Source organism: Paraniabella hibiscisoli (assembly GCF_022512515.1).
Lineage (GTDB): Bacteria > Bacteroidota > Bacteroidia > Chitinophagales > Chitinophagaceae > Niabella > Niabella hibiscisoli.
Map to the genome: position 1 here is coordinate 1,175,106 of NZ_JAKWBK010000001.1, position 55,404 is coordinate 1,230,509.

Consider the following 55,404-nt stretch of genomic DNA (forward strand, 5'->3'; position numbering starts at 1 on the left):
ACCCGTATTAACCATATTCTTAGCCAGGCGGTAACTTTCCCTGATCCTCAAAAAAGATCACGGTTGACCGAAAAGCTGGATAATGTGTTCCTGCACCGCTACTTTGGCTATGCTATTTTATTAACGGTTTTATTTCTTTTGTTTCAATGTGTTTTCCTGCTGGCCTCTTACCCTATGGACTGGATAGACGGGGAACCGCTGCTTTTAGCGGTTGGCTGAGCGATATACTTCCGGAAAACCATTTTACCGACCTGCTTGTTAACGGACTGGTTGCCGGGTTGGGCGGTATTATTATTTTCATTCCGCAGATCATGATCCTGTTTGGGTTGATTACTCTTTTGGAAGATACGGGCTATATGGCGCGTATTAGTTTTTTAACCGACCGGGTGATGCGGACTGTAGGACTGAATGGCAAAAGTGTAATGCCGATGATCAGCGGGTTTGCCTGTGCTGTACCCGCTATTATGAGCGCCCGGAATATTGAAAACCGGAAAGAGCGCTTGTTGACGATATTGGTTACCCCATTGATGAGTTGCTCTGCCCGTTTGCCGGTTTATATCATTTTAACAGCTATTGTAATACCCAAAACCTATGTAGCAGGTTTTATCAGCGTACAGGGCCTGGTAATGATGGGACTCTATTTAATAGGGGTGGTTTTTGCCATGGCAGTATCCTGGGTGGCGAAATGGTTTATTAAGATAAAAGAAAAAAGCTTTTTCATATTAGAGTTGCCTGTTTACCGCGCGCCGCGCTGGAAAAATGCCCTGCAGACCATGGTTGAAAAAGCAAAAATATTTGTGCTGCAGGCAGGTAAGATCATTCTGATCATCAGCCTGGTACTCTGGTTTTTAAGCTCTTTTGGTCCCTCTGGCCGCATGGAGCAGGTACAGGCACAATACGAACAGCAACTGGCTCAGTCCAATGCGGACTCTACGTTGATAGAAGAGCAATATGCAACAGCCAAACTGGAAAACTCTTATGCGGGTATTATGGGCAAAACCATCGAACCGGCCATAAGACCGCTAGGTTATGACTGGAAGATCGGCATTGCATTGATCACCTCGTTTGCTGCAAGAGAGGTGTTTGTAGGCACTATGGCCACTCTTTACAGCGTGGAAGATGATGGCGAGGAAAACCTGGCTTTACAGGAAAAGATGCAGAGAGCTACATTTTCAGATGGCACTAAAGTGTTTACCCTGGCTACAGGCGTTTCACTCATGTTGTTTTATGTTTTTGCCATGCAATGTATGAGCACCCTTGCTATTGTAAAGCGTGAAACACGCAGCTGGAAATGGCCCATGATACAGTTGGCCTACATGACCTTTTTGGCATACGTAGTGAGCCTGGTAGCTTACCAGTTATTAAAATAACGATTAACTCCTGTTATCCTTCCGGCAATGCTTTCCACTTTTTTATAACGGATGTGTACAAAAACATAAATAAGAATCCGGCAATTAAAAGATAGGTACTTAGATCCATCCCCAGCTGTTCTATCAACACCGGTGGCATTTGTTTGTAATAAAGTGCGCCCAGTTTTGCCCTGTAATGGTTTTTCTGGTGCATGGAAATGATCCCTACGATCAGCAGGATATAGGGTACGAAACCCACGATGGTGATATTGATGAACACGGCGAGGACCTTCTTCCGTATTTTTCTAAGTAGGATCAGTGGTGTTAGCAAAATAATAGTACCTATAATAAAAGCGAGATAGGAAATAACCAGCTCGTTTTGAATGCTTAAGCCCACGACTACCAGACTTAGGGCAATTGCAATAACAATGCCCGCTATTACCGAAAATAAAAGGGATGACAGACCTGTGGCCCTGAAAACTAAAAGAACCAGCGACAACCCGAATGCCAGCCAACACTGCATTTGAAAGAGAACCGCCCAATAACTGTCGCTCTTGATAGAATCTATATTTCCAAATACATTCTTAAGAGCATTGGCATCAAAATAAAGTTGGGTTCTTCCTTGTTCAAAATACTCCTGCTTCAGGCTTTTGACTCCTTCGACGGGAGAATCGGAAGAGGCTGATACAGAAGCAACAGCGTCTACTGCTGTAGCCACCTCTTCATTGTACTCACGGTTATCAGGCATATTATCTCCATTGTACACAAAGTTTTTAACAACAAAGCTGTCGCGGTTGATCAATGGTAACCAGTTTTTAACCGTTAGATTAGTTCCTATCCTGAACTCTTTAGCCGTTGCCAAAAAAGAAGAAAACAGCTGATGGATTTCCTCCTCACTATTGCGCTTCAGAAGCTGATACAGCTGTTGACTAAGGGCTTGTGATTTCTGCTGGTTTTCATCAAAACGGGGTGTGCCCTTTACATAAATAGCCGGTCCCTCATCATAGTATCCTTCAGTAAATAACACCCTCGAATAATTGAAATAACTTGGTTCGGCTGTCGCTAGAGATGATACATCTACCACTTTATCCTTATCCCAAACCGCCCATGTGCTATCATTAAACGCTTCTGAATAAAGGTGACCCGGCAGTTCGTCTGCTACACCCTCGTCTCTTGATACTTTTTTAATTGTTTTCCTCAAAGTGTAAAACTGGTACTCATCGGTAAAACGGCTGAGGTAGGGCTTAGAAAAATCAATAAAGGCTTCGCCTACTTCGCAATAAAGTGTATCAAAAGGAGCGGGATATCTCCTCCTGTCAATCGTATAGTCTTCCTGGTTGAAGGATAAAAATGCCGCGGCCAGGTTGGCCTGATCCAGCTTTTTATTATAAACAGCATCTGTATATTTTTCACTGATATATCCCTTGTATCCCATTTGATAGGAGGAGTAAAAGGTGGATGAAAGCAGGAAGACAATGACATATATTACAAAGGATGAAAAAAGCTGCCACCGGCTGGTAGGGTAGAAGTTCTTGAAGGCATTATGCCTGAACAATACAATCAGCCACACCACCAAAATAAGCACCGAACAAATAATGCTCAATAACAATATGCCGTTTTTGATATAAATATCATCGGCATTATAGTCCTGTAATAGCAAGGGGTTCTTAAATACATTCCATCCCAAAGCAAAAAAGATCCCGTGTATGGCAAGGGAAACCAGCAAAACCCATGGCGCCCTGGTTATCCATAATAAAGGAAAACGTTCGAGCAGTTGCTTGTCTATTTTATTGATCCAATTTTTCATTTCGGTTTTTTAAAAGTATCAGGCTACAAAGTACTGGCGTGTTGAATGCGAAATATTGCGGATATAAGTTATTTCCGTTTTCTGCCGGCCCAAGGCAGAAAGCACTTCGTCAAACTTTATGGAAGCATCGAAATGAACAATATATACGCCTCCATTATAGGTCATTTTTTGAGGAGCAAGGCCTTCAAACGCCTGGTTCAGTTGTTCCCGGCTGGCGGTTGTTTCTATTTCAGCAATAAGATGATTGGCCTGCTGCCCCGCCAGTATTTCATTGTCGGAATATTGCCCGTTTTTAAGATAGATCACTTTGTCTGATATTTTTTCTACCTCATAAAGCTGCTGAGAGCTTAAGATCAGCGCAATGGGATTATTAACAGAGTTGGCGATCGATTTCAGGTCTTCGAGAATGATCTGCTGCGCCAGAACATCTAAATTAGCCAGGGGCTCATCCAGCAATAGGAGCTCTGGTTTTCTCAGTAAGGTTCGGGCCAGTTCAAATCGCATTTTGTAGCCCGATGAAAGCTGGTGCCACTTGAGATGTTTGTAATTCCACAAGCCCAGCCGGGCAATCATTAGTAATACACGAGGCTCATTTTCCTGCGGCGGATAATGGTAACTTGATAAAACGAGCTTCAAATTATCTTTTAAGCTACCGTACCACTTTTTTGTGCGTTGCGGTATATATACCAGTTTGGTTCTTAATTCGAACTCATCTTTAATTGCGGTGCCGAAATCAAATTTCAGGCTGCCACTACCAGGCTGAAGTTCTTTGGCCAGCAATCTTAGTAAAGTAGTTTTCCCATTTCCATTTTCCCCCACCAGCCCATACACCTGTCCCTTCTTTATGCTTACGGATATCGGGCCTAAGGAAAAACCTCCTGCTCTGTATTGTTTGCGGATGTCATCGGCAACTACCACAGGCCTGTCAATATCCTGCTCCTGCAAACTGATGGCGCTTGTTTTTTGTAAGAGATCTTTTGCTTTTTCAATAAATGCTGCCTGTTCTTGCGGGTACTGTTCTTTCCAATCGGTTAGTGCAATCGCCTGTTGGTACAACTCCATATCCTGGGTATCTGCCACACAGTCCAGCAAGCGCCTGAAGCCCAGGTTAGTGTCATTGTTTTCCAAAAAATCCAGCGTTTCGGCAGCACGGAGCTCCTGTTTCCTCATAGCTTATCTGTTTTACCAAATATACACCACCAATGATTATATCACTTTATGGAGAAAACATTTAACAAAAAATGCCAGGCTTTGTACCCGGCATTTTATATTGCTCAGACAAATATTTACTGCTTTATAAACTCTACTCGCCGGTTATTGGCCTTGCCTTCGGCGGTAGTATTGGGTGCTGCCGGTTGAGACTCACCCTTTCCATCTGTGGTCATTCGGCTATCGCTGATCCCAAACTGCGAAGACAGTGCCTTTTTAACTGCCTCTGCCCGTTTTTTAGAAAGACTGAGATTCGCAGCATCGTCGCCATCGCTATCAGTATGGCCTATAATTTTCACGTTAACGGCTTCATTCTCTGTTAAAACACCTGCTATGTCCTTTAATACGCCATAGCTGGCTGGCTTTATCTTATCACTGTTCACATCAAACAAAATACCGGTAGTAACATATTTTCCTTCTGTTATAAGCTTGCTGCGTGTATCGGGTGCCCCCACGGCAACCCTGATATTACTCATAAAATATTGATCTGCGTCTGAGCTCGGACCGTCATTTCTGAAGTACAAAGAAGATATACCGATGCCATCCGTGAAAGCCCGGGGAATATCCCATATTTTGGCTTCATCTACGTATACGCGCAACCGGCCCTTTTGCCTCCAGATGCTTACCCGCACATTAGTATTTCCGGGCGCTGTAGCAAAGGACTTTTGTTCTATCTCATTCTTGACATTTTCCTGGCCGTTGCCGCCGGAGTACAATACTGACATTCCTCTTTGACCGCCCGCACCCGTAGGATGTAAGGCCACCTCAACCGTTAACTTACTCTCTTGTTGCTTATTGCCATATTTCTGAAAGGTTCTCCAGTTCTTGCCAACATTCCCATCAGTAAAGCCAATAACAAAAAAGCCACTGTAAAAACTAAATTTAGGGGTGCTGGCCAGGTCAAATTCCAGCGTAAAATTTTCGGGCAGGTTAGATACAAATTCCGGGTAAAACACCGTTTCGGTATTGGTCATCAGGAACTTGTTGGGTAGATTATTGATCTTCGACAAAGTTCCTGCGCCATTGGTATTCCAGCGGGCCGGAAAATCACCCAAAGCGTCCTGGCTAAAATCTTCTACCGCTATTACTTTGTTACCGGGTACAAAATCAAATTTGCTGTAGCTTGAAAAACTACCAGAGCCATTACCAGAATTACCTGATGAAGACTCCTCTGAATCACCCCGTTATCCTCCGTTTGCGATGATGAAGATGTTTTCTTACCAGTAGAGCTACTTCCTGATTCTTTTTTTTCTTTTTGAAAATATTTCCAATCCCTTCTTCTACTTTGTCCAGGCCTTTGTCTATGCCCTGATCCACTTTTTGGTTCGCCCGGTTTTCTGCGGCGCGCCTGGCCGCCCTTTTGGGATCAATGATCTGGGCATTGATTATACCAAAGCTGAGCAGCAAAATAATACTGGTAATAATGACTCTTTTCATCGGTTTAATTTTTATTGTGCCTAAAGAAAATGTGAGTGTATTGGATTGTATTATCGCATGTTTACACATAATAATTTAGCTTTAAATACCTGGTAAAAATACTTCTATTAGCAGCCCTGATTAGCCTTATACCCTAAATTAGGTAGGCCGGCAAAAACACTTGTTTTAAAAGATTCCTGATCGTCAAATGTAGCAGACCTCGTTGTTTCTAAAAACTACATGATCATGTGGTTCAGATAGGCGTGACAATTGTGTTAAAGTTTAAATGCCCAAGACATTATATGTCTATTTTTGTCAAAATTTTGATTATGCGTTTTTATAGTATGGCTCTTATTGCCCTTTTAGCCACAGCCTGTAATAGTGGTGGATCAACTGATGCTGAGCCTCAGAAATCATTATCAGATAGCTTGTTGCAACAGGTGTTGGATGGCCATGATGTGGCAATGCCTAAAATCATGAAGCTGCAGCGCCTGCAGAAAGATGTTCAATCACAAATTGACTCATTGAAAAAAACCAGCGGCAATACCAGCCGTATAGCATTGCTGGATAGCACCTTGAAAAACTTAAGCTATGCTGATGTGGCGATGCATGAGTGGATGGAAGGTTTTAAGTACGACTCTTTGAAGGATAATGAGCCGGCAAGGGTTGATTACCTGAAGATACAGTTGGCGTCGGTAAACGAAATGAAGGAAATTGTGCTTTCGAGTATTGCCAAGGCCGATTCGGTACTGGCTAAATAGTATAAATTGAAAGAGCCGGGTAATTACCCGGCTCTTTCAAAAATATATCAACAAGAAGTTATGCTTCTTTATTGTACTCGTCTATAGCTGTACTAAGGTTCGCAAAAATCTCGTCTACCGAACCCTCACCTGGAATGGCTTTAAACTTGTCCCCTTCTTTATAGTGTTGAGCTACCGGCTCCGTTTCGTTGGTATATACCTGGAATCGTTTCCGGATCACTTCTTCGCTGGTATCATCAGAACGGCCGGAAGTTTTGCCACGCTCCAGAAGTCTTCTTACCAACTCTTCTTCATTTACCTGCAAGGCCAGCACTAAATTGATCTGGTTCTTTTTCAGCTCCAGTAATTTATCCAAAGCCTTTGCCTGTGTAATGGTTCTTGGAAAGCCATCAAACAAAAAGCCATTGGCTCCCGCATTTTTTTCCAAACAGTTATCAATAATGCCGATTACCACTTCATCTGGCACCAATTGTCCTGCGTCCATTATTTTTTTGCCTCAACACCCAATGGTGTTTTATTCGCTATTTCGCTTCTGAGTAAATCTCCTGTAGAAAGATGAACCAGTTTATATTTTTCAATAAGATTGGTAGCCTGTGTACCCTTGCCGCTACCGGGAGGGCCAAATAAAACTAAATTAAACATTTACGTAAATTGTTTTGATGTAACTCAACAAATATACGTATCAAAACTAATTTAATGCGGTTACCTTGAGTTTTATTGGAAAATGTGAAAATTGCGTTATGACGCAATCCCCGGCAACTTTTTATACGTATTATTTGTTTAAATTACCAGATATGAAGTATTTTTTACTGATATTGTTAAGCGTTTGCTGCGTATTTCATCAATGCCAGTCTCAAACAAAATCATCCAACGCTAAAGACACAACAAAAATGAATAAAGACAATAACTCTGTTTACTCACGTACTGACACATCAAAAGTGAAAATCAGTAATGAAGAATGGCAAAAAGTATTGCCTGAAGATGTTTACTATATTGCCCGTCAGAAGGGAACGGAAAGACCCTGGACCAGCAAGTACGAAAATTTTAAAGAAATAGGTACTTATTATTGCGCCGCCTGCGGAAACCCGCTTTTTAAGAGCGACACGAAGTTTGAAAGTGGATGTGGCTGGCCCAGCTTTTATGAACCCATCAGCAAAACAAGTATTATTTACAAGGAAGATAAGAGCCATGGCATGGTACGTACCGAAGTGGAATGCGGTCGTTGTGAGGCGCACCTCGGACATGTTTTTGATGACGGACCTCCTCCTACAGGATTACGCTATTGCATTAATGGTGTAATACTCGACTTTGAAAAAGCGAAGCAAGCTGAGAAAAAGTATAAAGAAGAAGATAAAAAGTAGTTATTATCAGATAAAAGCAAATGCCCGGAGTTTCCGGGCATTTGCTTTTTATAGCTCTTTTCTAAAATTCAATGTCGTCTGCCACATTGCCGCCTTGTTCCTTTGCAAATTTCTGCGCATACTCCTTTCTTTTTTCCTCCTGGTAGTCCATATAATGCCTGATTGATTCCGAATTGAAGTCCTGGTTTTGTTGTGTCATCCAATCCATTGCTACCGCCTGGAAATCGGCCAGGTTAATGCCATAATTATCTACAATCCACTGCGCGCCATCTAATCCATATTCATAAGCGGCTGTTCTCGCACCGCAAAGCTCCTCGTAGAAATAACGGTCTGTTTTGAGTTTTTCCAAATTACTGTTGGTAGAGCCGGAACCGATGCCCGGTGTAAGACCGGCAAGTTTAGGGTGCTGGCCTGCAGCAGCAAAATATTCCCCATACTTAGCCATAATGCCATAAGTAGGATCTTCTTTCATACGCTCGGGCCACAGCACATTTACTTCGCCCCAAACAGTGCTATCAATACCAAAAGCTTTCAACAATTCTGCTTCAGCTATTCCTTGTGTCATGCCGTGGGCAATAGCTGCATAGTCATACAAGGAAATGCCATGGATAGGCTCATATAAAGCATTACCTTCTTCTTTCACCTGGTCGAAGCCTGATGTAACAAATCCTGTTAACTCAAGAGAGTTAGCCATTTCAAATTTGGCCAGCTGGTCAAAGTCATGACCGTTCCAATCCATATAAACTTTTCTATACGCTTCTCTTTTTAAGTTATTCTTATCCTGCTGGCTTAAAGGCTCATCTTCCCCGTCAAGATAGTGCTCGTACAGGTTATTGGCCGCTGCTTCAAAATCCTGTGGATCGTAATGCGTTCCGTGGTGCGTCACCGGATCAAACTGGTATTGCGCTATATCTTCGTCGTCCTCATCTTCTTCAATTTCTTCATTTAAGTTTTGGTTTACCGGTGCGCCTGCATTATAAGGTACCGATTCCTTCTTTTTATTTTCTTCTTCGTTGCCCATTAAATTGTTAAAAAACTTTTTAAACATAGGATCTTGTTTTATTCGTTAAAAATTTATGCGATGGTATTATTAAAGTCGGCCAATAGCCTCTGATAAAATTTTTCATTGGAGTGGGTCATGTCCGGAACAATGCTGTTCCATTCATCAAACATAGCACGCAGGTAATGGCGATAGCGTTCAGGGCTGGGGTTGATATTATACTCCTCCAACAGGTGTGCCGTTCGCTCCTCAGCCAAAGTTCTGGCCAAATGTGGCAGACTTTGCGCCAGCGAACTGGGTCGAAAAGTATTTTGCGTGCTGCAGGCAGGGCATTGCAAATACACAGGCGTAAAGTATATTTTATCTACACTGATTGCTGCACCGCATTGCTGGCATTTAAATTTATCCTTTACCTGCTCATGTTCTTCCAATATACGCCTGTAAGTTGCTTCATTGTCTGGTTTAACGGCTTCATCTAACTGTTTTCGCCATTGATCACGTACTGCCTCAAACTGGTCCTGTCTTTCACTACACAGTTCCCTGAAATTATACGCCATAGCGCCGGGCAGCCTGGCATCATCCAGTTGATTTAATAGCTGTTTATAAAACGGGTATACCTGTTGCTCATACACTTCCCTCACTTTTTGATCCATTTGCGATAGCTGGCCTGCAATGCCGCTCTGCACCTGGTAGATGTCCCGATCAAACAAATCCCCCGATTGATCTCTCATCGCCTTTAGCTCTATTACACTGGCAGAGCATAACTCTTCCATCCGGTCTTCCAGCTTTTGAAGAAACGAAAACCAGCGCTCTTTCATTTGAGCCGTTTGCTGCATCCATTCTTCGGGTATCCGTCTCCTGTATTTTTCTTGCCGAAAAGATGTAACATGTCCCTATTTTTCAAAAATATTTTACTGGTTCTCTCTCGAATTATCCTCTTTTCTAATGTTAAGCCCGTCGGTAAGCTTTACCTGCATAAAGGCATGACCGCAATAAGCGCAATGGGTTACCCCATCTTCTTTAGCCCTGCCAGCGCCACAGTTAGGACAGGTATTCGCACCCATATTGGCGTCCTGCGCCTTTAGTTCACCACCATATTTCTCCTGAGCCTGCGCTTTTGCCTTTAGCTTTTCTAAAAAAGAAAGTCCTTTTTTTCTTCCATTATAACTGGCTTATTAGTTCGGCTTTTTTGCTCTTGTATTCCTGTTCGTCAATCAGCCCATTATCAAACAATGTTTTTAGCTTTTGCAGTTTGGCAGTAAGATCATCTGCCGGTGGTGCCGGGTTGGGTTGATGATTGGTTGCTTGCTGCACCTGGTTCATCATAGCGCCCATAGCCAATGCCGTTTGTGTAGCATCGTTCAAAGCGGTACCCGGTTGGCCAATAGCATTAGCAGTATTGAAACGCGTAAATTTATCCATATCCGTTACCATGTTCATATTGGTAACCTTATCATAAAAAGCCGTTACTTCATCAGGCAGGGTAACAGAAGTCACCATAAACTGTGTCAGCTCCAAACCGAATTGTTCGAAATAAGGCCTTAACAGCGGCTCAATCTTTTTACTTAGTTCCGATATATTACCGGCTACATCGGTGATCGTAATATTTTCATTGGACAATACTTCGCCAAACTTAGGCGCGATATAATCCCTTAGCTCATGCTGCAGTTCAAAAATAGTAAACTGCTTAAACGAGCCCGCGTATTTACGAAAGAAGGTAGCCACATCATTTATCCGTATATCAAAGCTCCCAAACGCTCTCACCCGCACCTGTCCAAACTTTGGATCGCTCATTAAAATAGGAGCAGGCGTTCCCCATTTATTATTCACAAAATGGCGGGTATTAAAAAATAGATATCTGCCTTAAAAGGACTTTCGAACCCGAATTTCCATCCTTTTAGTCTTGACAGTACCGGGATATTTTGGGTGCTTAGTTTATGACGCCCGGCCGTAAAAACATCCGCCAGTTGGCCTTCGTTCAGAAACATAGCCGCCTGGCTTTCCCTAACGGTAAGCTGTGCGCCCTTTTTAATTTCCTTATCGGCATCGGCAAATTTCCACATCAGCAAATTTGGATCCGGCGTAATTTCTTCTATGATCTCAATAAATGGTAAGCTCATTATTTTATCTATTTTTAGATATGTAGTCCTGCAAGATTCTTCATATTCACAGGTCTTTGCTTTTCAGATACGTTGGGGGTGAAAATACAATCTTTTGGTAACGGATACACCTATTTCACTTTTGTTGACAAAAATTTTACATCTTCTGTAATATTTTTTCCGCATTATTAATAATTGTTGTTTTTACATTTTTTCTTGCTAACTTTCCTTCTCTTAAATAATTGAATAAAACAGATTGCTCATGTCATCCAGGAGAAAGTTTCTTACCAATAGCTCTATGCTTGCGCTAGGCGGATTTGCGCTACAGTCATTCAACACTCAAAATTTTTCCAGCATTATTACCAGCGCTGCTGATCAAATCAATATTGGTGTGATCGGTATCAAAGGAATGGGCTGGTCTAATACGATGTCCATAATGAAAATTGCCGGTGTTAACCTGGTAGCGCTTTGCGATGTGGACCAGTCCGTGTTAGACGATCGCCTGAAAGAATTGAAAGGCAAAAATATTGACACCGGTAAAATAAAAACCTATAAAGATTACCGCGGCTTGCTGGATAATAAAGATATAGATGCGGTGATTATTGGTACACCGATCACTGGCATGCATTAATAATGATAGACGCTGTGAGAGCCGGCAAAGATGTTTATGTAGAAAAGCCCGTAGGTAATTCGATCGAGGAATGTCGCGCGATGGTTGCGGCCCAGGAAAAATATAATAAAGTAGTGCAGGCGGGGCAATGGCAGCGCAGCCAGCAGCATTTCAGGGATGCTATTGCTTTGGTGCATAGCGGGCAGTTGGGTAATATAAGAACCGTTAAGGTAAATTGCTACCAGGGTTGGATGAAACCCGCGCCGGTTGTGGCCGACAGCGCACCACCTCCCGGCGTGGATTATAAAATGTGGCTGGGACCAGCTAAAACAAGGCCTTTTAACAGCAGCCGTTTCCATTTTAATTTCCGCTGGTTCTGGGACTATGCCGGTGGCTTAATGACCGACTGGGGCGTGCACCTGATGGACTATGCTATTTTTGGAATGAACGCGCCGGTGCCTAAAACCGTTTCTGCTTTAGGCGGCAGGTTTGCTTACCCCGACCTGTACCAGGAAACCCCCGATACATTGACCGCCCTGTATGAGTTTGATGGCTTTAATATTGTTTGGGACCATGCCATGGGTATTGACAATGGCAACTACGGTAAAGATCATAGCATTGCTTTTATTGGTAACAACGGCACGCTGGAGCTGGACCGTGGCGGCTGGCAGGTAATAGAAGAAAAGCGCAGTGAAAAGAAAGTTTCCGTACCGCGTAAAACACCCACCGATAACGGGCTGGATAAGCACATGGAAAATTTTGTGTCGGTTATTCGTTCGCGTAAACTGGCCGACCTTAATTGCTCTATACAAACCGGCGCACATATTGCCACTGTTTGCCAGATGGGTAATATAGCTTTCCGCAGCCAGGAAAAAGTAACCTGGGATAAAGCAGGAGGCAAGTTCACCAATAGCCAACTCAACAAACAATATATGATGGCGCCTTACCATAATGGATATAAGCTGCCCAAGTTATAGGTTAGAATTTATTCTTGTTTAATTATTTTTAATATGCCACCCCTACAGGGCTAACTGCTTTGGAGGGTGTTTTTTACCAGTATTAAGTCCCGTACGGGACGATAATATAGGTAGAAATAGAAGAATAAATGTGCGGGCGGGTGAGCTCTGTAGGAGCGGCATATCATCGTTGGTTAAAAGATTAAACAAATTCGTTGGTATGATCACAGAAAAAGAAGCAGTTAGGATCAGCAAATTTTTAAGTTTGGTTTTGCGTCACCAGCCGGAAACCATTGACCTCGTGCTGGATGAAAACGGCTGGGCAGATGTAACCCCACTAATTGACAAGTGCAATCAAAAGGGGATCACCTTAAACCGGGAGCTACTAGAACACATTGTAGCCACCAATACCAAAAAGCGATTTAGCTTTAATGACCAAAAGGATCAGATCCGTGCCAACCAGGGACATTCCATTGACGTAGACCTGGCTTTATCGGTGCAGGTACCGCCGGATCTTCTTTATCACGGCACCGCAGAGCGATTTGTTTCATCCATAAAAGAACAAGGTTTAATCAAACAGCAACGCCAGCATGTACACCTGAGTGCCAAGCAATCCACTGCAGTACAGGTAGGGCAAAGACATGGAAAGCCGTTTGTGTTTTCGGTATTAACAGCGCAAATGCATCGTGATGGTTTTGTTTTTTATTTATCTGATAATGGTGTATGGCTAACGGATCATGTGCCTGCAAAATATTTGTCTTTTTAACCTCCTTCAGTTCGTCATTTCGAGCGTAGCGGAAAAAAATCTCCTTTCTTTCAGCAGATCCCTCCCCAGCTTCGCAGGTGTCGGGATGACGATAAAGAAGGGCATTGATTTACACCAACACTCCTTCGCTTTCCTTGTCCGCTAATGCCCATTCAGTCTCTACCACTACATCCAACAGCCCTTCCACTTTGCCCGTTAAGCTTCGCAGCTCCCCATCGTTTACCCTGTAGTCTGATGCATAACGGGCGCTGATATAGGCTTTCTGCAACAGGTGCAACAAGCGTTTGCCTGCTTCCGTGTGAAGCGGAAATAAGCTGGCTAGTTGGGGCGATACGAGACAACATAACTGTAATAATCGCTCGATATTGTGCGTTTGAGAATGGTAACCCGTTCCCGCTTTTAGCAGGGCCTGCAAGGCCTGCTCGGCGCATTGGTGCAGCATAAATGCCGCCATTTTATATTGTTGCCGCAAGCGGTACAGCTCCGCACCTGCTAAAAACTCGCGGGCTTTTAATAAACCTTCTTTAATGATCGTTGGGTTGGTAATGGACTCTGTCACCTCAGGTATAGCTTCGTAGTGAATAGCTCCCGCATCATATAGCACAGATCCCTGTTGCCATACGCGCACCGCAAAGGGTGACCCGCCCGCAGCCATTCGATAAAAGTTGCGGAGGCCTGTACCAGCGTGGTTACGTGCAATAACGGGCTGCAATGCTGTTCTATCTGGTCCTGCCACTGGTGCGGCTCTTTATGCGCAAGCTCGGGCAATAGGATCAACAACGTACAGCCGGATAACCACTGTTGGGATGCTGCCGGATCGTGAAAGATGCTTTCATAGTGCTGGTGTTGCACTGTGCTGCCCAGCAGCCATATCTTATCCAGGCTCGCCTGTTTTACAATAATGGCGGCAACCTGCTGCAGCTGCTCCAATGCTTCGGGGTTGAGGTTAACCGGCTTCATAGTTCCTCCTTTTTTGGATGGCTGCGTCTGAGTTGCCGATACCATTTTTTAAATGAGTAATGGTAGTGCTTGTCCCGCCATTGGGTGTAGCGCTTTATCATTTTAGTGGTTCCTTTATCGGGATACAGCTGGCCTATGGCATCCATTTCTTTAAACAGGCTGCGGATATCGGCGGCGGTATAATGCTGCTGCCCGTAGCCATGAGCTATAAAATATTCTACCAGCTGTGCTTTGGCTGCATCGCGGCCCTCGCTGTTCCAGCTGCTATGGGCCAGGTTATCCATAAAATCGGTGAGCAGCCTTTTGGGGTTACCTCCATTAGCTTGCAGAGCAGCAAGAAAGGATACGGCAAAATAAAAGAGAACTGCGCCTGGCGGGCATAAGCGCCGGTTTGCCATTTCAGCTCGGGCTTTTGTTGTTTTTGTTTGCGGTGGTGTGTGGTTGCCATAGTGTAGCGTTTTAGGGTGATGAACAGGCGAACGGACCAACCGGTAGTGCATAAAAAAGACGTGGGTTAGTCCTTACCGATTCTGAGGGTTACGACACCCTGATCTCAAATAAGAACGCCCACGCCTGAACCTTAAAAATAAGGAAAACGCGAGCGATTTACCTTATTCTCCCGAGATCAATGATATGTCGTAATTTCAGAATCGGGAATAAAGCAAATGCGCTTTTATATTTTATCGTATAATTATCAGGTCATGAATTATAGAATTTAATTGTTATGCAATATAACAAAATTGTTACACAATAACAATAATATATTTTATAACGCTTCTTTTGACTGAAAGTAAAATAATTACATTTCTCTATATTGTGTGCTTTAAGAACAATTTAATAGCCTGATGAGTAAAATAATTAAACCAAAGGGCAAGCCGGAACATATCATAATGAACCGGCTGGCAGTTATTTTAAAAGAAGAAAGAGTTTCTAACAAAGAGCTTGCTGAGGCGTTAGATTATGAGCCGGCAACTGTATCCAAATGGGCCACCAACACCATACAACCGCCGCTTTCTACCTTCTTTCGTATTGCCTTAACGCTTGATCGGGACCTGAAAGATTTTTTTATATCGACCAAAGAAATTGAAACAGGAGAGAAAAAGAAAATGCTTAAAGAATTAGCGGTGATTGCCGAAAAGGGAAAGCGGACGGGGAAGGGTAAAAAATAACAAGTGTTGCTGCAGAAGGTTAAAATAGATTGATGGCTACTTAAAAAATAAATTAATTGTTGCATTATAATGTAAAGTGAATTTCATTAAATTCGATTCCTACTTATAATAGGGTCTTATTGTTAACCTTCTCAAATTTACTTTTTACGCTGAATGGATGGTCACCGAATTGATATAGAATTTATAGATGCTTCTGATTGGCAGGAGCTATCATGGTATAGCAGTGGCGGTACCAGGGCTAAAAAGATTTTGCAAAACTCCTTTGGCAAGGAGTTCTATTTTAAATGTTCGGAAAAAAACCTTCGAAAGATGGTAAGCCAGAAAAGCACTATAAGTATGAATTCTGGAATGAAGTTATTGCATATCAGTTGGGTAAATATTTAGGCTTGGATATGCTTCGCTACGATGTGGCTGTGTTCGATGGAGAAATAGGATGTATTAGTCCGAAGATGACAGTTACAGATGAGGAACAATTGATAGAAATAGGCAGGTTTATGACGGCGATAAATTCTGACTTTTTACCTGAGAATTATAAAACAAGAACTGAATATACTTTTCAGTTATTAACAGAAACGCTGGATTATTTTAGCCTTTCCCAGTATTTGCCGTTCTTTTTCAGACGTTGATTTTTGATGCAGTTATAAGCAATACTGACAGACATCAGGAAAATTGGGCATTTATTGGTAAAACCACCTTCTTATCAGAGGCATTAAAACAAGTGGAAGATAATGTAAAGGTTAAGGGTTTTAAAAAGCTTCCCTTGTTACTAAAACCACTCTATCATTGGATGTTTGATAGAAAAAAGAATGAACTATCTAAAAAGGGTAAGGTTTATAAATTGATACATACAGAAGTTTCGAAAACAGCCCCAATCTACGATAGCGGTAGTTCCCTTGCACGGGAATTAAATAATAATAGGATTGATATATTGCTTAAGAACGATGCCGAATTAAAAAATATCTTGAAAATGGAAAGTCCGAGCTGCATTGGAATAACAAAAAATGTTCTCATTATGATTTGATTAAGGAATTGTTAAACTCATCGTATGTGGAAGAAGTTACAAAGGCTTCAAAGTTTCTGAAGAATTGGAATTCAGAGCTGGTACAGAACATTTTAGATGGAATAGATGCTATTGTTCCTGAAAAATGGGCTGAATATCGTATTCCAGACAACAGGAGAAACCTAATTTTAAAATTGTTAACTTCGCGCTTTGAGACAATTATCCAATTATTTCCGTGACAGAATTTGATAAAATATATGTGGTATGGCGAAAAGGCGCGGTGATAGGCGTGCAGCAGTTGGAGACTTAACGAAAGCATCCGATGGGAGATATATTTTTAAATATTTTTCTTCCGCTATTGAATTACAGGAAAAAGAGGGCTTTTCTCCTTATACTGAATTTCAGGATCTTACTAAAGAGTATAACGGAAATGTTATTGAAATATTTGGACAACGTTTGACAAAGAGCGATAGACCCGATATTAGCAGTTTTTACAAATTTTGGGAGGTTGACTCCGACAAAGCGCATGATAAATTTTATTTATTAGGTAAAACTCAAGGCCTCGTTGCTACCGACAACTTTGAGTTTTTAGCGGATTATAAATTTGTGCCTGATTTACACTTTTTGACTGAAATTGCAGGACTTTCAAAATTACAGTTGCCCAAAGGGACTTTTCAAATAGGGGAAGAATTGCAATATGAATTAGAGCCGGACAATCCTAAAGACAAACTTGCAGTAAAATTGTTGCAGAACGGCAAGGAAATTGGATACATAAAAAAGTACCATAGCAAAGTGTTTCACGATGCCGGTACCAACAGGCTACGCTTAACAATTAAGGCTATTGATCAAAATGGTATTGTAAAGCGGGTTTTTGTGAAAGTTTCGGTTTGAAAATAAAAAAGAGCAATTAAGCCCACTACTCCTGTTAGCATATATTCATTTACATTTTAGGACTGGTATACCAAGTTTTATATTTATTTTCTTGTTTTCGTAAATCTCCATACATCTCCTCCTTTATTTGGGTATAAATAAGTTTCAAACCATCCCGTTGATGGATCATATACTCTTACAGGGACACCGCCCCCTATTGTTTTCATAATTAGTGGGATATAAATTTCATCTTTTATTTGCTTCAAGGATTGAAATATACCTGCAAATAAGAAATAAGACATAACGTACATTTTCTCCCAATCTTCAAAGCATAAGCCCTCCAAATTTGCATACTTGTCACTTCCATGATTATCATATATAATTCCGCCTTGAACACATCGATATTGCGAATGTGCAATCGCATTTCTTACATTTCTATTGTATGCTTCGTTGATACTTTGCCGAAAGTTTGGAGCGAAGCCAAGTCTATTAATAATCTGTTCCCGAATATGTTTATTTTTTCCATTCGGGGTTAGCTTGCTCATGTCAAGTGTCCAATCATAGCTTGAACCACTGGCAACATTTACCATTTGAGTCAAGATTCTCAAAAAGTAGTTGTTTTCCCATATGCTTAAATAATTGGCTTTCTCTTTGTGTAATGATAATTCAAACTCTGTCGTACCGTCGAGTCGTATAGAATCTAAATTATCATCATCAGTTATATCTTCGATTCCCTTAGAAATAATGGAGTTGACTTTTTGAAAGTTATTAACACCATCAGTTCCTAAACCAACCGCAGCTTTATTAAACATTATATTTCCATTCTGCTGACATAATAAAAGATCGCCACTGTGCTGCATTTTTAACTTTGCTATGTTAAATATCTCTTGCAATCCATTTCGGATCATTAATTCGTATTTAGTTATGTTATCTATTCTGACCATTACTTTGTATTTTAAAATTTTACTCAGAGATAAGAAAAGTTAAAAACATGAATTATTAATTTGCCAAAAGGTGTCCAACTAAAAAATCTTGCGGCACCGTTCAGCTAAAGAAATATGCGCGGAATTCTTAAGGACGGACAAAGTTACAAATTTCATTTATTTTATAAATTCGTAACTTTGGTCAATGAAAAAAATACGTGAAAACTTATTTGCTACCCGCTTTAAATCTGCCCGCCTGCTCAATGGTTTTTCTTTACAGGATCTTGCAGACGTGTTGAAGGAGCAAGGGCATTCATTAACCAAGCAATCTTTACATCGGTACGAAAAAGGAGAGGTGGAGCCGGATAGTGAGATTACCGGCTGGTTGAGTGACGCGCTGAACGTACGTCCCGACTTTTTACCCGTGCTACCCATGTTGAAATTGGTACAATAGAGTACCGCAAACTGAAGAGCGTTGCTTCGAAGGAAGATGACCGCATTGTGGAACAAACCCGTGAATACCTGAGCCGCTACCTGGAGCTGGAAGAAATACTGGCATTGCCGGTAAACTTTAAAAATCCGTTACAGGATTTTAAAGAGGTAGAGGCATATGCAGATGTAAATGAAGCTGCCCTGCAGCTACGCAAAAAATGGAACCTGGGCGATGATCCTATTTCTAATATAGTAGAGCTACTGGAAGATAAACATATAAAAGTGGTGCCGCTGGATGCTGATATGGGATTTGATGGATTACAGACCACCGTTAACAAAACTATTCCGGTAATAGCTTATAACAGTCGTAAAATAGTAAAGCCCGATCGTATTCGCTTCACCCTGCTACATGAGCTGGGGCACTTGTTGCTACAATTTGGCCCATCACTCACCAATAAACAGGTTGAAACCCTTTGCCACCAGTTTGCCGGGGCCATGCTATTGCCTGAAAAAGCTATTATAAGAGAATTGGGGCAACATCGCACCCGGCTGTATATGCAGGAGCTGGGGCATATTAAAACCCAGTATGGTATTTCGATGCAGGCAGTTGTAATGCGCGCTAAAGTCTGCGGCATTATTAATGACCATTATGCTAAACAGTTTTTCTTCATCATGAATAATAACGGCTGGAAAGTAGATGAGCCGGTAGATTACAACGGGGAAGAAAAATCGAACCGTTTTGATCAATTATTATTACGTGCCCTGGCCGAAGAGCAGATATCAATGAGCAAGGCCGCGGCGCTCAAAAATCAAAAACTGGCTGATTTTAAAAGAGATTTTCTGATGGCATTTTAGCGTTAACTTTACATACACCAATATGCTGCCCTTATGGAAAAAGTGGCTATAACAGATGCCTGCATATTTATCGATCTTTACGAACTGCAATTGCTGACCCATTTTTTTGAAATGGAGTTGGAGGTACATACCACTATCAATGTAATGAACGAGCTGATTACAGAACAGCGGCAACAGTTGCAGGTTTATCATTCTGTAAAGAAGCTCACCATTCATATTGCTGGCGAGGTAGATCAAAAAATTATCCGTCTTAATAATTATCCAAGGTCTCTTTCGGAGAGTGATTGCTCGGTGCTCTACTTTGCTGAAAAGCATAATGCTATTTTGTTGAGTAGCGATAAGGTGGTACGCAATACTGCGAAGAGGCGTTCTATAGACTATCACGGTATGCTTTGGATTTTTGACAGGTTGGTTGCCGCCGGTATGCTAAATAGGAGAGAGGCTGGAAATAAATTACAACAATTGATTCGCTCTAATATCGTTTTTCAAAACAACCGGGAGTTGGTGGCTGAAATGGAAAAGCGGCTCGGCGTGGGGAGATGGCTAATCATTTAAGAACAGATTAAAGCATTTCCTCCGTTTACTTAAGCGCTTTTGTTCAACATTTCGGCGGGTACGATACAACAATCTGCCATACGCACCATATTGTCATTAATAAAATAATATCCGGGTCTACACTTTTTTCGGCGATCGTTTAGCGCTGCTATACCCGCGCGTAGTCCCTGTTGCCGGGCTATTCTATATACATATTTGCTGCAGGTTTCTTTAAAGACGCAACGTTTCCTGCTTTTTTTAGGCACTAGCAGCCAATACAATTGTATTGCAAAAAGTAAAGAATAGCGCATTTAAGCGGGTTGAGAAAATATAACCAACTGAAAGAAAGTGGTGCTGGTTTTAGCATTAATACCAAAACAACCCGGATCGTCTACAACTGTTTCAAACTTTTCTACTGATTCAAATGCCCAGCCCTGTGCGGCAAAATCGTTGATAAGTATTTCTAATTTTTGAGCTACGGTTCCGGTTGTTTCTTTTGTCGTAATGTTGGCCACGTAGGGCACTACTTTGTAGGTCTTCATTGTTATTATTTTCAAACAAAAATATAGTGGCCCAACAACAGAGATTTACGGAAAACCGTAAGAGCAAATATTAAAGGCTGAAGATCAAAAAAGTACTGGTAAGTAAAATAACGCTGCCGCCTGCACCACCGCCAAACGGTCAAAGGACTCCTTCGGAGAGCGTCGCCTGGCCGACCAGACGGGCAGGCAAGACCGACGCCCTATATTCTAAAGGTGAGAACAAAAAAACAATAGCCCTATCTAACAGCCACCTTTTGGAGGAATGCGTTTATAAATCATTTTACCCCCTCGTTCTACATAGGCGCCCGTTACTATTGCATAGGAGTACTTAGGCGCGTGCGATACAGCATGGCCTCTGATGATTATTTTATCGTTCACCTTCAGGCTATGCAATGGCTCCAATTGAGATTTTTCCGGCGAAAAATTAAGAATATAATCGTCACCGTCAATCCTCACCATCACTCCGAAACCTAACCGGGAGCCCGGCGGAAGAGAAAGACTTGTAACAACCGCCTCCATACTGGTAGAATCAACAATATGCTTCCTTACTTTAGCTGCACTGGCCAGCACTTTTTACCTTGCGGAGACGCGGTCCATTTTGTGTACGCTATACCGCCAGGGGTAGCCTCCCATTTTTTCACTTCTTCTGCTTTTATTTCAGCAGCAGAGAGTGGCTTGGGTGTCGGTTTTTGAGCGTTTTCCTTTGGGGTTTCGCGATTCGCAAATACCAGTCCGCTTACCACCACCAGCGGTACAATCAGCGCATAAATAACTCTTTTCATATTTTTTGTTTTTTTAATTAACAGAGATCTAATTCCTTGCAAGGTGGAACAAGGCGAAACTACTTTGATCCTTTCAGCTTGAAGAATTAAGATTGTAAATTAAAATGTAAACATTGTAAATTATTGTAAACAGCAAACTAAGGCGCTATAAACCAACTGCTTAAATATGCACCCTGTTGCAGGATGGGCTCATAAAAAAGGAAAATCGTGATGAGGTATTTTCACCACGTCTTTCCCTGATTAACTGAAAAATTTCTATCGTCTATTCTTTTTTATGAATTACAATTTTGCTTTTGCTTCAGCTGCTGTTACTACTTTGCCAATGGCACCAAATTCATGCAGGTCTCCGAATACTTCAATTCTTATGGATTGGTCTATACCACCCACTTTTACGGCATCAAAGCCACTTTCTGCAATTAATTGCTCTACGATACCGTCAATAGCATGGTCGTCTGTTGCATAAAACAGTACTGCTTTTTCTGATGTTTGAGCAGATGCCTTTGCCAGAGAAGCGGCTCCCAATGTGCCGAAGGCCTTTGCTAGTTTTGCACCTTGTGGAAGGATGGCCGCATTCAATTGCCCTGCTGATTGATTTTCCCCTATGATTTTTTTAAACCCACCGTTTTCATCAGGTGCAATGGGATTAGATGGATCGATAATGATTTTGCCCTGAAGCGCTGTAGCATAGGTTTTGAAAAACTCCTGAATGGTATTGAACCAAACAGATAAGATGATCACATCTGCTTGTTGGATCGCCGCTGCAGTATCTGTAGCGGTTGCCAGGCTACCTAATTCAGCAGCCAACGCTTGTGCATCCTCTAACTTTCTGCTGGCAATAATTACGGGCCGGTTACCGTTTACCAGATTTTTGGCTACTACTTTGCCAATGTTTCCTAAGCCAATGATGGCTACTTTTTGATTCGTTGTCATTACTATTTCTTTTAAATTGTGATTGAATTGTATAGTGCAAAGATGCACCCGTACAAGAGCCCCTTCCAATGAACTGTGTCAAGAAATAGTATTGATGTAGTTTAAGACTTTAGGCGTTTATTACGAATACGACTCAGAAATTCGGGCGTAATGCCGAGGAAAGAAGCTATTTGGGTTTGCGGTAGCCGATTGAGCAAATGTGCATAGGTGTTTAAAAATAAGTCATAGCGCTCATCTGCTGTAGAGCTGATACTTTGCAGCATTCGCTTTTGTAAGCCCACATAACTATTCTCGATCAGCACTCTAAAAATACGGTCAAATTTTGGCGCTTTGGTGTAAAGCGCTATTAAATGCTCATGACTAATTTGGAGCAACATTGTGTCCTCAAGCGCGTCTATATTAAGTTTGGAGGGCATCCTTCCATGAAAGCTTCCAATGTCGGTCGTCCACCAACTTTCTGATGCGAATTGAATAATGTGCGTATTCCCTTTTTCATCAATTTTATACATTCTTAAGCAACCGCGCACTACAAAATTCATGTGGTTGCATACGTCTCCTTCCTGTAAGATGTATTGTCGCCTTCGATACAGCCGTGGTTTGAAAAGTTCCATTACCAGTTTCTTCTCCTCACCATTCAAGGGCATTAGCCCCTCGAAGTACTGGATAAGGGGTTCTATAGAATTTTGCCGGATCTCGGTTTTCATCGCGCAAAAATATCAAAATTCCTGGCGGCATTGAACTTCTTCGAATATTGTTAACAGCCGGTACCAGCCTTAAGTTGAGAAGGGTTTTAAAACCTCCATATTTCATTTACCATGCTATATATGTAGGCGCTTTACTTTCTATAGAAATATTTGTGTATAATTTATGGATAGCATTGTCTCATTTCTTTATCCCATTAAACATCACATTCTATTTCGTTACCAGCTGGTAAACCGTTACCGACTGAAACTTTTCCCCGGCTTTAATACTGTTGAAGGAAAATTGGGATGATTGGGCGAATCGGGGAAATGCTGGGTTTCAAAACAGAAGGCCTCTCGGGCGTTGATCGCGTTGCCATTTCGATCTTTATCCATGCCTTTTAAGGTATTCGCTGTAAAAAACTGGATGCCCGGTTCGGTGGTAAACACTTTCATGGTGATGCCCGACTTAGGGCTAAATGCGGTAGCGGCTAATTCAGGCGTCTTTGAACCCTTTCTTTTGTTCAACACAAAATTGTGATCGAAACCGCCCCCATATTGCAATTGCTGGTTGGGTTGGTCGACCACTGCGCTGACAAGTGCAGGCTTTCTTAAATCAAACGGCGTGTTAGCAACAGGGGCTATTTCGCCGGTGGGCAACATGGCCTCATTTACAGGTATGTATTGATCGGCGTTTACATATACCTGGTAGCCGGTTACGCTACCGCCGCCTTCGAGGTTAAAATAACTATGGTTGGTGATATTGAGCACGGTCTTTTTATCGGTTGTGGCGGCATAGGCAATCTTTAATTCGTTTTGCTCACTTAAAGAAAAAGTGATGGTTACTTTTAAATTGCCGGGAAAACCGTTCTCACCATCTTTAGACAAATAGGCAAGCGTTACCGATTGATCAGCAACTTTTACCCAGTCCCAAACCTGCTCGTTAAAGCCCAGGGGTCCGCCGTGCAGGTTATTGCCATTATTATTGAGAGGTAATTGATAGGTTGTTCCATCCAACGTAAATTGTCCCTTTGCCATACGATTGGCATATCGTCCTACCGTGGCACCATAATTACGGCCGGTTGCCTTAATATATTCATCAATAGAATTAAAGCCTACTACAATATCTACCGGCTTGCCATTTTTATCGGGTATCACCGCGCTCACCAATCTTGCTCCGTAATTAGTAATAGCTACCTGCATGCCCTTTTTATTACTTAAGAAAGCAATGCCTGTTTTTTTACCATTGACTTCCTTATCAAATTTTGCAGGATCCAGGTAGGCGGGTCGTGCTTTTTGAGCGGTTACCACCAATGTGAACAACATACCAATAAGGATACCAGATAAACGTACGATAGCTTTTGTATAGCTTACAGGGGGCAAAGCAATTTTCATCTGGGCAAGATACACCATCGTGCGCATAATTGATTTTTACAACGTTTGAATAGATTTGTTGAGCTCTTTTCACAAACCGCTACCGGACTGATCTGTCGGTTAACACAATAAAACCTGCCATTTACCGACGGGGTGTTTCACTGGCCCTGTTTGCGGGCTAGGTTTGCAGCATGGCAAAAACCTTACTATACACAGCGCCCTATTGCTGATACTGCTTATTTGTTTTTCTACTGCTTTTGCACAGTATACAAACCCCGTTATTATAAAAGGAAAAGTAGTTGATTCCTTACAGCATCCCGTGGCATGGGCTACTATTAAGTTAATGAAAAAGATTCTGTTATTGCTACCGGGGCTGCCAACGAGTCGGGTATTTTTCAATTAACTACTAAAAAAGCTATAACCGCTGTTCAAATTACCAGTACGGCCTATGCGCCTTTTACCAAAGCCATCAGCATCGATAAAGAACCGGCAGCAACAATGGACCTGGGGACGCTTACACTTTCAAAAACATCGGTGAGCTAAAGGGCGTAACGGTTACGGCCTCAAGGCCATTAATTACGCGTGAGATTGATAAGCTGGTGTACAGTACCGAAGCAGACCCTGAAAGCAAGTTCAGCAGCGTGCTGGAGATTATGCGTAAAGTGCCGTTCCTTGCCGTTGATGGACAGGAAAACCTTACCATGAAAGGCAGCAGCAGCTATCGTATATTGATCAATGGAAAGCCATCCGGTATGGTAGATAATGATCCTAAAAGTTTTTTAAGATCGCTGCCTGCATCAAGCATACAGAGCATTGAAGTGTATACGACGCCTCCTGCTAAATATGATGCGGAAGGCTTGGGTGGTGTGATTAACATTGTTACTACCAAAAGAGTAGGAGAGGGCTATAAAGGAAATGTCAATCTCAATGGTGCTTATCCCAATGGCGGACCCGGAGCGGGTTTGTCTTTTACAGCTACTCATAAAAAATTCGGAGTTGAGCTATTTGGAGGCAGTAATCTTTACTATAACCCGTCGTTTGATGGCAGCACCTACAGAAGCACCACCGGCGCAGTGCCTTCTACACTGAACGTTACAGAAAACACTCAAAGAAATGGTCATGGCCGGTATATCGGCACCCAGTTTAGCTACGATATCGACTCGCTTCAATTGCTAACCGCGCAGCTCAATTTCAACGGGTCGCTGAATAAAAGCAAGTACGGACGATTTTCGCAATTGCTATTGGAAGATGAAACACAGCAGTTCAGGCAGCAGACCGACAGCAAGGGTAACGGGAATGGATTTGATGGCGGACTGAACTACCAATTGGGATTTAAAAAAGACAAAGCAAGATTGCTTACCGTATCTTATCGGTATATGCAGTATAAAACCCGCAGTAACGTGGAAAATACTTTTTATGATACGATCAATTATGCGCTGCCCGATTTTAATCAAATTAACAACACCGCTTTTATTGAACAAACCGGCCAGGTGGATTATGTGCAAAATATTAAGAAAGTAAAAATGGAGGCTGGCATTAAAGCCATCTTCAGGGAGAACAACAGCCATTTTAATACACTTGAATTCGATCCCGTTCTGGAACAGTTTATAGCTGATGGAGACCGGCAAAACGAATTTGAAAATAAACAGTCCATACTATCGGCTTATAACACCTACTCCTTTGCTTTAAAAACCTGGAGCTTTAAATTTGGCGCCAGGCTGGAACAAACCTATACCGATATTGATTTCAGCTCTACACAAACCACCATCAAAAACAATTACTTTAACCTGGTTCCGTCTATCGTTATTAATAAAAACAACAAGAACGGCAGCTATTTCAACATCGGGTATAATCAACGTTTAAAACGCCCGGGTATCAACCGTTTAAACCCCTTTGTTGATCGCTCTGATCCCAACTTTATTGAATCGGGTAACCCGGACTTACAGCCTTCGCTCATGCATAGCTTTGATCTGGGCTATGGCATCAACAAAAAGCAATCGGTAAACATTGGCCTTACTTATGCATTTGCTGATAACCTGGATCTTAAAACATCAAGATATGATTCGGTGTCGAGGATCACTTATACTACGTATGAAAACTCTGGCAAAATTGATGCGCTGATGCTGAATGCTAACTTTAACCTGGCTATTACCAAATCGCTGAGAACGGTTGTCAATGGCAGCGTTTCTCATTTTTGGATTGAGAGCGCGGTAGATGTACGCGATATCAAAACACAAAGAACATTGTACAACGCATCGGTATCCAATACTTATACCTTTAAAAAGATTGGTTAGCTACCGCCTCCCTTAATCTTTACAGCGAAAACCTGGCGCCCGCTCAAATACAGGGAACCATTAATGGTTATGTGGCTACTAATTTTAGTGTGAGCAAATCCCTCCTGAATAAAAAACTTTCGCTATCCGCCTATGTAAACAATCCTTTCAACACCTACCGTAATAACCGTACTGAAATTATCTCTTATAACTTCAGAGAAGTCAATACCAACCGCGACTATTTCAGGAGGTTTGGTATGAGTGTTAACTACAAATTCGGTAAGCTAAAAGATGATGTTAAAAAGAGCCGCCGCGGTATTAATAACAATGATGTATCGAATTAAAACTTAGAACAGAGGTGAAGATTTTTTATTTTTGTAAGAGCTGCTTTTTTAATTGCAAATAACTCTTTTTCACAAACGGGACCACGTCATTCCGATCCCAGATAGCTATCGGGACGACGCTGGCGGGGAATCTGCTGAAAGACGGGAGATTTCTCTCTACGCTGTGCTCCGCTCGAAAAGACGATTCTTTATGTCATTGCCTCATTTATTTTGCCCTTCCAAATTTTCTTACTTTTTAAGTCTCTATTCACAAGATCTTGTAAGCATTTTATCCCGTCATTATTTTATCGCCACTTTCTTCATGCCCTCTCTTCCATAAAACACGGGGAAATACATCATCTCTGCCTTAGCCGGGTTAAGGTTATACACGCCCGAATAGCGCGGCATTAATTCAATATCAAATACATATTTACCCTGGCCGAGCTTTGCACAGAAGATGGATGTTTTGTTTTTAAAATATTCCCGGTGGGTTTCTACACCCCAGAAGCTTTGTCGTTTGTTTTCATAACTACAGCCTGCCGGTATTGGCACTTCTATCATTACATACTCCGCATCGGCACGGGCTGTTACTTCTACACGCAGGATCGTTGTTTTTCCTCCCTTTAAATCTTTTGTTTCAAATCCGTTTTGCATAAAGTAAGATCGCATTTCGAAATCTTTCGACACTTTTTCCGGTTGCCTGTTTTGAAATTGCTGGTAAGCCGTAAAGTATACTGGCATATTGCCTTGTTTACTAACCGTTATTTTCTCTCCGGCTGCATATTGTTTTTCAAAGGGGAATGTGCTGATGCGCTCGCCGTTTATTTGTGCCGATGCCGGTTTTGGTTTTTCGCCTTCTTTTAATAAATCGGGTAAGATGGTTTCAAGGATCAAAGAAGACTCATAGGTATTACGCCACTGGCCGTTTCTGCGTTGTTCTAAAAAGTACTGTCTTATCCTGGATAGCTCTTTTTCGTGACCGCCATCGGCTCTTAAAATTTTATACGCCATCAATGTGTTTTGTATACTGTTGTTCCAGAAATGGTATCGCTCTTCACCCCAGTATAGTCCGCCAAACATAGTGGCTTTTTTATACTTTATTAAAGAATCCATTGTTACGGGTATGCCCGCCATTTGTTTAAGTTGCGCCAGCTGCATCCATTCGTATAAACTCTTCTGCCGTTTTTTATAGAGCGAGTCGGACTCTTTCAGCTTTATCCAATCTTTAACGCTATGGTTGTGATCCACCACCTGCAATAACCGGATCATATTCATATCGGCCCTGGCGCCTGCATCTGCTACTTTACCCAGCAGGTATCTATACAAAATATCTTTGTTCAATTGTATTTTGTACCCTTGCTCTTCGGCCATTAGCAGCGCCTCTACTACATGCAGGCTGATCCAGGGTTCTTCGGCTGTTCCCTGCCACCATCCCCATAGGTTTTGCATGGTCTTATTTTCGTTTAGTCTCTTTATAACATCCATGATATGCTTTTCATATTTAAACGGTTCTTTTAAATAGGTTCTTAGTTTCTTCTCAAGCAATAAAGATTTTAATTTGGAGGCCAGCTGTTCGTTACACAGGTATTCATAGTCGCGCAGCTGGCGCATTTCATCCAGCAGTACAGGGAAGACGGATGCCTCTGCTCTCACAGTGCCCGGCCCTTTGGTTTTATCAAATGTATACCGCACTGTTGTATCCCTTTCCATGTAGAAAAAACGGCCCTCTGTCTCTTTCACTCCTGTTGCATAAACCGGTACTTTTCTTTGCTCCCCATCAAAATACCCATTGGGTTGTTGTAAGGTATATTCAAAGTTGAGGCTGTCGGTTCCATTCACTGTAACCATAACCGTATCTATATGTGCATTGGTCACGCTAATACTGTCATTACGCAATTCCCTGCCATTAAATTTAAATACCCGGTTTACGCGCTCCGGTATTGGTGTATAATTCATCAGCTTGCCGATCACGTTAATGCTATCACCCTCTATGGCAAACAAGGGCGATGTAAAATTGGCGCTCAGTGTTTTAAAAGATTTAATAGACGTCTCCAGGTAGCCGCTTTGTTGGTTACCGTTGATAGCAATAACTCTTATTTTCCAGCTGGTAATATCATCAGGGAAAGTAACTGTAAAAGAAGCTTCTCCTTTTACATCTGTTACTAACCTGGGCTGCCAGAACCCTTCATCAGAAAAGTGGGTACGCATTCTTTGTGCTCCGGGCTCCGGCGCGCCGGCCTCGTTTATGATGGTGCTTCCTTTTTTGTTTTGATGATCACCACCCCGTTAGCTGCACGGGCCCCATAAATAGCTGTAGCATCAGCCGATTTTATCACATTTAATGTTTCAATATCATTCTGGTTTAAACTATTGATATCACCTTCAAAAGGAACTCCATCTACGATGAGTAAGGGTTTTTGACTAGCAGCCATCGTGCCGGAGCCCCGTATCATAACACCGGCTACTTTTCCCTGCATCAAGTCTGCAATATCGGCTATGGTTGTGTCTGAAAGTTCGTTGCTGCTAACAGAAGCAACCGAGCCTGTTAGCATTTTCTTTTGTTTAGTACCAAAACCTACCACAACCACTTCTTCCAATTGGCCCTGTTCGGCAGTAAGTTCTACATCTCCTACATTGCCATTGATTGTTTTAAGAGTCAGCTCAGAATAGCCTACCATGGAGATAACAATCTTCCCTTTTTGTGGAACATTTATTTTAAACAGTCCTTTTTCATTGGTGAACGCACCGGCTGCGAAGCCGTCAATAATAACACTGGCGTTCGCAATGGGTAATTTTGTCGATGCATCTATCGCACGGCCTGTCATTGTGTTTCTAAATTGCGAAAAATCAAAATCCTTACTGTTAAATAAGCTGATGGTTTCTTTGGGCACTTGCACTGCATAGTTCCTGAGATTTTTTCCGACTTGATATTTGTATCCAGTTGTTTACTGAATTTATCGGCGCTATTAATGGTAAGGGACTTCCAGCTATAGTAATTAATCCCTCCTGGGCGTACTTCTATCGCTGTTACTTTCATATAACGATTATCCTGTAAAAGAAACAGTATATCATATTTTCCTGCAGGCAGGGTTTGGGTTGCATTATTATTACCATTCAATATTAAAAGCTGGTGCGGTTTTGCCGGGTTGCTGATTAGAATATTTTTCACATACGGCAACCGATTGGTGAATGCAGTGTCGATAGCGTATTTCAAGCGCCCGGCGATGGTATCAAAGTCCATCTTTCCTTGATATAATTGCGTGGTGCGGCTTCGCAGATTCAGGAACTCATTCCAGATGCTGTCATAGTCTTTGTTTCTCAGTACCTGTTGCTGATAGGCTTCTGCCAAAACATGTTTGCTGCTTAATGAAGTATCAAAAGCATACAGGTCTTTATATGATTTTTGCTTGATAAGTCCCGGCAAAAATGTGTATGTGTAACCGGCCTCTTTGAAAAAGCCTGGTTAACAGCAGGTGATTGAAAATAAAGCAAACTGCTTTTTAATGGTCCAACAAGCCTGTCATGCCCTCTCGACCCCAGTAAAGGAGGCGGGTTCAGCCATAGTTTAACACTATCGTCGTGCACAAAGGCCTTAGCGCCTTCAAAATTATCCATCACTTTAATCATATACCGGTTTAGCCTGGCTGCTTCCGAATCATCTAAAACAGGCTTTCTTTTTACCACATGCACTTGCCGGTTAGTTATATCAGCCCCCACGCTAAATGTAGTCTTTACACCCTCTCTAAAGAACATTTCTTTTATCCATATTTCATAGCCAGGCGTACGTAAACGGATACTATGGACACCTGGTGTAATGGCAAATGCATACTGCTGCAGTTGTTGCGCATTGTAGTAAAAAACCGGTACCTCGTCTACATAAATAATATTAACCGCTTCAAAATTTCCCTCCTTCATAACAAAGGGAGCAAACTGTGTAATACTGTCCCTGGCAGGCTCCGTTGTAATGTATAATTGGTTGGGATGTGTAAACCTGTAATAAGCCATAGTATCCAAAGCCAGCTCCCCGGCCCATTTTTGCCAATTTAGCCCGATGCTGCTATTGGCATATAGTTCATCGCTTTCAAACTCAAAAGGCTTTGTTTTTCTCTGGTAGAATACTTTTCCAAATCGAGGGATCTGCGGTGTGCTGCTGTTGAATTTGGATGTGTGTGCATAAGCCGTTACGTCTACATCAGGAACGGGGCTTTCTTTGCATCAAGCACCCTCACTTTCATGTTTACCTTTTGCCCGGGATATACCATATCAGGCGCCAGCAATTTTATGTCCAGCTTATTGGCATTATAAAAAGCACTTATTTCTTCAGTCTGCTCTTGATCATCCCAGAAATAATTAATGCGAAAATGAGCCGCCTGTTCAGTTGAATGTTTCACAACGGTGTCCAGGCGGTTCGTATATCCGTCAATAACACTTTATCACCAGAAAATGCCGTGTACCAGAAAGAAAGTTTATGCGGGTTAACAACGGCCAAATGCAGTTGATTTTCCTTTTGTACAGCAACGGGGTGTATATCGGGTGTAAAGTTGTTAAGCGCTATAGTGGTATCCATTCCATTATTCAGCAGCAGGTGATAATCATGCGCCCGGTAATCAACAGGTATAACTAATGGAAGCTGCACTTGCTGCGAGTCGATGATGGTACCACTGGCTGCATTTTTGTACAGCCATCCGGTTTGCTTTTGTTCTTTGCCTGAATCTGTAAAGTTAAAACTCAGGCTGTCTTTGATAAACTGCGCAGCAATCTCCTTTGTCACTTTAATCTTCCGTGCATCAAAGTCGAGGTATTGATTATTGACCCTGGTTTCGTTATTGCTGTTCAGCATTCGCAGGTTTAACGAGAAGGATAATGCCGCATCCGCGAAAATACTGTCGGGTAATACCAGCTTGGTTTCCCCAACCGGGTCAAGTAGCATATTATTTGTCCATAAGCTATCTTTAATAAAAACAGTGTCTCCATAAAATGCTTTAACATACTGTAAGCGGGCTACGATCTCCACACGGGCATCAGGTACTGCCAGTTCATTTTCATCAGTCGCTTTCATGAAGAGCGTTATGGGTTCGCCCGGATAGTGAGTGTTTTTATCGGTGCGTACATTAAAGCTCAGGGACTTCAGCTCATAATCTTCGTACCTGAACGATCCAGATGTAAGCACCTTTTCCCTGTCGGCGATCGAGTCGGTAAGGCGGACAAAATAATCAGCATCCAATCTTAACCCCAGGCTGTCAGTTAATATAAACTGGTACTCGTAGGCTCCTGCTCTGTAAGGGCTCAGCTGGGTGATGCGCTTGGGTCCATTAGGCCCATCCAACATAACGTGGAGGCTCCTGGATGGTATGTTTTCACCGTTTGCAGTTAATACATAGGCTTTGAATTTTACCGTATCATAGGGCTTATATAAAGGTTTGCTAAATACCATAAAGCTCCGGTATGTTTTTGATGGTAACGGCCTGCGTTTATTTTTTGAAAACAGGCGTTTGATCTGTTTTAACGGAAATATATGCACGATACGTTTCCTGTTTTTTTCTTTCTGCCGATATGCATAATGCTCGTCTACATCATAGGTAAAATAATTACTAACCCCATTATGGACAACTTTAATATAGCCGTCTTCTTCAGGATAGGTATAGTTATAAAGCTTCGCTTTCTCGTCGTATTTTATTATTTTTCCCTTCGCGTTAGTTGCCTTTGCATGCGTTATCCTGTTTCCAATATCGTCTGTTAACGTAAACTGGAAATCCCTGAGATTGTTTACAAATTTCAGGCTTACATTATTCCTTGTGATGAGCTGATACTGCAGCTTATTCTTAACGGGCCGAACCTGTAGGTAGTTGCCAAAAGGAAGCTTTTTACATTGCCTGATATCGGTATAACTGTCTGCCAGCTCATGAAAAAAGCGTCGGTTACTGCCCTGGGGTCCTTTATCAGGAGCTCCGTTTCTTTATCGGTAAGCCGGTATACTTGGGTGACAGGGCCCGATGTAAGGCCATTGCTTAAAGTAGTCTGCGACCAACTGTAACAAACCATTAAAAACAAAAAAATAAGGCAGCATGCTTTTCTCATATCAACAATTGTATCAGCAGGATGCAATTGTTAAATAACTTACATAAAAAAATTAAACTTATTTTGACGCTCGTTTTATTCCATATCTGTTTTCCTTTTCAGAAACCTCTTACCAGCCATGAAAAGACTAATTAATTTCAATGAAGTCTCTTCATAAATACTGTATAGAGTAAGCGAATGATTCTCCTTTTTACTTTTATTTATCTAATAAGGCAACAATATCTTTTTCCTCAATCCAGGAGGTTGCCATATTTTCTACCTGTATGATGTTTTTATTTTCATCCAGCAGAAATTTAAACGGGATAAATGGGATAAAGTAGTTCTTCATCAGTGATGTTTCCCACCCTTTTAATTCAGAGATATTGATCCATTTTTCTATGCCGTCCTTCCTCATTGCTTTGATCCATTTTCCTTTTTCTGTGTCAATGGAAATACTGATGATTTCAAGGCCCTTTTCTTTATACTTCTGATACCAGTTAATTAATTTGGGGTGTGTTGCCCGGCAAGGCCCGCAATCGCTCGCCCAAAAATCTAAAAGTATCGCCTTCTTTCCAGCTACCGAATTAAGCGAAAAATTATTGTCGCTGGTATCTTTCATGATAAAAGGTTCAAACTTCTTTTCTGCCGCAATTTTATCTTTCCTCTTAAAATCTTTAACCAGCAAACTTATTTCGTCGCTTTCCTTAAGTTCGGTGGCAAGCTTCTGTATCAGTACCTTCGTAGGCCCATCGCCAACATAAAACTGTACAGACCTTACCATGCTGGCCAGCACGGCAGCGGAATTGTCAAGCGCTATTACACTATCCATATATTGCACAACCCGGTTTTTTTGCCTGCTCCTAACACTATCCCTATTTTCTCCTTGTGCAGCTTTTACACCGAACCCGCTATAAAGCTGATTTTGAAAATCATTAAACAACTGAGCTTTTGCAGGACCTCTTAACCCAGGTGTTCTTAAAACAATGGACCGTTTCGTTCCTATTGACATCTCTTCACATTCAAGCGTATACTTACCAGGCTCTAACCACAAGGAGTGGGCGCTTGAACTATCTGTTCGGATAAGAAAGGTACGCGCTTCATTTACACTGCCTTCAATCCTAAAACTACCATCTGGTTGTATTATTGCCGGGTCAAAACCAGACAATAACACCTGTTTACTTTTGCTTAGCAAATTAATTCTCCCCTGTATCGAAACTTGTTGTTGTGCATCAGCATAGATTGTCGTTATTAACAGGCACAAAGACAGCATTTTTTTCATGGCTTTTTTATTTTAAATGAATAAGCGCTTGCGTTACGTTTTCTTTTTTGCTTCTTGAAATAGGAATTTCATCTCCATTGTCGAGTATCAGGTAGCCGCCGTCTTCTTTTACCCAACTTTTGATATGCTCCTTATTAACCAAATGCGACTGATGACAGCGGATAAAATCAAAAGCAGCCAGCAATTCTTCATATTCATAAATGGGCCTCGACACAATAATTTTTTCACCCGATGAAAAGAAGAAGCTGGTATAGGCATTGGACGACTCACAGCGGATAATTTCCCGGGGATTTACAAAACGGGTTTCTTTTAATGTTGGTAGTGCCAGTTTATGCGTTGATTTTTGCTCCCGGTTTTTTATTAGTTGCAACAGGTTTTCCAGTTCATAGTTTTGCATTTTGCCTTTTACGCGGTTTTCGGCTTTTTGAACGGCAGCTTTGAGTTCTTCTATATTTACAGGCTTCAGCAGGTAATCGATAGCTGAAAATTTTATGGCCTGTATCCCATACTGGTCGTATGCCGTTATCAGAATGATTTCGAAGCTATAGTCGGTCAATTCTTTCAACATTTCAAATCCTGTTTTCCCCGGCATTTGTATATCCAAAAAACGAGTTGCGGTCTCAGATTCTTTATCAGCACAATTCCATCGTCCGCATTAATAGCGGTGCCCAATACATGCACTTGTGGACAGTACTGCTGCAACAATCCTTCAAGATTTTCTATGTTATTTTGTTCGTCGTCTATTATGATGGTTTGAATCATAGGAGCCAGTTTTTAAATATAAATATTACCTGAGTGTTGTTGTCTTGCCTCTTTGTTTCCCAGCTAATCCGGCCGGTTTTGAGGATACCATTTAATAAATCAACTCTTTCAGCCGTTAGCTTCAGACCTAGTCCGTTTTTGGCTTCAGCATTAAACCCGTCGCCATTGTCCTCAACAGTTATCAGCAAATCATCGTTAATAGCCTTATAGCTTATAAACAAACGGCCATTCTTATACGATTTGGCAATGCCATGTTTTACCGCGTTTTCGATTACCGGCTGCAGCAATAGTACAGGCACTTCAATAGCATGCCGGTCAATTGTATCATCAACATCAATTTCATATTCAAACCCAAACCGAAGCTGTTCGAGTTTAAGGTAGTTCCTGATCAGCTCTATATCTTCTGACAGGCTGATCAATTCCTTCTCACTCTGGTTTAAGGAGTTCCTGAGCAGCATACTGAAGTCGTTAAGGTATTTATGTGCCGCCTCCATATCATTTTTCGTAACAAGGCCTTGGATGGAAGTAAGTGCGTTGAATACAAAATGTGGATTAAATTGCGACTTGATGGATTTTATCTCGGCTTGTGTAAGCTGCTGCTCTATTTGCTGCTTTTTAAGCCTGGCTTGCTGTCTGCGATTTTTTAATAGCAGAGCGATTGAAAACAGTGCCAGCAACGACACCAGACCTGCGGTTAGTTTAAACCACCAGGTTTGATACCACGCATGTTTTATAGTAAATGAATATTCATCAACTGTTTGTCTTTGAAAGGCATACCGCAACAAAAGCTTATAATTGCCGGGAGACAATTTTTGCAGAAAGATTACGTTAGGATCGAAGGTATTGGGTTGCCAGCCCTGGCTATCTTTATCCTTTATAAGATTGTATTCTACCAGTTCTACCGATTTTACCTTATCCTTTAGGTATAAAAACAAATTGTTTTCATCATAGTTAAAAACGTTCTTTACAGAAAGCAGGCTATCTACCGGCTTCAATCCTATATCTCCATAGTAGGTGCTTGTATTAGGTTTGCTAAAGTCGTGCTTCCATTGGTATTTGTATACTTCCACAAAATTCTTAAAAGCAGTGGTGCTGAAGGTAGCAATCACAGACGGCGCTCTTTTTATCCAGGTTGCGGCGATTCTATAGATCGTATCCGGAATCAATAAGTTCTTTACTTCTACAGTAATGCTATTATTTACAGGGGCATTAAATTGGCCCAGGTAGGCCATTTGCTTCTGCTCCGATCCGTCTATATTATATCTGAAATGCATAAAAACCGGGCTAAAAAATCTGACTTTAGTCCATCCCAGAATTTCTTTCCTCTTATTTTCCAAAACTCTGAACCTATATTGTTCCATATTCTGAGAGTCTATACCATACGCTGTTATTATTACTGGCACAGAGTCAAATAATGGCACTGCTATTGAAAAAGGAAAGTCTCCCATAGAGGCATATCCCTTTCCCTTTTCAGGTGTGAACTTAAATGCATCCAGCGCCTTTAATGTTTCTTTTAAATTTAACGCGGTTTTTGTGTACAGGTTCTTTGAATGAAACATCGAAAGAATAACAGGTGTATATTTTCCAGTTGGCTTCCTGGTAGGCGTTGCTACTTCAAAATGATCGTAGTTTTCGCGTATTTTGTCACCATCTAGCTTACCCTTAAGCAGCGGATGTACCGAGTCGACTATCGCTGTTTGGGAAAAGCAGTCAATAGCCGTCAATAACAAAATCGATATATACAATACTCCCTTCATTTACATAGCAAATCAAAACAAAAAACAGAAGAAAAATAAGCCGTTCTTTGAATTTTACCTATTAAGATTTGAATCGAACAGCCCTGATCTAAAATCTCCAATCTTAAATCTTCAAATCGGGTATCTTTGCACGGCTCCAAAAGGTAGTTTGATTTACCATTTTGGATATGTTTTCAATTTTTAATTATGAGTGTACAACAATTATCAGAGCAGGAACAGATCAGAAGAGAGAAGCTGCAAAAGCTGAAAGAAGCAGGTATTAATCCCTACCCGCCGGAGCTATTTCCCGTATCGCATTATTCGGCAGATATTAAGAATAGCTTTACCGAAGAATCCAAAGACCAGTTTGCCCAGGTGAATGTGGCTGGCCGTATCATGAGCATTAATGATAAGGGCAAGGTGTTTTTTATAAAAATACAGGATAACCAGGGCATTTTTCAACTATATGTAAAGCGTGATGAGTTATATCCCGGCGAAGACAAAAGTCTTTGGGATGTACTGGTGAAGCACGGGCTGGACCTGGGCGATTTTATCGGTGCCAGCGGTTATGTGTTTATTACTAAAACAGGGGAGACTTCACTTCATACGCAGTCGTTGACCTTATTGGCTAAATCGCTAAAGCCCTTACCGGTTGTAAAACGCGATGAAGAAGGAAACGTATTTGACGAAGTAACGGACCCTGAATTTAAATACCGCCAGCGCTATGCCGACCTGGTGATCAACCCATCGGTAAGAGATACTTTTGTGAAGCGCACCAAATTAATGAATTCTATCCGCGAGTTTTTGAACCAGCAGGGCGCATTGGAAGTAGATACACCCGTTTTGCAGGCTATTCCGGGTGGTGCCGCAGCCCGGCCTTTTGTTACCCATCATAATGCGTTAGATGTTCCCTTCTACCTGCGTATTGCTAACGAGTTGTACCTGAAAAGATTGGTTGTGGGCGGCTTCGACTGGGTATACGAATTTAGCCGCAACTTCCGTAATGAAGGTATGGACCGCACACATAACCCCGAGTTTACGGTATTAGAGTTCTATGTAGCCTACAAAGATTATTTCTGGATGATGGAAACTACGGAGCAGCTATTGGAAAAAGCTGCACTGGATGTAAACGGAACCACCGACGCGACCATTGGCGATAAAACCATCTCATTTAAAGCGCCGTTTGCAAGAGTTTCTATCTACGATGCCATTAAGGAACATACCGGTTTTGATGTAAGCGAAATGGATGAAGAAGGGTTAAAAGATGTTTGTGGTAAACTGGGCATTCATGTAGATAAAAGCATGGGTAAGGGCAAGTTGATCGATGAAATATTCGGAGAGAAATGTGAGCATCATTATATACAACCAACATTCATCATCGATTACCCTATTGAGATGAGCCCGCTTACTAAAAAGCACCGCAGCAAAGAAGGGCTGGTAGAGCGTTTTGAGCTGATGGTAAACGGTAAAGAAGTGGCCAATGCTTACAGTGAATTGAACGACCCGATTGAACAGCGTGAGCGTTTTGAAGAGCAGGCTAAACTGATGGAGCGTGGCGATGAAGAAGCCATGTATATTGACTATGACTTTTTACGCGCCCTGGAATATGGTATGCCTCCGACATCGGGTATCGGTTTTGGTATCGACCGCCTGGTGATGATGTTAACTAATTCTCCTTCCATACAGGATGTTTTATTATTCCCGCAAATGCGACCCGAGAAGTTCGATTAAAAACATATTCAATTTTTTTGTACGGCACTCCTTAACAGGGTGCCTTTTTATTTTAAAAAGATTAGCACAACTATTGATTTTTTAGATTGTTTTAAATTGATACATTCGTCATATAAAATGTTTTGTATATGAGGCGCCTTTTTATCATTGTAGCCCTGCTGTCGCTTGTTGTTACATTCTTATTAGGTTATTATTTCAGCATTAACTGGTATGTGCTTTTTGTGGGTGTGTTGGCCGTTTCGATCATGGGATTTTATGATATGGTGCAGACCAAACATAGTATTCGCCGCATTTATCCTGTATTTGGGCGTTTGCGTTATGTAATGGAAGAGCTGCGCCCCAAGATATATCAATACTTTGTTGAATCAGATATCGATGGGCGACCCTTAAACCGTATAGACCGGTCTACGGTGTACCAACGTGCCAAGCAGGATAATGATACAATGCCCTTTGGTACGCAGCTGGATGTGTATGCGCCCGGTTATGAATGGATTTGCCATTCTATTGCACCCAAAGGTTTTGATACGCTGGAGCATAATCCACGTGTGTTGTTTGGTAATAAAGATTGTAAGCAACCTTATAATGGAAGTATTCTCAATATATCTGCGATGAGCTATGGCTCTTTGAGCTCTAATGCTGTTGAAGCCATGAATGGAGGTGCTAAAATCGGCGGGTTTGCGCACAACACAGGAGAGGGCGGGCTAAGCGACTACCATTTGAAACAGGGCGGCGACCTGATATGGCAAATAGGTACCGGTTATTTTGGCTGCCGCGATGAGCAGGGTAATTTTTCACCGGAACTGTTTGCTACAAAGTCGCAGATACCGAACATAAAAATGATCGAAATAAAAATTTCACAAGGCGCCAAGCCTGGTCATGGCGGTATTTTACCGGCAGCCAAAAATACGCCAGAAGTAGCCAGGATCCGCCATATAACGCCCGGAGTTACTGTTGAGTCTCCTCCTTATCATACCGCATTCAGTTCGCCGCGGGAGCTGGTTCAGTTCATCAAACAACTAAGAGATCTTTCCGGCGGCAAGCCTATTGGATTTAAATTATGCATAGGGCATAAAAGCGAGTTCATTGCTATTTGCAAAGCCATGATCAGCCTGGACACTTATCCTGATTTTATTACAGTGGATGGTGGTGAAGGCGGTACCGGCGCAGCACCCCAGGAGTTTTCCAATTATGTTGGCGCTCCTTTGCTGGATGGGCTGGCTTTTGTAGAAGACGTATTGTGTGGTTTAAATATTCGCCATCATATCAAGATCATTGCTTCGGGAAAAATTATGACGGGTTTCCATATTGCACGGGCAGCGGCTTTGGGTGCCGATGCCTGTAACTGCGCCAGGGCCATGATGCTGGCCGTTGGTTGTATACAAGCCTTGATCTGTAATACCAATCGCTGCCCAACCGGCGTGGCAACACAGGATCCAAAACTTACCAAAGGATTAGTTGTAGAAGATAAACGCGAAAGAGTTGCCAATTTCCATAAGAATACAGTGAAAACATTTGTAGAACTGATGGGTGCCGCAGGGTTAAGAGGTATGCAGGACATTACCAGATCGCATGTATACCGGAGAGTATCCTTGACCGCTATGTATACTTTTGAGGAAATATTCCCTTCGGTAAGGCCCGGTTCTTTCATTAGTTGCCATGTACCGGAAAAATATAAGGCCGACTACACTTTTGCCAGTGAAGAACGGTGGGGCATACATACCGTAGGAAGCTGGAGCGACGACAACACCAAAGAAAAAGTAGAAGTAGCACAAACGGCATCCGATAATTCTATTAAATAAATCATCTTGTTCTTTATATTCCAATAAACCCATCAGCATGTTTAAAACGCTTTCGTTCACAGCATTTGTTTCTTTATTTTCTTTGGTAGCTGAGGCCCAACCAGGTGCCTCCTCAATGCCACTAAAAAATACTTACGAAATATTAAGTACAGATTCTAAAGAAGCCATTATTAACAAAGCTGTGCATGTGGTGCCTACAGCCAACCAGTATTCCGCATTACGAAATGAGTATATTGCCTTTATACATTTTGGTCCCAATACTTTTACCAGGATGGAGTGGGGCAGTGGTAAAGAAGACCCCCAAATTTTTGACCTGAAAAACCTCGATACCGACCAATGGTGCCGGGTAATGAAAGAGGCCGGTATGAAGATGGTGATCATCACCGCCAAACATCATGACGGTTTTGTTTTATGGCAAAGCCGGTATACCCAACATGGCATTATGGCTACCGGCTTTCAAAATGGTAAAGGGGATATTGTAAAAGAATTGGCCGCTTCCTGCAAGAAATACGGACTAAAATTAGGTATCTACTTATCTCCCGCAGACCTGTTCCAGATAGAAAATCCCGAAGGGTTATATGGCAACCTGAGTAAGTATACTGAAAGAACCATTCCGCGCGCTGTGCCGGGTCGCCCGTTTGCCAATAAAGCTACTTTTAAATTTAAGGTAGATGATTATAACGAATATTTCCTCAACCAGCTTTTTGAACTCTTAACGGAATATGGACCATTAGCGAAGTATGGTTTGATGGTGCCCATCCCAAAACCAAAGGTGGGCAGACCTATAACTATCTGGCCTGGAAGAAACTGATACAAACATTAGCCCCGAATGCTGTTGTTTTTGGAAAGCAGGATATTCGCTGGTGTGGCAATGAAGCGGGTGGTACCCGGGCTACAGAGTGGAATACGATTGCCTATCCATTTAACCCCGACACAGCAAATTACTTTCCTGATATGACCAAAGCTTCGCTGGGTCAACGGGATGATTTATATAAGGCTAAATACATACACTACCAGCAGGCAGAAACGAACACTTCTATAAGAGAAGGATGGTTTTACCGCGATGATACGGAACAAAAGGTAAGAAGTGCTGATGATGTGTTTGATATATATGAACGTTCTGTGGGAGGAAATTCTACTTTTCTTTTAAATATTCCACCGAACCGGGAGGGGCGTTTTTCGGAGAGAGACGTAAACGCACTGCTGGATGCAGGTAAGCGCATTAAAGAAACTTACGGTAATAGCCTGTTTAAAAATGCGAAGGGAGATTTTAAAGTTTTAGATAACAACCCGGCAACTTTTTCTGTATTAAAGAATAACGAGCCTGAGTTGATCATTACCACGCCTGCCGCCGTTACTATTAATCGTATTTTATTGCAGGAGTCGGTTACTACGCATAGCGAAAGAGTAGAAGCACATGTTGTAGATGCATGGATCAACAATGACTGGAAAGAGATAGCGGCTGCCACCAATATCGGCTATAAAAGAATATTGCGTTTTCCTGAAGTAACTGCTTCAAAATTCAGGATACGTTTTACAAAGACAAGAGCGGTTCCTGGCATCAGTACGGTAGCTGCTTTCTATTATAAAACAAGACCACCTCAATTACAAATCGCCCAGGATATCAATGGCCGGGTAAGTATTGTTCCCCAACAGCATAACTTCAACTGGAATCATAGCGGAGAAAATGCGGCCGCAAATATTAATTCGGGCATTGAGATCCGGTACACCACCAATGGCAGCAACCCGGGTAAAAGTTCTCCACTTTACACAAAGCCTTTTGAAATGGACAAAGGCGAGGTAAAAGCCGCTGCATTCAGTAAAACAGAAATGGGCAGCATTACTACTGAATCAATTGGTATTGCTAAAAAAGAATGGAATGTTGTTGCATCCAGCAGTGAGGCAGCCCGGCACAAGGCGGCTTTGTCATTTGACGGGAATAGCAAAACCTACTGGCTTTCTGAAGCGAACGGCGCAACGCAACATATTACTATTGACCTGGGCAAAACATATAGCCTGAAAGGATTTGCTTATACACCTCCAGTCACACATGATAAAGGCATGATGGAAAAAGGTATTATACAGGCAAGCGCTGACGGACAAACCTGGACGACTATCAGCAATTTTGAATTTGGGAATCTTATCAACGACCCAACCAAACGCAGGCACAATTTTCCTAAAATGGTATCTGCAAAATATATAAAGATCGAATCGAAGGAAATTGCGGGTAAAGGCAATGCTCTGGCAATAGCAGAGCTGGACTTTTTGAGTGAATGGTTCAGCACAAATGGAAAGGGTCCGCTCTAAAAAGAGCGAACCCTCTTATATACTCTAAACCCTCATGAAAAAACTATTTGATCAATACGACAGGAGTTGCCAATGTTCCTACATCGGTTACCTGGCCGTAAACAACGTTCACATTATTGACTACTGCATCTTTATAACCAGAGGCGTCAGCTGCATCAAACGAAACGGAATATGTTCCCGTTGTTAAACCTACAAACTGGTAAAAACCGTCTGGTGCGGGTATCGCACTACCCAACGTATCTACACCTTGCAATGCATACACCCAGGCTCCGGCTTCAGCAGGCCTTACATAACCTCTTATCTGCCCGTTAGCCTCATCGGCAAATGCTTTGATAACAGGGCGCATAATATATTTGCCATTCCCGGTTTCGTGTACTTTTACAGAACGGGCGGCATCAAAATCAACCCAAATTTTATAAACTCCATTTGGTAAAAGTTCATGGTGCAGGTTAATTTTAACCACACCGGAAGGCACTGTTAATTTCTCAGTTTGACCATTCACAACAATAGTGTTATTATTTCCAAGTATCAGCCTTATCTGTTCAATCTTCCCGGCAGGCAAAGAAACAGGATCGCCTATCGCGATGGTTTTACCATTACGATAATTAAGTATGTTGATGGGTTGTGCAAATATGGGCGCAATAGGATAAGAGATCCAACCATCATCTGCTGAGCTGTTGTTGATACTTACTTCCTTTATGTCAAGATAAAGGGCTTCATAATTAAGGCCAGGCGCATCTGTCAAAACCAGTTGTACTTTAGCCTGGCCTCCAGTATTGCTGTTGCTATCTTTTTTGAACAGGCCGTTAATAGCAATACGCAAAAGAGAGGTACGGAATAAAAAATTTGTTTCATGGATATTTCTGTTTAATGATGATACAAACATATCCCTGCAACATGAAAAAAGATGAAGACTATAAATGGTTAACCCCGAAAGTAACTCCGAATCGCGTGCCTTTGCCCTTTTCAGATGCTACATTAAGAAGCAGGCCTTCGTGCCGCGCTATAGAATCCACAATGGCTAGTCCCAGCCCATAACCTTCAGCCCGTGTAGCTACCTTTTTGAAACGGTAAAAAATTTCACCAAGTTGTTGTTCATCAATGCCTGCGCCGGAATCTTCAATAAAAACAGTATATGATTTGTTGCTTGCCCCCTGGTCAGTTATCTGAATACTACCTCCGTGCTTGTTGAATTTTATGGCGTTGTTGATGATATTATAGAACAGCTGAAACAAGAGATCCCTATTTATATTTTTTACTGAAGTATGAGCGAGCTGTATATCTAAAACAATTTCTTTTTGTTCTATGCGATGCTGCAATTCTTCTACCACCTGCTCAACAACTTCCCTTGTAATTAAAATATCTTTATCGGCAAACTGGTTATTATCCACCCTTGATATTAATAAGAGCGCATTTACAATTTTTTTAATCGCCTGATAATATGCATGGTCGCTTCCAGCTTTTTATACTGCTCGTCGCTTAAACTTTCATCCTCCGTCAGGTTCTCAATCTTGCTTTGCAAAATGCTGATCGGCGTCATTAATTCATGCGAGGCGTTGGAAGTAAACTCTCTTTCTTTTTCAAATGCATAATTGATTTGCTGCATCAGCCGGGAAATGCTTTCGTCCAAATACAGGAAGTCGTAGGTTGTGCTTTTTAGCTTATCCGCCTGCCGGTTAAACGGGAAGCTTGCCTTCAACAGCCTTGACCGGATGATATATTCCAGCGGCTTTAACAGGTAACGGTTGTAAACGATCTGTATTAATAAAATAAGCAACGCCAGGGGCAATAAAATGTAAATGGCGGTCTGCTGCAAAGCCCTTGCATCAGCACTTATGGATGCCGTTTTTTTACCTATTTCTAAAAGATACATTTGACCTCCTGATCTGAAACTGTGCATGAGTATGCGATAGTTAATCGTATCCCTGTCTACCAGTCGCTGCTCTGTTATTAACGTGTCGGTTAGGGTCTTTTCTTCTGTATGCTCCAGCGATATGTATTCATCTTTTAACATGGAATAGCTACCATAGGCAGAATCTCCCCCAACATAATAGTCAATACCGGTAGTGTTGATCTGTTGCAGTACTTTTTTCTTTTGCTGTAAAAGTGCCTGGTTGGTATTGGCGAACGCAACCTTTTGCATTATTTGCGGTAGTAACACTACAAATAGTATTAATACAGCCAGGGTACTGAGCGTAGTAAATAAAGCAAGCTTGGTGTAAAGGCGCATTATTCCATTTTAATTTTATACCCTATGCCTCTTATGGTTTCCAACCAGTCGATGGAAGCATATACTCTAATTTCTTCCGGATATTTTTGATGTGTACATCAATATAATTAGAGTCGTTTCCCTCGTCAGAAAAATCACCCCATAAATGTTCACTTAACTGTAGGCGACTTAATGGCCTGTTTTTATGTAGCACCAGGTAGCTGAGCAGATCAAACTCTTTTTTGAAAGATCGATCTCCTGTTCCTCACATCTGATGATCCGGTTACGGATATCCAATTCAAATGCTCCTACAGCAGTAAGCGTATCGTTAAGGTTATATTTTCTCCTTGTTATAGCCATCATACGCGACTGAAGCTCAAGCAACGAAAAGGGTTTGGACAAATAATCGTCGGCGCCCATATCCAGCCCTTTAATCCGGTCTTCTACCTGCCCCCTGGCAGTAAGTATAATAATGGCTGTTTCCGGATGATCCTTCCTGAGCTCCTTTAATAAATAAAAACCGTCTTTGTCGGGCAGACCAATGTCTAAAAGTATAAATTCATAATGCCCCGTATCCGTCCGGAGCAGCGCCTCGGCTACTGATGAAGCGATGTCGCATTGAAATTGTCTTCCTCCCAGGGAAACCGCTATTTCTTCTGACAGCGCCTCTTCATCTTCAACAATTAATACTTTCATACGGCTCCGTTAAAATTGATAATAAAACCCCAGAGTAAAAAAGAATTCGTTCGGCCTGCACGTTCTGATGCATTATTTCCCAATAACGATAGCTGGTAGGCAGCCTCCACCAGGTAAGAAGCCCTGTTATAAGACAACGGCAGTTTAAAGTTGTATGACAATACACCAAACTGATCATAACTGCGGCTTTCTTCCCGGGAAGGCGGTGCGCCCTTGCCTTTGCCGTTATTTTTCCTTTCTACAAGATAGGTTTCATAAAACTGCTGCGTTCCTGCAACAATGGTCACCTGTGGGGTCGAAGCGAAAATATGCCGGTCGCGGTCAGTATTCAGCCTAAATTCTTTCGAGTTACTAAGACTTACAAAGAAATCCTGTTGCTTGCCGAAAGAATAGTCTACGCTGATACTGGTATTTAACACATGCTCATAGTTAAACGTCAAGCTGGCCATATGAGGACTTGATGCCTGTAAAAATGGCGATTGCTTTGGAAAAACAGTATAAGCGTAGCTGGCATCCCCTGTAATTTTCGGGATAATGGTAAACTGGTAGCCAGCAGTTAGGCCTGTAGCCGATACAACGGCACTATCAGAAAAAGATGGAACCCTGTAACAGATGCATAAATACCTTGCTTAAAGCGCAGTGTTCCGTTCAACGCTATATAAGGAAGCTTTTTTCCGTAGTCTGACCAAAATAATCTATGCCGCTGCTGAACAGTGAAGCAAGGGTAAAAGTTGTGGCTGAAGCTGCAGTGGCAGAAGAGTCAACACTCCTGCTGTCCGTATTTTTTGTGCCGATACATGCAGCGCAGCAAAAGAAAACAGGAGAAACAAAAAGTCTTTTAATACTCGTTTTATCGGCTTCATAGTAAATACTACTTTCCAAATCCCTTCCCGTTTATCTTTGGTTTAATAACTTTTACCGGTTTCATTTTTATGGGCTTTATCACAATAGCCTTAGGTGCCGATTGATTCTTTGCCCTGGGAACCTCCTTAATTGTTTTATCTGGTCCCTTTGCTTTTTGTTTCGGTGATTTAGGGTCCTCCATTTTCTTTGCGGGAAGGGTGTCCATTACAATGGCAGGCACCGTTACAACTGATGCATTGCAAATTCCGGACCACCCGGCAGTGAATAATAAAAGCATTAAGAATTTCGTCATAACCCGCAAAATATTGGGAAAAATAATCCGGCTAAAAAATAACCTGCAGTTATATACCTTACTGGGTCAAAAGTAAAAAGCTTAAATGAAATTTCGATGAAAACAATAGCCAGGTCATCAGCTTGAATCCAAATTTTTAAATAAGAGCCTCCTGGTGTTGGGGTAGCAGAGAACTTAAGCATTCTGTATAAGAAGGGTACAAAAATATCGGGCGCCCCGAAATGAAGCGCCCGATCATAAAACCGATTCCTGATATATGCTGTCTGCTAGATCTTGTAATACTGTTCCCAATCCTTTCTGGGCGGTGGGCCTACTAAAAGCTCGTTAGCTTTCTTATTATTGGTAATGATCTTTTTCTCGCGGTCGAATTTGATCTTATCTCCTGTCCATTGTGCAATCACACCCAAACAAAATACCTGGCTTAATGGCCCTGCTATCGCAAAAGGTGAACGGGTTTTCTCCTGTCCTTTACATGCCAGTAAAAAGTTTTTGAAATGGTTGGATGGGCTTTTAGGCACCGGTGGTAATTGTGCAGCCATTGCTTTTGCTTTCTCCTCGGGAATAATCGAAAGTGTGCTTCCATGAGAGCTGCCCTTGAAAATAAGATCTTTGGAGTAGATGATCTTGCCAGGATTCAGCTTTGGCCCTTTGATATCGCCGGTGCTGGGTGGCGGAATATTGGGATCTAATCCCTGTACGCCATATCCTTTCGGAATAGGAGGCAGGTTATCCACACCATCATACCACATTACTTCCACCTTAGGCATATTGCCTCTTTTTGGAAATTTGTAGGAAAGTGTGGTAGATGTTGGATAGAAGAAATTATTATGCCCGGTTAATTTTAACGGTTTTACTTCTGTGGGCAGGCCCAGGTTTAAAAACTCATGCGCCGTGTCTAACAAGTGCGCACCCCAATCTCCTAAAGCGCCCATACCAAAGTCGTACCAGCAACGCCATTGTCCGTTTACAAAGTCTTTATTGTAATCATGGCCAAAGGTCTGCATCTGCCAGATATTCCAGTCAAGGGTAGAAGGAGTAGATTCTGCAGCGGGAAATGCTTTGATATTTGTATCCCAGCCATGCCAGCGGCGGGCTGAGTTCATGTGGGCAACAATCTTATTAACGTCTTTGATAATTCCTGCTTCTGTCCAGGTTTTAAACTGGAAATAATTACCTTCTGAGTGACCCTGGTTACCCATTTGCGTAACTACTTTACTATACTTTTCGGCGGCCTTCATCATCAACTCCACTTCATTGAAAGTGCGGGCCATTGGTTTTTCTACGTATACATGCTTGCCCAAAGCCATCGCCATCATAGTGATGGGGAAATGTGAAAAATCAGGTGTCCCGATACAAACAGCATCTATTTCATTACTCATTTTGTCAAACATCTGCCTGAAATCCTGGAAACGTTTGGCCTGCGGAAACTGTCCCATTATTTTTTGCGTTTGGGGAGCACCCATATCCACATCGCATAAGGCGACAATATTAGCCAGACCAGTCTTTGCAAACTCTTCAATAATTTGCTGACCCCTATTACCAATACCAATGCAGGCCAGGTTAACTTTTTCGGAGGGGGCAGTAGCCACCGATCGCAGAAAACTATTTTTAGCAAAAAGTAAATCTGGCAACAGGGCTGTGGCGGCAGTAGCTATCGTTGTATTTTTCAAGAATTTTCTTCTTGATGTGTTTTTTGAACTCATGATGATTCGAAGATATTAGTTAATTTTTCTTTCTTACTTATTCTGTTGTTCAATCTTTTTCACCGGCGTACCGATTTGGCCTATACTTGTGCCAGTCAACCTTAATAAGCTAAAATTACATTCGGTTTATTGAGCAAAAGGGCCGGGAAGCTACATTTTAAATGCAGGTAAGTAACAACCGTATCATCAAATATATCAAAAAAATGTTGTGGTTCCCTGTTTAAATACGCATCAATATTCCACTTTATAATCTTTTTTAACCGGTTGCCCGGTCCATGCTTTTTTAGTTGTCCAATCTGCCGCAGCATCTGTCCAGAATTTGTCTGTTGCCGGAAGGCCCAAAGGCAGGAAACCAAGTGTAGCCATGTACAGACTTCCCGTGGATGTATATTGATCCGCCATCATAGGTTGATGACCGTTGAAACCCAATACCAGCCAGCCTTTGCTATCAAAGTTCTGGTTGCCCTCGTACATATTGTAAAATACTTTTGTCAAAGCGCAACGAACCTGAGCGGGACTTACCCATTCTGGTAATTGTTTCATCAATGCGGTTTGCGCCAATGCCTGGAAGGCTGCGGTGCGGTAAGTAACAGAGCGACCGTAAGCAGGGTAAGTTCCATCGGGAGCGATAATGCGTTCGAGGTATTCGGCATACCTTACCATCCTTTTCACTGACTGCTCGTAAGCTTCATTAACGCTATATACTTTCTGGCTATGCTTTGTCACTGGTTTTGTTTTTAAAGATCCCAGCAAATCTACCAGCATGGGGTGTATTACATAAGAGTTGTAATAATCCATGCTAAACAGGTCCCCATCTTTATACCAGCTATCGCCCACATACCACTCCCTCATCTTATTCAGGGAATAGTCAATCCGAACCGGGTCGAACTGCTCGCCAACGGATCGAAGAAAGCCCTCAGACATTGCAGCAAACAGCAACCAGTTATTGTACGCACCGGTTCGGTCGCGCAATGACTTAAACTCTGAAATATATCGTTGCCTGGTTAAAGCGTCCAGCGGTTCCCACATCGCTTTTGGCGCGCGCATAAAAGCATGGGCAAGGTATGCGGCATCTACAATGGGTTGCCCACCTTGCCTGAAATTTAAGTAGTCGGGGCTTTGCGGATCGGCCGCGCTGGTTAACCCTTTTTGTACCGCAGCTTTGTATTTTTTTCGAAGTATCCCTTCTTCGGTATTATCGTCCGGAAGCTCGAGCCAGGGTGCTATACCTGCAAAACAACGCCCCACGGCTTCCAGGTAAGAAACCTTGCCGGCGTTAAGGTAGTATTCTGGTCCTTTCTCCAGGGGCATATTTTTTCAAGGGTTCCATTCGCCAGGTTCTCTACCACCGGCCAGGCTACTTTATGAAGCGCCTTTACCCAAAATGCCCGGTCTCCGGCACCCTCCCGGATTTGTGCGGGTTTGGATTTTTGAGCAAATACCCATTGCCCCATCATCAATAATACCATTGAAAAAACAATACTCATTAATTGCTTCATTATACAAATTTTTATCGCGGTTATGCCTATTTAATCTTTTTGCCCCAATAGTTCTTCACACCGGTTTGTGCTACAGGTTTTACATACTCTTTTAAGTGCGCTTCGTTGGCGTACAAGATCACTTTATCTCCTTTCTCCATGGTGAGCTTATAGGTACCTGTTTTAATACTTTGCATAGAAACCGGGCTGCCTTTGAACTTTACCTCTCCCTGCAATGCCGGTTGAATGAAAGCGCTTCCCCGGCTAAACTTTCTACCTGTACCCATTTTGTTTTACCTTTACTTCTTACAGCACTCACTGCAAAAGCTCCTTCGGTTCTCAGGTTACTGAAAGAAACATCTTCCCACTCATCAGGTAAGGCCGGAAACAATTTAATAACCCCATCTACATATTGTAGGAATAAAGTGTGGATCGTTTCGGCAGCAGCCAGCGGAGTTTCTATAACAGGTCCGCTTTCGAGATACATGGTATTGGGCTTCACATAACGGTCGAACAATTGATTTAAATAATTTATTGACATATCACCTCGGTTCATCATAGCATATATTGCCGCGCCTCCTGTAAAAGAATATCCCTGCAAGGCGCCTTTAAAGCCATGCCAATGCTCCAGCGACTTCCTGATCAGTTCCCGGTTTTCAGGCTGATCCCAGTTTATTAAAGACAGCGGATAGATCATAAGCAAATGAGAGTAATGCCGGTGCGACTGATCAAAAGCTACATCACGGCCAATACATAAACCGTTCTTATCCTTCGGGTAATCTACCAGGTTGTCCAATACATTTTGCCAAACAGGGGCCAGGCTATCCGCAGGCTCTAGTTGCAAAAGTGTTTTACAACCCCAGCGAAACAGCGACAAATCATAATTGCAATCTCTTGTCACACCCTCGGGATACTCTGGTGAATAGGTATAGGGTAAATGCCATTTTCCATCGGCTTCCTTATTCATGATGTCCAGATAGTAGTTCACACTTCCTTTCAAAAGCGTGAAGAGCTTGTTCTTTAAATGATCATCCATCGTATAACGGTAATGTAGCCAGTAATAATACAAGCACCAGGTAAGATTACCCAACTCCAGATCTGATGGCGTGGCAGTGCTATCCTTTTGAGCATATACTTTTACCGGCTTGTACAGGTTCCTTCCTCCATTTCGTCCCAGTGCAAGTGCATTATGACGGTAGATGGCGGGCACATTCAGGCTCAGGCTTTCCTTGCCCGCATCCATCATATCAATAAAGCCTTCTGCAATGGAAAGCCGGTTGGCCGTATAGAGAGGGAGTACGTGAGTTGAATATTTAAATTAAACCAATAGGCCGGCCAGGGTGTTGTTCGATACCAGGGACCCATCAGATCTAAGGGAGGATTGTTTTTCGCGTTGCGGAGGCTATTTTATATTGCTGTATCCAGTAGAAGCTTTCCATGCGGGCATCCGGAAGAGAGACAAAGCTTAATGGGTAGTACTGATGCCACCAGTTGCGATGCCTGTCAATAAGCCCCTGCGGGTTTTTAAGCAGTGGTGCTGAAAGCGTTTCAATTGTTGCTGCCAGGGAAGACTGCAAGGTATTATATCCTACTGATATAAAATAAGTGTCTTCCGCATGTTCACGATGCCTTATCCATGCTGTAGTATAATCGCCGCCGGCCAGCATGGGTTGCCGGCAATAGAAAACATTGTTTGCATACGCTATTTGAGCCGGCGGGTTGGGTTTATATTCTTTGGGTATATCTGTTACATAAGAAAAAGTGCTCCTTTCGCTTTTTGAAATCACCGGGATAAAAGTCCATGTTGGGTCTTCAGATCCGCTTTTCCTAACCTGGAACACTATCAGATCTGATTGTGATAAGCTGACGCAGCGCCAATGAATGGCTCCTTTTGTAGTAAGGATGCTTCCCGTAGCTTCGGCGTTCCACAAGTGCAGTCTTGCCGTATTTTTTTTATCTTTCCCTTGAGCTTAACTGAAAAATATCCTATTGGCAAACGGGCCTTATTGTATAAAACAGGGGCGGAGTCATCTCTATGATCCGCAACATCCGATCTCCCTATATCGATCCGCAGGGTTTCGGGACCTTCCATATAAACCATGGTTCCCAGCTGGCCGTTACCGGTAAAAAGACCTTCTTCCCATTTGGTTGTTAAAGTATCATATACTAAATCATTTCTTTCAAGAAATGCGGCCCAGTCTATCCCCTTCGCATTTTGCCCGAGTACATTCAAACAAAAACAGTAAAAGGCCGTAATCAAAAAGCTTTTTTCATATCAGTATCTGCATGTCTGCTGTATACAGAGCGTTTGCCGCGTTCCTACCGGTACATGAAACCGTTTAAAATAATGGTTGCTTTTTTCTAACTTGCTATATCGAAGCAATGCTTCAAGGAAATAGTAATCTGCATATACCAATGGCACATCTATTTCCGATTGATGTGGAAGACTTCCCACACAATGTTTGATAATAAAATTGCCGTTGGCTCCCGGCGTTGCCATATAAGTGTCGCTGCTTAAAGATTCTAACATTTTCTTTGCCGCCGATTGATACTTTTTTGCCTGGTTGCTGCTTACGTAAGTGCTTAGCTCTAGCAAGGCGGATGCTGTTATAGAAGCAGCTGAAGCATCGCGGTATAAAGTGCTCATTTTATTGGCATAGGATTTTACACCCGGAGTATAACCTTTTTCATTGGCATTAAAATCCCAGTAAGGTATATAGTCGTCGGGCAATCGTTTACTATTAATAAAATAATTGCTAAGGCCAATGGCCATTTCTAAAAAGCGTGGATCTTTGGTTTCCCGGTAAGTCATCGTATAACCGTAAATAGCCCATGCCTGGCCGCGGCTCCAGGTAGAGTTATCTGCATAGCCTTGTGCGGTTTCGCGGGCTATCACTTTTCCGTTTGTAGAATCGTAACAAACCACATGATAAGAACTGTAATCGGGTCTGAAATGATTCTTCATCGTAGTTAATGCATGGGTTACCGCAATATGCCTGAAACTGGTATCTCCGGATACTTTTGATGCAAAGAATAATAGCTCCAGGTTCATCATGTTATCAATGATCACCGGAAAGTCGTAGGTAGCATTGCCATGCCACGATTTAAAACTGTTCCATGACTTGATCACCCCTGCTGTTGGATTAAAACGGGTACTTAATGCCCTGGCCGAATTAACCAGTATTTTTATACGACTCGTTCCCGATAAGCCTGTAAGCATTGCCATAACTGCAATACATCATAAAGCCCAGGTCGTGATGCTGGGTAAAGGTTTGCAGCGGTGCAAGCTTTTCTGTCCATTTGATCGCTTCAGCCTTCATGCTGTCATCCTTCGAGTTTTCGTATGCGTACCAAAGACTGCCCGGAAAAAGCCGGGTGTCCAGTCGTACATAGACGTGGTTACCAGCTCCCCATTCTTGTTGGTGGTTCGGGGATAAGCCCCCGTTCGGGCCGAAAACTTTTTATTGGCTGCCGGTAGCATGTGGCGAAGCATTAGCTGCGCATTGCTTAATTTTTCGGCTGCAAAAGCTCCATCCGAAGACTTTTGGGTACTCCCTGTTGAAGCGCAACCAACAAGCGTGGATATCAGTGTTGCGCCGAGTATCGTTTTTTTAAACATGGTTAAAATCAAAAATTGATGTTTGATAGATTCGTATAATTATAATTCGAAGCAATAGCCAACTAAATACAACTACTGGCCCCCTTTTTTCGCCAATGTACTGCCGGCCTTTAATATTATAGCAGACTGAAAAGCTCCTACATCTGGCTTATCAGCAGGAAGTATGTTTCCAGAAAAGTCAGCCCCTCCGTTACTCCCGATAAGTTTCCCTCCTTTTTGGCAAGGTGATCCGGGTTTAATACCATACCCCTCAGCTGTTTTAAATCCAGAACCGGCTACCGGATTTATAAACAACGGATCACCATAAAAATTGTCGCTATATACCGCGCTACCCCAGTTAAGCATGGCAAAAGCAGCCGAAGGATAAAAGCAGTTATTATAAAACCGGGTTCTGTTGTCTGGCTTTTTATCTGATAACATTGCTATTGAAGACGCAGTATAAAATATATTGTTTGAAAACACGGCCCCCGAGCCTTCCCAAAAAAGCTTATCCACCGGGTTTTTTATATAAAAGTATTATTATACACGTAGCGATCAGTATTAGTACTGTTTTGAATAAGGAATAGTTTTTTGCCCCTGTTGTACCTACATCATTTACACTTACATTATATCTTACAGTTATGTTTCTGGCATGGTTCATAAAAAGAAAAAAGCCGCCGTTATTATCGTGCGAATAATTATACTCAAAAATATCACCATCCGTAGCCGACAGGCTATCCCAGCCATCGGCATCGAAAGCCATACCATCGTTAGGACCACCACCCCTCATGCCATATACTTCATTACGCGCAACAATCGTGTTAGTACTGCCAACCGTCCAGATACCGGCAAAATTAATGTCGTTAGTCATACAAGCATTGTAAACCGTATTATTTGTTATACGACAGCCCCCGCTTACCTGTGCCATTACAATACCATCGCCATATATATTTTCAATCAGGTTATTATCGAACACAATATTTTTAGACCTGTTGGCCCGATCTCCAAACCCTGTTGTTCTAAGTCCTTCAACGGAGCAATGGGCTATATGACAGCTTTGTACCAACACATCGCTTAGCTTACCATTAATAATAATACCGCCGGCTCCCTTTACATAATTAGGCTGTTTAGCAGTAGCTGCGTTCACATCATGTATATAGCAGTTTTTTATGGTAATATTTGTATTGAATGGCTCCGATCGTCCGCCGCCGTTGACCCTTATGCCGGTAGCAGCATGGTTGATACCATGTGGTACCTTATTCGTTATTTCCAGGTTATTAAGCTCCCAATAAGATACTTTATCTAATAGTAAAGTACTGCTCCTATTTACCCTGCCTCCTCCATGGATCACCGGCTTTATATCTCCTCCATACTTATCAATAACAATCGCGGCACCCGGCTCACCGGAGCCTTTGGGTTGCAGGGTTTCATTCCATACACTTCCGCTCTTTAACAGAATGCGGTCGCCCGGAAAAAATGTTACAGAGTTTACTTTTGAAAGGGTTCTCCAGGGGGTATCCGGGCTTTTGCCGGTATTATTATCATCTCCTCCAGGATCTATATAATAGGTTACAGGCCTGCTAACGCGGCTATCTGTATTGAAAATAGTTGTTTGGGATGACTCCTTAATACAATTTAAAAAGAATACAAAGGGCATTAAGCACAGCAGGTTTCCCCCTTTCATGGTAAAGTTGTTCAAACGGTTTTTATTAGGCTTTCTTCCTGTTAATCGCCAGGGAATGGCTTTAAGCGCTGTTCCCTGGCAATAATTTAATTTACTTAATACACCCAACCTGGGGTGGGTTTCAGATTACGGTTTAACTCTGTTTCAGCCTTTGGAACCGGCCAGGTATACCAATAGTCTCCAACCCACTCATAAGTTGTACCGCCGGTACTTTCTGTGCCACCCCAT

General features: G+C 42.2%; 68 protein-coding genes and 3 pseudogenes (2 of these 71 running past the window's edge). 21 read left to right on the forward strand and 50 right to left on the reverse strand.

The window, feature by feature from the left end; translation table 11 throughout:
* A protein-coding gene (locus MKP07_RS07635; RefSeq protein ID WP_240851116.1) for a hypothetical protein crosses the window boundary here: on the forward strand, positions 1-219 show its 3' end. It extends 246 nt beyond the left edge of the window; the window shows 219 of its 465 coding nt (coding positions 247-465); its start codon lies beyond the left edge, outside the window; it ends in the stop codon at positions 217-219.
* Positions 147-1,370: a ferrous iron transporter B gene (gene feoB, locus MKP07_RS07640; RefSeq protein WP_240846364.1), complete on the forward strand. Its 1,224-nt coding sequence runs from the start codon at positions 147-149 to the stop codon at positions 1,368-1,370. The genes MKP07_RS07635 and feoB overlap by 73 nt, the downstream gene beginning before the upstream one ends.
* A 13-nt stretch (positions 1,371-1,383) precedes the next feature.
* On the opposite strand, the gene MKP07_RS07645 is transcribed toward feoB, so the two are convergent.
* The 4 genes from MKP07_RS07645 to MKP07_RS07660 form a co-directional block, all read right to left on the reverse strand.
* Positions 1,384-3,156 carry a hypothetical protein gene (locus tag MKP07_RS07645; protein WP_240846367.1) on the reverse strand — a complete coding sequence of 591 codons (1,773 nt, stop codon included), beginning with the start codon at positions 3,154-3,156 and terminating at the stop codon, positions 1,384-1,386.
* An 18-nt stretch (positions 3,157-3,174) separates the two neighbouring features.
* The gene (locus MKP07_RS07650) at positions 3,175-4,326 is read right to left on the reverse strand and encodes an ATP-binding cassette domain-containing protein (protein ID WP_240846370.1); all 1,152 of its coding nucleotides are present in this window, start codon (positions 4,324-4,326) and stop codon (positions 3,175-3,177) included.
* A gap of 116 nt (positions 4,327-4,442) precedes the next feature.
* Complete coding sequence (locus MKP07_RS07655) at positions 4,443-5,420, reverse strand: OmpA family protein (RefSeq protein ID WP_240846373.1); 978 nt, start codon at positions 5,418-5,420, stop codon at positions 4,443-4,445.
* 121 nt (positions 5,421-5,541) lie between these two features.
* The gene (locus MKP07_RS07660; RefSeq protein WP_240846376.1) at positions 5,542-5,802 is read right to left on the reverse strand and encodes a hypothetical protein; all 261 of its coding nucleotides are present in this window, start codon (positions 5,800-5,802) and stop codon (positions 5,542-5,544) included.
* A 308-nt stretch (positions 5,803-6,110) separates the two neighbouring features.
* Between MKP07_RS07660 and MKP07_RS07665 the strand changes: the two genes are divergently transcribed.
* A complete protein-coding gene (locus tag MKP07_RS07665) occupies positions 6,111-6,542 on the forward strand; it encodes a viral A-type inclusion protein (protein WP_240846377.1) in 432 nt (143 codons plus the stop codon).
* 58 nt (positions 6,543-6,600) lie between these two features.
* Here MKP07_RS07665 and MKP07_RS07670 read toward each other — a convergent pair.
* Positions 6,601-7,184: pseudogene (locus MKP07_RS07670) on the reverse strand (adenylate kinase).
* A gap of 152 nt (positions 7,185-7,336) precedes the next feature.
* Here MKP07_RS07670 and msrB point away from each other — a divergent pair.
* Positions 7,337-7,903 (forward strand): peptide-methionine (R)-S-oxide reductase MsrB, encoded by a 567-nt coding sequence (gene msrB / locus MKP07_RS07675; protein ID WP_240846380.1) that lies wholly within the window; start codon positions 7,337-7,339, stop codon positions 7,901-7,903.
* Between the two features lie 61 nt (positions 7,904-7,964).
* Here msrB and MKP07_RS07680 read toward each other — a convergent pair whose 3' ends face one another.
* From MKP07_RS07680 to MKP07_RS42245, 5 genes and pseudogenes are all read right to left on the reverse strand, one after another.
* Positions 7,965-8,951 carry a DUF6620 family protein gene (locus tag MKP07_RS07680; RefSeq protein ID WP_240846383.1) on the reverse strand — a complete coding sequence of 329 codons (987 nt, stop codon included), beginning with the start codon at positions 8,949-8,951 and terminating at the stop codon, positions 7,965-7,967.
* A 26-nt stretch (positions 8,952-8,977) separates the two neighbouring features.
* Positions 8,978-9,739, reverse strand: a complete 762-nt coding sequence (locus MKP07_RS07685) for a hypothetical protein (protein WP_240846386.1) — start codon at positions 9,737-9,739, stop codon at positions 8,978-8,980.
* 75 nt (positions 9,740-9,814) lie between these two features.
* On the reverse strand, positions 9,815-9,967 hold the full coding sequence (locus MKP07_RS07690; RefSeq protein ID WP_240846389.1) for a hypothetical protein: 153 nt from the start codon (positions 9,965-9,967) through the stop codon (positions 9,815-9,817).
* A gap of 97 nt (positions 9,968-10,064) precedes the next feature.
* Positions 10,065-10,403: an SHOCT domain-containing protein gene (locus MKP07_RS42240; RefSeq protein ID WP_394803636.1), complete on the reverse strand. Its 339-nt coding sequence runs from the start codon at positions 10,401-10,403 to the stop codon at positions 10,065-10,067.
* A pseudogene (locus MKP07_RS42245) lies at positions 10,389-11,023 on the reverse strand (SPFH domain-containing protein); the annotation flags it as partial. The pseudogene MKP07_RS42245 and the gene MKP07_RS42240, both read right to left, overlap by 15 nt.
* Positions 11,024-11,264: 241 nt before the next feature.
* Between MKP07_RS42245 and MKP07_RS07705 the strand changes: the two are divergent.
* From MKP07_RS07705 to MKP07_RS07715, 3 genes are all read left to right on the forward strand, one after another.
* Positions 11,265-11,633: a Gfo/Idh/MocA family oxidoreductase gene (locus tag MKP07_RS07705; RefSeq protein ID WP_240846397.1), complete on the forward strand. Its 369-nt coding sequence runs from the start codon at positions 11,265-11,267 to the stop codon at positions 11,631-11,633.
* 2 nt (positions 11,634-11,635) lie between these two features.
* The gene (locus MKP07_RS07710) at positions 11,636-12,589 is read left to right on the forward strand and encodes a Gfo/Idh/MocA family protein (RefSeq protein WP_240846400.1); all 954 of its coding nucleotides are present in this window, start codon (positions 11,636-11,638) and stop codon (positions 12,587-12,589) included.
* Between the two features lie 199 nt (positions 12,590-12,788).
* On the forward strand, positions 12,789-13,334 hold the full coding sequence (locus MKP07_RS07715; RefSeq protein ID WP_240846401.1) for an RNA 2'-phosphotransferase: 546 nt from the start codon (positions 12,789-12,791) through the stop codon (positions 13,332-13,334).
* Positions 13,335-13,443: 109 nt separating this feature from the next.
* Here the strand turns inward: MKP07_RS07715 and MKP07_RS07720 are convergent, their stop codons facing one another.
* Genes MKP07_RS07720 through MKP07_RS07730 form a run of 3 tightly spaced genes read right to left on the reverse strand, consistent with a single transcriptional unit; the run spans position 13,444 to position 14,692 of the window.
* On the reverse strand, positions 13,444-13,938 hold the full coding sequence (locus MKP07_RS07720; RefSeq protein ID WP_240846403.1) for a HEPN domain-containing protein: 495 nt from the start codon (positions 13,936-13,938) through the stop codon (positions 13,444-13,446).
* Positions 13,890-14,294, reverse strand: coding sequence for a hypothetical protein (locus MKP07_RS07725; RefSeq protein ID WP_240846405.1), 405 nt, complete (start codon positions 14,292-14,294; stop codon positions 13,890-13,892). The genes MKP07_RS07720 and MKP07_RS07725 overlap by 49 nt, the downstream gene beginning before the upstream one ends.
* Positions 14,291-14,692 carry a hypothetical protein gene (locus tag MKP07_RS07730; protein WP_240846407.1) on the reverse strand — a complete coding sequence of 134 codons (402 nt, stop codon included), beginning with the start codon at positions 14,690-14,692 and terminating at the stop codon, positions 14,291-14,293. The genes MKP07_RS07725 and MKP07_RS07730 overlap by 4 nt, the downstream gene beginning before the upstream one ends.
* 447 nt (positions 14,693-15,139) lie before the next feature.
* On the opposite strand from MKP07_RS07730, the gene MKP07_RS07735 reads away from it, so the two are divergent.
* From MKP07_RS07735 to MKP07_RS07755, 5 genes are all read left to right on the forward strand, one after another.
* Positions 15,140-15,463, forward strand: a complete 324-nt coding sequence (locus MKP07_RS07735) for a helix-turn-helix transcriptional regulator (RefSeq protein ID WP_240846410.1) — start codon at positions 15,140-15,142, stop codon at positions 15,461-15,463.
* Positions 15,464-15,747: 284 nt separating this feature from the next.
* Positions 15,748-16,089: a hypothetical protein gene (locus tag MKP07_RS07740; RefSeq protein WP_240846413.1), complete on the forward strand. Its 342-nt coding sequence runs from the start codon at positions 15,748-15,750 to the stop codon at positions 16,087-16,089.
* On the forward strand, positions 16,086-16,484 hold the full coding sequence (locus MKP07_RS07745) for a HipA domain-containing protein (RefSeq protein WP_240846415.1): 399 nt from the start codon (positions 16,086-16,088) through the stop codon (positions 16,482-16,484). The genes MKP07_RS07740 and MKP07_RS07745 overlap by 4 nt, the downstream gene beginning before the upstream one ends.
* 26 nt (positions 16,485-16,510) lie before the next feature.
* A complete protein-coding gene (locus MKP07_RS07750; protein ID WP_240846418.1) occupies positions 16,511-16,702 on the forward strand; it encodes a hypothetical protein in 192 nt (63 codons plus the stop codon).
* A gap of 25 nt (positions 16,703-16,727) precedes the next feature.
* The gene (locus MKP07_RS07755; protein ID WP_240846420.1) at positions 16,728-17,354 is read left to right on the forward strand and encodes an HIRAN domain-containing protein; all 627 of its coding nucleotides are present in this window, start codon (positions 16,728-16,730) and stop codon (positions 17,352-17,354) included.
* An 83-nt stretch (positions 17,355-17,437) separates the two neighbouring features.
* On the opposite strand, the gene MKP07_RS07760 is transcribed toward MKP07_RS07755, so the two are convergent.
* Positions 17,438-18,277 carry a hypothetical protein gene (locus MKP07_RS07760; RefSeq protein ID WP_240846422.1) on the reverse strand — a complete coding sequence of 280 codons (840 nt, stop codon included), beginning with the start codon at positions 18,275-18,277 and terminating at the stop codon, positions 17,438-17,440.
* 184 nt (positions 18,278-18,461) lie between these two features.
* Between MKP07_RS07760 and MKP07_RS07765 the strand changes: the two genes are divergently transcribed.
* Genes MKP07_RS07765 through MKP07_RS07775 form a run of 3 tightly spaced genes read left to right on the forward strand, consistent with a single transcriptional unit; the run spans position 18,462 to position 20,098 of the window.
* The gene (locus MKP07_RS07765; protein ID WP_240846424.1) at positions 18,462-18,710 is read left to right on the forward strand and encodes a helix-turn-helix domain-containing protein; all 249 of its coding nucleotides are present in this window, start codon (positions 18,462-18,464) and stop codon (positions 18,708-18,710) included.
* 47 nt (positions 18,711-18,757) lie between these two features.
* Positions 18,758-19,543, forward strand: a complete 786-nt coding sequence (locus tag MKP07_RS07770) for an ImmA/IrrE family metallo-endopeptidase (RefSeq protein WP_240846426.1) — start codon at positions 18,758-18,760, stop codon at positions 19,541-19,543.
* Positions 19,544-19,576: 33 nt separating this feature from the next.
* Entirely contained in the window at positions 19,577-20,098 is a 522-nt protein-coding gene (locus MKP07_RS07775) for a hypothetical protein (protein ID WP_240846428.1), read from the forward strand.
* 29 nt (positions 20,099-20,127) lie between these two features.
* Here the strand turns inward: MKP07_RS07775 and yidD are convergent, their stop codons facing one another.
* The 7 genes from yidD to MKP07_RS07805 form a co-directional block, all read right to left on the reverse strand.
* On the reverse strand, positions 20,128-20,388 hold the full coding sequence (yidD, locus tag MKP07_RS42250; RefSeq protein WP_394803540.1) for a membrane protein insertion efficiency factor YidD: 261 nt from the start codon (positions 20,386-20,388) through the stop codon (positions 20,128-20,130).
* Positions 20,389-20,619, reverse strand: a complete 231-nt coding sequence (locus MKP07_RS07780) for a hypothetical protein (protein WP_240846430.1) — start codon at positions 20,617-20,619, stop codon at positions 20,389-20,391.
* 240 nt (positions 20,620-20,859) lie between these two features.
* A complete protein-coding gene (locus tag MKP07_RS07785) occupies positions 20,860-21,189 on the reverse strand; it encodes a hypothetical protein (RefSeq protein ID WP_240846432.1) in 330 nt (109 codons plus the stop codon).
* On the reverse strand, positions 21,165-21,401 hold the full coding sequence (locus MKP07_RS07790; protein ID WP_240846434.1) for a hypothetical protein: 237 nt from the start codon (positions 21,399-21,401) through the stop codon (positions 21,165-21,167). Before MKP07_RS07790 ends, MKP07_RS07785 begins: the two co-directional genes overlap by 25 nt.
* A gap of 279 nt (positions 21,402-21,680) precedes the next feature.
* Positions 21,681-22,331 (reverse strand): NADPH-dependent F420 reductase, encoded by a 651-nt coding sequence (locus MKP07_RS07795; RefSeq protein ID WP_240846436.1) that lies wholly within the window; start codon positions 22,329-22,331, stop codon positions 21,681-21,683.
* Positions 22,332-22,432: 101 nt separating this feature from the next.
* The gene (locus tag MKP07_RS07800) at positions 22,433-23,035 is read right to left on the reverse strand and encodes a Crp/Fnr family transcriptional regulator (RefSeq protein ID WP_240846438.1); all 603 of its coding nucleotides are present in this window, start codon (positions 23,033-23,035) and stop codon (positions 22,433-22,435) included.
* A 234-nt stretch (positions 23,036-23,269) separates the two neighbouring features.
* On the reverse strand, positions 23,270-24,433 hold the full coding sequence (locus tag MKP07_RS07805) for an aldose epimerase family protein (RefSeq protein ID WP_240846440.1): 1,164 nt from the start codon (positions 24,431-24,433) through the stop codon (positions 23,270-23,272).
* 551 nt (positions 24,434-24,984) lie between these two features.
* Here MKP07_RS07805 and MKP07_RS07810 point away from each other — a divergent pair.
* Positions 24,985-27,002: pseudogene (locus MKP07_RS07810) on the forward strand (outer membrane beta-barrel protein).
* 279 nt (positions 27,003-27,281) lie between these two features.
* Here the strand turns inward: MKP07_RS07810 and MKP07_RS07815 are convergent.
* From MKP07_RS07815 to MKP07_RS07855, 9 genes are all read right to left on the reverse strand, one after another.
* A complete protein-coding gene (locus tag MKP07_RS07815; RefSeq protein WP_240846442.1) occupies positions 27,282-29,189 on the reverse strand; it encodes an alpha-2-macroglobulin family protein in 1,908 nt (635 codons plus the stop codon).
* 35 nt (positions 29,190-29,224) lie between these two features.
* Positions 29,225-29,806, reverse strand: coding sequence for a carboxypeptidase-like regulatory domain-containing protein (locus MKP07_RS07820; RefSeq protein ID WP_240846444.1), 582 nt, complete (start codon positions 29,804-29,806; stop codon positions 29,225-29,227).
* Positions 29,803-30,405, reverse strand: coding sequence for a hypothetical protein (locus MKP07_RS07825; RefSeq protein ID WP_240846445.1), 603 nt, complete (start codon positions 30,403-30,405; stop codon positions 29,803-29,805). Before MKP07_RS07825 ends, MKP07_RS07820 begins: the two co-directional genes overlap by 4 nt.
* Entirely contained in the window at positions 30,345-30,896 is a 552-nt protein-coding gene (locus MKP07_RS07830; RefSeq protein WP_240846448.1) for a hypothetical protein, read from the reverse strand. Before MKP07_RS07830 ends, MKP07_RS07825 begins: the two co-directional genes overlap by 61 nt.
* Positions 30,897-31,168: 272 nt before the next feature.
* Entirely contained in the window at positions 31,169-31,372 is a 204-nt protein-coding gene (locus MKP07_RS07835; RefSeq protein ID WP_240846450.1) for a hypothetical protein, read from the reverse strand.
* On the reverse strand, positions 31,369-32,415 hold the full coding sequence (locus MKP07_RS07840) for a hypothetical protein (protein WP_240846451.1): 1,047 nt from the start codon (positions 32,413-32,415) through the stop codon (positions 31,369-31,371). Before MKP07_RS07840 ends, MKP07_RS07835 begins: the two co-directional genes overlap by 4 nt.
* Before the next feature lie 840 nt (positions 32,416-33,255).
* Complete coding sequence (locus tag MKP07_RS07845) at positions 33,256-34,317, reverse strand: TlpA family protein disulfide reductase (protein ID WP_240846453.1); 1,062 nt, start codon at positions 34,315-34,317, stop codon at positions 33,256-33,258.
* Between the two features lie 7 nt (positions 34,318-34,324).
* Positions 34,325-34,909, reverse strand: coding sequence for a LytR/AlgR family response regulator transcription factor (locus MKP07_RS07850; protein WP_240846456.1), 585 nt, complete (start codon positions 34,907-34,909; stop codon positions 34,325-34,327).
* A 166-nt stretch (positions 34,910-35,075) separates the two neighbouring features.
* On the reverse strand, positions 35,076-36,824 hold the full coding sequence (locus tag MKP07_RS07855) for a sensor histidine kinase (RefSeq protein ID WP_240846459.1): 1,749 nt from the start codon (positions 36,822-36,824) through the stop codon (positions 35,076-35,078).
* Positions 36,825-37,022: 198 nt separating this feature from the next.
* On the opposite strand from MKP07_RS07855, the gene lysS reads away from it, so the two are divergent.
* The 4 genes from lysS (at position 37,023) to MKP07_RS07875 (ending at position 42,652) form a co-directional block, all read left to right on the forward strand.
* Entirely contained in the window at positions 37,023-38,546 is a 1,524-nt protein-coding gene (gene lysS / locus MKP07_RS07860; protein WP_240846461.1) for a lysine--tRNA ligase, read from the forward strand.
* 128 nt (positions 38,547-38,674) lie between these two features.
* Positions 38,675-40,345, forward strand: a complete 1,671-nt coding sequence (locus MKP07_RS07865; protein WP_240846464.1) for an FMN-binding glutamate synthase family protein — start codon at positions 38,675-38,677, stop codon at positions 40,343-40,345.
* 37 nt (positions 40,346-40,382) lie between these two features.
* The gene (locus tag MKP07_RS07870) at positions 40,383-41,156 is read left to right on the forward strand and encodes an alpha-L-fucosidase (RefSeq protein WP_240846466.1); all 774 of its coding nucleotides are present in this window, start codon (positions 40,383-40,385) and stop codon (positions 41,154-41,156) included.
* Between the two features lie 143 nt (positions 41,157-41,299).
* Entirely contained in the window at positions 41,300-42,652 is a 1,353-nt protein-coding gene (locus MKP07_RS07875) for a discoidin domain-containing protein (RefSeq protein ID WP_240846468.1), read from the forward strand.
* Positions 42,653-42,695: 43 nt separating this feature from the next.
* Here the strand turns inward: MKP07_RS07875 and MKP07_RS07880 are convergent, their stop codons facing one another.
* The 6 genes from MKP07_RS07880 to MKP07_RS07905 form a co-directional block, all read right to left on the reverse strand.
* Entirely contained in the window at positions 42,696-43,475 is a 780-nt protein-coding gene (locus MKP07_RS07880) for a DUF4382 domain-containing protein (protein WP_240846471.1), read from the reverse strand.
* 91 nt (positions 43,476-43,566) lie between these two features.
* Entirely contained in the window at positions 43,567-44,043 is a 477-nt protein-coding gene (locus MKP07_RS07885) for an ATP-binding protein (protein ID WP_240846473.1), read from the reverse strand.
* A 23-nt stretch (positions 44,044-44,066) separates the two neighbouring features.
* Positions 44,067-44,882 carry a histidine kinase dimerization/phospho-acceptor domain-containing protein gene (locus MKP07_RS07890; protein WP_240846476.1) on the reverse strand — a complete coding sequence of 272 codons (816 nt, stop codon included), beginning with the start codon at positions 44,880-44,882 and terminating at the stop codon, positions 44,067-44,069.
* 31 nt (positions 44,883-44,913) lie between these two features.
* Positions 44,914-45,075, reverse strand: coding sequence for a winged helix-turn-helix domain-containing protein (locus MKP07_RS07895; protein ID WP_240846479.1), 162 nt, complete (start codon positions 45,073-45,075; stop codon positions 44,914-44,916).
* Positions 45,051-45,557: a response regulator gene (locus MKP07_RS07900; RefSeq protein WP_240846482.1), complete on the reverse strand. Its 507-nt coding sequence runs from the start codon at positions 45,555-45,557 to the stop codon at positions 45,051-45,053. The genes MKP07_RS07895 and MKP07_RS07900 overlap by 25 nt, the downstream gene beginning before the upstream one ends.
* Positions 45,554-46,006, reverse strand: coding sequence for a hypothetical protein (locus tag MKP07_RS07905; RefSeq protein ID WP_240846485.1), 453 nt, complete (start codon positions 46,004-46,006; stop codon positions 45,554-45,556). The genes MKP07_RS07900 and MKP07_RS07905 overlap by 4 nt, the downstream gene beginning before the upstream one ends.
* 248 nt (positions 46,007-46,254) lie before the next feature.
* Between MKP07_RS07905 and MKP07_RS07910 the strand changes: the two genes are divergently transcribed.
* Positions 46,255-46,422 carry a hypothetical protein gene (locus MKP07_RS07910; RefSeq protein WP_240846487.1) on the forward strand — a complete coding sequence of 56 codons (168 nt, stop codon included), beginning with the start codon at positions 46,255-46,257 and terminating at the stop codon, positions 46,420-46,422.
* Between the two features lie 6 nt (positions 46,423-46,428).
* Here MKP07_RS07910 and MKP07_RS07915 read toward each other — a convergent pair whose 3' ends face one another.
* From MKP07_RS07915 to MKP07_RS37945, 14 genes are all read right to left on the reverse strand, one after another.
* Complete coding sequence (locus tag MKP07_RS07915) at positions 46,429-46,713, reverse strand: hypothetical protein (RefSeq protein ID WP_240846489.1); 285 nt, start codon at positions 46,711-46,713, stop codon at positions 46,429-46,431.
* A gap of 266 nt (positions 46,714-46,979) precedes the next feature.
* Positions 46,980-48,416, reverse strand: a complete 1,437-nt coding sequence (locus MKP07_RS07920) for a Gfo/Idh/MocA family protein (RefSeq protein WP_262919197.1) — start codon at positions 48,414-48,416, stop codon at positions 46,980-46,982.
* 231 nt (positions 48,417-48,647) lie between these two features.
* Complete coding sequence (locus MKP07_RS07925) at positions 48,648-49,727, reverse strand: DUF2264 domain-containing protein (protein WP_240846495.1); 1,080 nt, start codon at positions 49,725-49,727, stop codon at positions 48,648-48,650.
* Positions 49,640-49,915 carry a hypothetical protein gene (locus MKP07_RS07930; protein ID WP_240846498.1) on the reverse strand — a complete coding sequence of 92 codons (276 nt, stop codon included), beginning with the start codon at positions 49,913-49,915 and terminating at the stop codon, positions 49,640-49,642. The genes MKP07_RS07925 and MKP07_RS07930 overlap by 88 nt, the downstream gene beginning before the upstream one ends.
* 26 nt (positions 49,916-49,941) lie before the next feature.
* Positions 49,942-50,091: a hypothetical protein gene (locus tag MKP07_RS07935; RefSeq protein ID WP_240846501.1), complete on the reverse strand. Its 150-nt coding sequence runs from the start codon at positions 50,089-50,091 to the stop codon at positions 49,942-49,944.
* Between the two features lie 23 nt (positions 50,092-50,114).
* The gene (locus MKP07_RS07940) at positions 50,115-51,140 is read right to left on the reverse strand and encodes a glycosyl hydrolase family 95 catalytic domain-containing protein (protein ID WP_240846504.1); all 1,026 of its coding nucleotides are present in this window, start codon (positions 51,138-51,140) and stop codon (positions 50,115-50,117) included.
* Positions 51,141-51,264: 124 nt separating this feature from the next.
* The gene (locus MKP07_RS07945; protein ID WP_240846506.1) at positions 51,265-51,735 is read right to left on the reverse strand and encodes a hypothetical protein; all 471 of its coding nucleotides are present in this window, start codon (positions 51,733-51,735) and stop codon (positions 51,265-51,267) included.
* 2 nt (positions 51,736-51,737) lie between these two features.
* On the reverse strand, positions 51,738-52,127 hold the full coding sequence (locus MKP07_RS07950) for a glycoside hydrolase family 95 protein (protein WP_240846507.1): 390 nt from the start codon (positions 52,125-52,127) through the stop codon (positions 51,738-51,740).
* Positions 52,128-52,169: 42 nt separating this feature from the next.
* A complete protein-coding gene (locus tag MKP07_RS07955; RefSeq protein WP_240846509.1) occupies positions 52,170-53,114 on the reverse strand; it encodes a glycoside hydrolase family 88 protein in 945 nt (314 codons plus the stop codon).
* Positions 53,068-53,214: a hypothetical protein gene (locus tag MKP07_RS07960; protein ID WP_240846511.1), complete on the reverse strand. Its 147-nt coding sequence runs from the start codon at positions 53,212-53,214 to the stop codon at positions 53,068-53,070. The genes MKP07_RS07955 and MKP07_RS07960 overlap by 47 nt, the downstream gene beginning before the upstream one ends.
* A complete protein-coding gene (locus MKP07_RS07965; protein ID WP_240846513.1) occupies positions 53,211-53,525 on the reverse strand; it encodes a hypothetical protein in 315 nt (104 codons plus the stop codon). The genes MKP07_RS07960 and MKP07_RS07965 overlap by 4 nt, the downstream gene beginning before the upstream one ends.
* A 60-nt stretch (positions 53,526-53,585) precedes the next feature.
* On the reverse strand, positions 53,586-54,008 hold the full coding sequence (locus tag MKP07_RS07970) for a hypothetical protein (protein WP_240846515.1): 423 nt from the start codon (positions 54,006-54,008) through the stop codon (positions 53,586-53,588).
* Entirely contained in the window at positions 54,001-55,284 is a 1,284-nt protein-coding gene (locus MKP07_RS07975) for a right-handed parallel beta-helix repeat-containing protein (protein ID WP_240846518.1), read from the reverse strand. Before MKP07_RS07975 ends, MKP07_RS07970 begins: the two co-directional genes overlap by 8 nt.
* Positions 55,272-55,404, reverse strand: the final stretch of a protein-coding gene (locus tag MKP07_RS37945; RefSeq protein WP_262919198.1) for a RagB/SusD family nutrient uptake outer membrane protein. The gene runs 155 nt beyond the window's last position; 133 of the gene's 288 nt are visible here — the last part of the coding sequence; the start codon falls outside the window, past its right edge; the stop codon is at positions 55,272-55,274. Before MKP07_RS37945 ends, MKP07_RS07975 begins: the two co-directional genes overlap by 13 nt.

Coding starts and splice junctions, on each gene's coding strand:
- feoB (WP_240846364.1), top strand. CDS start 147: ATGTGTTTTCCTGCTGGCCTCTTACCCTATGGACTGGATAGACGGGGA.
- MKP07_RS07645 (WP_240846367.1), bottom strand. CDS start 3,156: ATGAAAAATTGGATCAATAAAATAGACAAGCAACTGCTCGAACGTTTT.
- MKP07_RS07650 (WP_240846370.1), bottom strand. CDS start 4,326: ATGAGGAAACAGGAGCTCCGTGCTGCCGAAACGCTGGATTTTTTGGAA.
- MKP07_RS07660 (WP_240846376.1), bottom strand. CDS start 5,802: ATGAAAAGAGTCATTATTACCAGTATTATTTTGCTGCTCAGCTTTGGT.
- MKP07_RS07665 (WP_240846377.1), top strand. CDS start 6,111: ATGCGTTTTTATAGTATGGCTCTTATTGCCCTTTTAGCCACAGCCTGT.
- msrB (WP_240846380.1), top strand. CDS start 7,337: ATGAAGTATTTTTTACTGATATTGTTAAGCGTTTGCTGCGTATTTCAT.
- MKP07_RS07680 (WP_240846383.1), bottom strand. CDS start 8,951: ATGTTTAAAAAGTTTTTTAACAATTTAATGGGCAACGAAGAAGAAAAT.
- MKP07_RS07685 (WP_240846386.1), bottom strand. CDS start 9,739: ATGCAGCAAACGGCTCAAATGAAAGAGCGCTGGTTTTCGTTTCTTCAA.
- MKP07_RS07690 (WP_240846389.1), bottom strand. CDS start 9,967: ATGGGTGCGAATACCTGTCCTAACTGTGGCGCTGGCAGGGCTAAAGAA.
- MKP07_RS42240 (WP_394803636.1), bottom strand. CDS start 10,403: ATGGTGACTTCTGTTACCCTGCCTGATGAAGTAACGGCTTTTTATGAT.
- MKP07_RS07705 (WP_240846397.1), top strand. CDS start 11,265: ATGTCATCCAGGAGAAAGTTTCTTACCAATAGCTCTATGCTTGCGCTA.
- MKP07_RS07710 (WP_240846400.1), top strand. CDS start 11,636: ATGATAGACGCTGTGAGAGCCGGCAAAGATGTTTATGTAGAAAAGCCC.
- MKP07_RS07715 (WP_240846401.1), top strand. CDS start 12,789: ATGATCACAGAAAAAGAAGCAGTTAGGATCAGCAAATTTTTAAGTTTG.
- MKP07_RS07725 (WP_240846405.1), bottom strand. CDS start 14,294: ATGAAGCCGGTTAACCTCAACCCCGAAGCATTGGAGCAGCTGCAGCAG.
- MKP07_RS07730 (WP_240846407.1), bottom strand. CDS start 14,692: ATGGCAAACCGGCGCTTATGCCCGCCAGGCGCAGTTCTCTTTTATTTT.
- MKP07_RS07735 (WP_240846410.1), top strand. CDS start 15,140: ATGAGTAAAATAATTAAACCAAAGGGCAAGCCGGAACATATCATAATG.
- MKP07_RS07740 (WP_240846413.1), top strand. CDS start 15,748: ATGTTCGGAAAAAAACCTTCGAAAGATGGTAAGCCAGAAAAGCACTAT.
- MKP07_RS07755 (WP_240846420.1), top strand. CDS start 16,728: ATGGCGAAAAGGCGCGGTGATAGGCGTGCAGCAGTTGGAGACTTAACG.
- MKP07_RS07760 (WP_240846422.1), bottom strand. CDS start 18,277: ATGGTCAGAATAGATAACATAACTAAATACGAATTAATGATCCGAAAT.
- MKP07_RS07765 (WP_240846424.1), top strand. CDS start 18,462: ATGAAAAAAATACGTGAAAACTTATTTGCTACCCGCTTTAAATCTGCC.
- MKP07_RS07775 (WP_240846428.1), top strand. CDS start 19,577: ATGGAAAAAGTGGCTATAACAGATGCCTGCATATTTATCGATCTTTAC.
- yidD (WP_394803540.1), bottom strand. CDS start 20,388: ATGCGCTATTCTTTACTTTTTGCAATACAATTGTATTGGCTGCTAGTG.
- MKP07_RS07780 (WP_240846430.1), bottom strand. CDS start 20,619: ATGAAGACCTACAAAGTAGTGCCCTACGTGGCCAACATTACGACAAAA.
- MKP07_RS07790 (WP_240846434.1), bottom strand. CDS start 21,401: ATGAAAAGAGTTATTTATGCGCTGATTGTACCGCTGGTGGTGGTAAGC.
- MKP07_RS07795 (WP_240846436.1), bottom strand. CDS start 22,331: ATGACAACGAATCAAAAAGTAGCCATCATTGGCTTAGGAAACATTGGC.
- MKP07_RS07800 (WP_240846438.1), bottom strand. CDS start 23,035: ATGAAAACCGAGATCCGGCAAAATTCTATAGAACCCCTTATCCAGTAC.
- MKP07_RS07805 (WP_240846440.1), bottom strand. CDS start 24,433: ATGCGCACGATGGTGTATCTTGCCCAGATGAAAATTGCTTTGCCCCCT.
- MKP07_RS07815 (WP_240846442.1), bottom strand. CDS start 29,189: ATGCGTACCCACTTTTCTGATGAAGGGTTCTGGCAGCCCAGGTTAGTA.
- MKP07_RS07820 (WP_240846444.1), bottom strand. CDS start 29,806: ATGACAGGCCGTGCGATAGATGCATCGACAAAATTACCCATTGCGAAC.
- MKP07_RS07830 (WP_240846448.1), bottom strand. CDS start 30,896: ATGAAGGAGGGAAATTTTGAAGCGGTTAATATTATTTATGTAGACGAG.
- MKP07_RS07840 (WP_240846451.1), bottom strand. CDS start 32,415: ATGGTATTTAGCAAACCTTTATATAAGCCCTATGATACGGTAAAATTC.
- MKP07_RS07845 (WP_240846453.1), bottom strand. CDS start 34,317: ATGAAAAAAATGCTGTCTTTGTGCCTGTTAATAACGACAATCTATGCT.
- MKP07_RS07850 (WP_240846456.1), bottom strand. CDS start 34,909: ATGCCGGGGAAAACAGGATTTGAAATGTTGAAAGAATTGACCGACTAT.
- lysS (WP_240846461.1), top strand. CDS start 37,023: ATGAGTGTACAACAATTATCAGAGCAGGAACAGATCAGAAGAGAGAAG.
- MKP07_RS07865 (WP_240846464.1), top strand. CDS start 38,675: ATGAGGCGCCTTTTTATCATTGTAGCCCTGCTGTCGCTTGTTGTTACA.
- MKP07_RS07870 (WP_240846466.1), top strand. CDS start 40,383: ATGTTTAAAACGCTTTCGTTCACAGCATTTGTTTCTTTATTTTCTTTG.
- MKP07_RS07875 (WP_240846468.1), top strand. CDS start 41,300: ATGACCAAAGCTTCGCTGGGTCAACGGGATGATTTATATAAGGCTAAA.
- MKP07_RS07890 (WP_240846476.1), bottom strand. CDS start 44,882: ATGCGCCTTTACACCAAGCTTGCTTTATTTACTACGCTCAGTACCCTG.
- MKP07_RS07900 (WP_240846482.1), bottom strand. CDS start 45,557: ATGAAAGTATTAATTGTTGAAGATGAAGAGGCGCTGTCAGAAGAAATA.
- MKP07_RS07905 (WP_240846485.1), bottom strand. CDS start 46,006: ATGGCCAGCTTGACGTTTAACTATGAGCATGTGTTAAATACCAGTATC.
- MKP07_RS07910 (WP_240846487.1), top strand. CDS start 46,255: ATGCCGCTGCTGAACAGTGAAGCAAGGGTAAAAGTTGTGGCTGAAGCT.
- MKP07_RS07915 (WP_240846489.1), bottom strand. CDS start 46,713: ATGACGAAATTCTTAATGCTTTTATTATTCACTGCCGGGTGGTCCGGA.
- MKP07_RS07920 (WP_262919197.1), bottom strand. CDS start 48,416: ATGAGTTCAAAAAACACATCAAGAAGAAAATTCTTGAAAAATACAACG.
- MKP07_RS07925 (WP_240846495.1), bottom strand. CDS start 49,727: ATGCCCCTGGAGAAAGGACCAGAATACTACCTTAACGCCGGCAAGGTT.
- MKP07_RS07930 (WP_240846498.1), bottom strand. CDS start 49,915: ATGAAGCAATTAATGAGTATTGTTTTTTCAATGGTATTATTGATGATG.
- MKP07_RS07935 (WP_240846501.1), bottom strand. CDS start 50,091: ATGCAAAGTATTAAAACAGGTACCTATAAGCTCACCATGGAGAAAGGA.
- MKP07_RS07940 (WP_240846504.1), bottom strand. CDS start 51,140: ATGATGGATGCGGGCAAGGAAAGCCTGAGCCTGAATGTGCCCGCCATC.
- MKP07_RS07955 (WP_240846509.1), bottom strand. CDS start 53,114: ATGCTTACAGGCTTATCGGGAACGAGTCGTATAAAAATACTGGTTAAT.
- MKP07_RS07960 (WP_240846511.1), bottom strand. CDS start 53,214: ATGAAGGCTGAAGCGATCAAATGGACAGAAAAGCTTGCACCGCTGCAA.